Genomic DNA, 57,671 nt, shown 5'->3' with positions numbered 1-57,671 from the left:
GCCTGTTTTTGACGTCAATGGTGAGCGTGTGACCGTCTCGGTCCATATCCGCGGCCGCGAGGTAGTCGCACAGGCTTGGCTCGCGAGCGTCGGCCGCATTTCGCTCTATTTGCTTGATACAAACGTGCCGCAAAACAGCGAGGTAGATCGTCTGATCACGGGCCATCTTTACGGCGGCGACACGGAAACGCGGATCGTACAGGAAAAGGTTCTCGGCATCGGCGGCGTTCGTCTGCTCAGAAAACTTGGTATTTCGCTGACGGTTTTCCATCTAAACGAAGGCCACGCCGCGTTCTCAACGCTCGAACTCGCGAAAGAGTATCTGGAATCTAATCCTGACGCTTCGTTTGCCGGAGCCGTCGAACATGTACGCAAGCAATGTGTTTTCACGACCCACACCCCGGTCTCCGCCGGAAACGACAGCTTTCCGCCGTCTCAGATCGACGAATGTTTTAGCGACGAGTATATCGCCTCGCTAAAGCTAACGAACAACGAATTCCTCGCCCTCGGCCGCTCTAATTTGGCGGATGATACCGAATTTTTCGGCATGACGCCGCTTGCGATACGAATGTGCCGATCGGCGAATGGCGTTAGCGCGAAGCACGGCGAGGTTTCGCGTGGGCTTTGGCTCAAGATGTTTCCGGATCTAGCCGATCCGGGAGCGGTGCCGATCACTTCGGTGACCAACGGAGTACACGCACCGACATGGGTTGCTCCCGTTTTCCAAACGATCTACGAGCAGAATATCGGCGAGAATTGGCACGAGATCGTCCGCAACGACGAAACGTGGCAGACGGCGATCGAACTCATGGCTGATGAGCATATTTGGAACGCACATCGCACGCTCAAGAGCCTGCTCATTGCTTTCATCCGAGAAAGAACGCGTGCGAAAGAAACCGGATCGGTCAACACGATCAACGAGCGAAAATACCCAAGGCCTGTTCTCGCCAGACATATTGACCATTGGCTTTGCTCGCCGCGTGGCAGCTTACAAGCGCTGGGATCTTCTGTTTTCTGATCTGCCAAGATTGCTTAGACTGGTCGATGATGCAGAGCGGCCCGTCCAGTTCGTATTTGCGGGAAAAGCGCATCCGCAGGACCGAACTGCAAAAACGATCTTGCAAGAATTAATGAGCATCAATCACGATTCGAACTGGCAGCGGCGCTGTGTTTGTTGAAGATTATGACCAAGAGGTCGCTCGGTATCTCGTTCAGGGCGTCGATGTCTGGATGAACGTCCCGCGTCGCCCGATGGAGGCAAGCGGCACATCAGGCATGAAGGCGGCGATGAACGGAGCTCTGAATTTTTCGATCCTCGACGGCTGGTGGATCGAGGGCTACAACGGCGAAAACGGCTTTGCGATCGGCGATCTGAGTGACGACCTGACCGAAGATCAAATGGACATCGCAGACGCCGAATCACTTTACTCGACTCTCGAAAACGAGCTGATACCGGCATATTATTCACTTGATCAAAATGGTTTGCCATCACAATGGATCGCAAAAATGAAGAACTCGATCGCGACGCTCACCCCGCAATTTTCGAGTGATAGAATGGTCGCGGATTATCTCTCTAATATTTACGACATCGATTAGACCATGCAGAATCTCGAATTCAACGTCGGTGCGATCAAACCTATCGAGTGCGCAAAAGAGGCATGGGAACTGGTTAAGACCGATTATTGGATGTTGTTCGCCATCTCCCTTCTCGGCGGGTTGATCGGCGGGGCGTCGATGTATGTCCTGCTCGGTCCTATGGTGTGCGGGATCTTTTACACCTACTTGAAAAAGATAGACGTCGGCGGAAAAGTAAGCATCGACGACCTCTGGGTCGGCATGAAATATTTTATGCCGAGCCTGCTGGTAACGATCGTCTTTGTAGTGCCGATGGTCGTATGGATCGTCGTCCTTTTCGTCACGATCTATTTGCCGCTGATCGCAACCGCAATGATGGGCAATAATCCCGATCCGAGCGTCATTCTTGGTACGTTTGCGGTTGGTATCGTAATAGACATTATCGTTGCTGTCATTATGACGATCGTACATTCGCTCATCATATTTGCATTCCCGCTGATCGTTGACCGCAATTTATCAAGCTGGGATGCGATGAAGCTCAGTGCCCGGGCGGCGATGAAGAATATGGGCGGCATCGCCGGTCTGATCGGCGTTAATTTCTGTCTCGTACTGATCGGCTATCTCGCATTGTGCATCGGGCTTTACCTGATGATCCCGATCATCACGGCGACGAGCGTCATTGCATATCGCAAGGTGTTTCCGGCGTTGAACGCCCCAAATTTCGATCTGCCGCCGGCTGTAACGTATCAAGGACTCTCATAATGACTGCAACTTTTGTTAAGATCCAATCGCTCGAACAACTCGATGCGTTGTTCGAAAGCTCGTTCACCGGACCCGTGGCTCTGCTCAAACACAGCAATAGCTGCGGTATCAGTTCGCATGTACTGGAGATGGCCGCCGAGGCCGAGGGCACTATACACGTCGTAGTGATACAGGAAAATCGCGACATCTCAGATGAGATCGCGACGCGTACCGGCTACCGGCACCAATCGCCGCAGGCGTTCGTGATCAAGGACGGCAAGACCATCTACCACGCTACTCATTACGGCATTGACCCCGTCAAGATCGAGGAAAGCCTCAATTCATAGTTATGATCCAACCTGTACAAATAGTCGAAGAATCAAACCGCGAGCTATCTATCAAATGGTCTGACGATACCGAAACGGGTTACAACGCCGCCCAACTTCGCCGTGCCTGCCCGTGTGCCGGTTGTGTGAACGAATGGACCGGCCAAAAGATGCTCGACGACAAAAATGTACCCGACGACCTAACATTCGGCTCGTTTTCGATCGTTGGTCGCTACGCACTGAATTTTCATTTTTCGGACGGCCACGACACCGGGATCTTTAGTTTTGCATTCTTGCACAAGTTGTCGCCGCAGGCGCTACAATAGACATATGCAAGAACGAGATATATTCGACGAGCGGCAGGAAACAAAAACGGCGAGCTTTTCGTGTCCGAATTGCCGTGAGCGGCACGATTACGATATTCGTTGGCTAAAACGTACCAAAAAGAAGAACGTAAACCCGCGAAATGAACAGGACCGTGCCCAGTATCAGAAATCACGTGATTATATGGTCCGCGTTGACGATATGCTGATGTGTAAGAATATTCGCTGCCGAAAGCGTTTTGAAATACCGTCGTCGCAGTCTGTCGTATTTATCTGATAGCCTGCCTAACAAATAAAAAAGGTGAACCGGATTTATTCGGTTCACCTTTTTTCGTTGCGTAAATCGCAAATTAGTAAATTGTAAATCCGTACTGGAAAGTCTTTGAAACAGTTTGCGGAACGCCATTGACCTTTGCAGGTTCAAATTGAATGCGTCGAGCGGCGGCGATCGCCTGTTCAGTCAAACCGTATCCAAGGCCGCTGACCGGTGTGATCGAACCGATCGAACCGTTCGCATTGAATGTGATCCTCAATGTAACGTTGCCCTGAACCTGATTTTGACGTGCAGCGTCAGTGTATGTCGCTTTTGGCTTCGAAATGATCCTGAGAGCCTGCGTTACGCCAACTGCAACCGGCGGAGGACGCCTGGTTCCACCTGTACCGTCGCCGTCTCCGTCGCCGATTCCATTACCGTTCCCACCGCCGAGCCCGCTTCCGTTGCCCGATCCCGCTCCCGTGCCATTACCAGAGCCAACGCCCGTTCCGCGGCCGGTTCCGATGCCGCCGCCTGTTCCGGGACCGTCAGAAATCGTGTTGTATTTTGATGTATCGATCCCATAACGCTGATTCGGGTCCATCGTCGTCTCGTCGACAGGCCCCTGGATAGCACGCTGAATGCGGATATCCGGATCTGTCAATCTTTCAGCATGGGCAGTCGGAATAAACTGTGGCTGCCGCAGCATCGGGGGGCGAACGCCCTGAGATGCCGGAGTTTCTTCATCTTTACCGCCGCCTCCGCCGCCTCCGCCGTCCTTGTCGTTTTTCTTCTTCTCTTCTTCTTCGATGGTCATCGAATCCGGGTCATCCAAAAGAACCGCGTTAAATACGCCTTCATCGATCGATCCGATGCCCAGATCCTTGCTGAAGATGTTATACACGAGACCGGACATCAACATGAATACCATGACCACGAGGGTGCCTGCGAGCAGCGACATCCGTTTTCCCGCACCCGTGTCTTCGACCACAGTGACATGAAAACCGTCATACCCTGAAAATGTGTCGACCGGAGCAGACGATGCAACAGGCTTTCGGTCGATGTCGACCGGTGTCGTCTGTACAAAGACCGGTGCTGCCGCCGTAATAGCCGGCTGAGTCTCGACTGTCGGCTCATCGATCTCCTCGATGACCTCCGGAGCAGCTTCAACGACCGGTTCCGGCATTGAGAATACTTGAGCAGTGACAGGCTCAGGAGCCGCTTCTTCTATAAACTCAGGTGCCGGCGGGGCCTTTTCGACCACGGGCTCGACAGCCACCGGATTCATTTCAAATGGCTGCAGCGAAGCTCCGCAAGTCGGACAAAACCCGAACTTTTCTGCAAAACTCTCATCACATGAACTGCAATACTTGACGATCTTTCCCATGTTTTCGGCCTCTCACCTTTTTATTACCAAATCACTAGGCAATATGCTGCACTCTCAATTATACCGCGTTTGTCACGGAAGTTAAGCCTTTTAGGCCACTTTTTTGCAAGTTTCCAAATTTTGGAATACTCAGTTTTGATAGATGCTTCATTCGTTTGACGCGATGCCTGCACAGTTCTAAAATTTCATTTTGGCCGGTTAGGCATTTTTTCGCGTGTGACAACATTACGTGACTGTATTGCAACTAAATGACAAGTTCGACCGCGATTCCATTTAACTTTACGATGAAAAAAGTCAGACAGTTCACACGTTTCTCGAATTTGGCGGCATTCGCCATTGTTATCTTGACGTCAGGCAGCGGAATTTTTGCACAAACGGCAAGTCAACCGCCGAGGCAGGAAAGGCTGCTTAATGGCCTGAAGTTGCTAATGTGGAGCGATCCGTCTGCAAGTACGGTGACTGTCAGGATCCGCATTCACAGTGGTGCCGCTTTCGATCCGCAGGGCAAAGAAGGGGTGATGCGGCTGCTCGCGGATAACATTTTCCCGACCGAAGCTGCCCGTGAGTTCTTTAGCGAAGACCTCGGCGGCAGCCTCGCGGTGAACACCAATTACGATTACATCCAGATCGACGCGACAGGTAGATCCGATGAATTTCTGACCATACTCGATACTCTTGCGGCCGCCCTCACAAACCCGACTATCGACAAGCCGACTACCGCAAGGCTAAAGGAGACTTTGCTCGCCGAGGTGAAACAACTCGAATCCGATCCCGCATACGTCGGTGATCAGGCTGTCGCAAAAAGACTGTTCGGCACATTTCCTTACGGCCGGCCGCAGTTCGGCAGCAGCGAATCGATCGCAAAGATCGATTTTGCCGACCTAATCGATGCGAAGCTTCGTTTTTTAACTGCCGACAATGCAACTGTTTCGATCTACGGAAACTTTGATAAAGTCGTCGGCTATCGTGCAGCCCGTCGCTATTTTGGCCCTTGGCTGAAATCGGACCGGCGAGTTCCGTCGACCTTTCGCCAGCCCGATCCGCCGCCTACAGCACTCTTAACGGTACCATCGCCGATCACGGATACGTCGGCGATCAGATTCGCGATGCGCGGAGTCGCTCGGAGCGACAAAGATTTTGCAGCATCAGAAGTATATGCCTTGATCCTGCAAGAACGTCTACGCTCGCGTGTTCCAACTGCATTTTCCTCGCGGGTCTTTGTTCGAGCATTCGAACACGTCTTGCCTGGCATGTTCGTCATTGGATTTTCCGCAGGAAAGGACGATCTAAGTGCCGGCAATGGCAAGTTCGAGGCAAACGAACTTGTTTTGAAGGCACTTAACGATCCGATCACTGAAGCTGAGTTTTCTACGGCCCGCACGATCTTTGCGGCGGAATGGTCCAAACGGCAGACTCCTGATATCTGGCTCGATATTGATACATTCAAGTCGGGCGAACCAGCGGCAGAGCAGCGGCTTGTCGACGGTGTCACGTTGATCTCGGTCCGTGCTTTTGCCGATAAGATAAAGTCAGCACCGGCCGCTTCGGTTCTTGTGAACACTCCTGCAAACTGATCAAGTGCAAAATCAACTGACCGAAAAAGAGGCGGCACACGCCAAGGCCGTCCGGGAGATGTTCGCGGGCATCGCCGGGCGTTACGATCTGCTCAATCACGTTCTTTCGCTAAATATCGACAAACGCTGGAGGCGTATCGTCTCAAATGAATTGCGGGACATCCTTGACCGTGAGGACGCTGTCGTTCTCGATGTCGCCTGCGGAACCGGCGACCTTTCGCTCGAACTGAACAAAAACTCAAAAGCACAGATCATCGGTACCGATTTTTGCCGGCCGATGCTGGCGTTTGCCAAGACGAAATCTGAGAGCGAATCTCACAGGATCCCCTACATCGAAGGGGATGCGATGGCATTGCCATTCGACGACAACAGTTTCGACGCAGTTACGATCGCATTCGGCTTACGAAATCTGGCAAATTTCACCGACGGTCTCGCCGAACTATTTAGAATTCTAAGACCGGGCGGACGATTAGCGATCCTCGAATTTTCGGCGCCGATCATTCCGGGCTTCGGCCAGCTATTCAATTTCTATTTTTCGCATATATTGCCGCGGATCGGCGGCGCGGTTAGCGGGTCGCGTGGAGCATACGAATATCTTCCTGATTCGGTGTCAAAATTCCCCGATCAAAAAAATCTCGTTGCGTTGATGGAGAAAACCGGTTTCGCGGCAGTTAAATACCGCAACCTCACCGGCGGCATCGCCGCTTTGCATTCGGGCACAAAAGCAAGCTAAAATTCTCGTTCATTTTCCGATTCTGAAATGAACAATTCGAACGAAAACAAAGCGCTCACGTTCGAGCGGATCCTCTTCTTTAGCGATGCCGTGATCGCTATTGTGATTACGATCCTGGTGCTTGAACTCAAGGCTCCGCATTTCAAACACGAGAGTTTCACCGAAGGTGTAATACGGCAAGCACTCCTCGAATTGCTCCCGAAATTTCTCGGCTTTGTTTTCAGCTTTTTGATCGTTGGCATGATGTGGATCGAGCATCACCGACTATTCAGGTTTATAACCAACTGGGATTTCGGCTTGATATGGCGAAATTTGGTTTTTTTGTTGTTTGTTGCATTCATTCCGTTTCCAACTGCTCTGTTTAGTGAGAATTCATTCAGCCAGACCGCGTTTGCGCTATATGCCGGGAGCTTCGGTTTGGCCGCGATCGCAAAGATCTGGATCTGGCAGTACGCGGTTTCCAGGCGGAACGATCTCATCGGCGACGATGTTGACGACGAAACCATCGCAGGTATAAGCCGTCGATCATGGGCAGTGCCTATAGTTTGTGTGATCGCGATCGGATTATCATTCATTGCGGTTCCATTCGGCGGCTTTGCGTTCCCGCTGATCCCGCTCGTAGCAAATCTGCTCTACCGCAAAAAGAAGGTCGCATCTTGAAATACCACCTCTTAAACATGGCCCGCCAACTGGCATTGATGCTTCTCGTCATATGGACGGTGGTGTCGCTTGTAACCCTGCTCATTGAGTTCGTACCCGGCGATCCGGCAACGGTGATCTTGGGCGAAACTGCGACGCCTGAACAGATCGAGAATTTCAATCTCAAGCATGGCCTCGACCGCCCTGCATTCTTCTTTTCGTACAACGGTGAGGATGGATTTAAGTGGAATGGTTCGGAAAACCGGTATCTCGACTATTGGCGCGGCCTTGTCGTCGGCGACCTCGGCAAATCATTCAGAACCGATCGGCCGGTCCGCGACCTGATCTTCGAACGATATCCGGCCACGATCAAGCTGGCGATAGCAGCTTTGTTCGTGGCCATAGGTATTGCATTGCCGTTAGGCGTTTTTGCCGGATCCCGGAAGAATTCACTGATCGACAACGGAGCCTCTTTTTTTGCATTGCTTGGTATTTCGCTGCCGACATTTGTTATCGGACCGTTTCTTGTTTACATTTTTGCGGTTCAACTCGGCTGGTTCGCACCAACTGGAAGTGCAAATCCCGAAGATATTGTGCTGCCCGCAGTAACGCTCGGGGCTGCTCTTTCAGCGATACTGACCCGAATGGTCCGTTCGAGTGTGATCGAGGAGCTTGGCGAAGACTACGTCCGAACGGCTCGTGCGAAAGGCCTCAGCGAACGAATCGTGATCTACAAACACGTTCTCAAGAACGGCCTCATTCCCGTGGTCACTATTCTCGGTTTACAGCTCGGCGTTCTGCTTGCTGGTTCGATAATTACCGAAAAGATCTTTAGCTGGCAAGGCCTCGGATTGCTGTTACTTGAAGACGGTATTGGAAAACGCGATTACCGCCTCGTGCAAGGCTGCGTTCTCGTTATCAGCGTGACTTTCATCATCGCAAATTCCCTTACGGATTTTGTCTACCGGCGACTTGATCCAAGAATTAGGCTCTCCTAAATGAATCGACTATTTTACATTGGCGCGAGTATTGCATTGGTGGTCATTTTGGCCGCGATCTTTGCACCGCTGATCGCCACGCACGATGTGATCTCGATCGATACGAGCATCCGATATCTTGCTCCGGACTCCGATCATTGGCTTGGAACAGATGCTTTGGGCCGCGACGTATTTTCGCGAGTCGTTTTTGGTGCTCGAATTTCACTGCAGGTAGGCATATCGGTTGTTGTGATCTCGTCGATCTTTGGCACGGTCATCGGAGCAATTGCCGGATTTTACGGCGGTTGGGTTGATAAGTTTCTATCCGGATATCTCTTTAATGTCTTTCTCGCTTTTCCCGGCTTGCTGCTAGCAATTGCTCTCGTCGCGTTCCTTGGTGCCGGCCTCGGAAAGATGATACTCGCTCTTTGCATAATTGGCTGGGTCGGTTATGCCCGCGTCATGCGCGGACAAGTGCTGAAGGTGCGTGAATACGACTATGTCCAGGCCGCACGGGCTCTCGGAGCATCGAATATGCGAATTTTGTTCACGCATATCCTTCCCAATGCTATCCAGCCGCTTATTGTTCAGGCATCGCTCGGTATGGCCGGAGCCGTGCTATCCGAGGCATCGCTCTCGTTCCTCGGCCTCGGAATTCCGCCGCCGGCACCGAGTTGGGGCACGATGATCGACGAGGCTCGAAGCTTCGATATTTTGACCAGTGCCCCGCACGTCATGCTCTTTCCTAGCCTTGCCATCGCACTAACCGTACTTGCGTTCAATTTTATCGGCGACGGTCTTCGCGAATATCTCGATCCAAAACAGCGAACAAGATGAACATGGAAGAGATCAGGATCTTTTCCCTCGGCGAAACGGCGTTGACCGTCGAATTTGGCACGGCCATCTCAGAACACCTCAATCAAAAGGCGATCGCACTCGCCGAACACTTTCGGCTCAATCCGTTTCGCGGCCTTATTGAATCGGTGCCGGCATACGCGTCAGCGACCTTGTTTTACGATCCGATATTAGTGCGAAGTGAATTCGGCGAATTCACTTCGTCATTTGACGCGGTCAGTTCGCTGGTTGCTAATGCATTGGAAATACTCGACCCGAACAACGGCGGTAATTCCCGCATGGTCGAGATTCCGGTTCGTTTCGACACTGACGGCGAATTTGACCTCGCATTTGTAGCTATGTCGAACGGTCTTTCGATGGTCGAGGCCATCGGTATATTCACTTCAGTGATATATCGCGTTTATATGCTCGGCTTCCTTCCGGGCTTTTCGTATATGGGCACAGTCGATGACAGGATCGCGATGCTTCGGAAGAAGACTCCAAGAACACATGTTCCGGCCGGAAGCGTCGGCATCGCGGGCCGCCAGACCGGGATCTATTCGCTTGCATCACCAGGCGGTTGGCAGATCATCGGTCAGACTGCTGTCGCGATGTTCTCGCCAAACGCCGATTCACCATGCTATTTGCGGCCTGGTGACAATGTGAAATTCATTGCGATCAAATGAGCATTCTGATCCGAAAACCCGGCATCTTATCGACCGTTCAGGACCTCGGCCGTATTTGTTATCGGAGCCTCGGAATAAACCCGAACGGTGTGATGGACCGCTCTGCTGCTCGCCTGATCAATATTCTGCTCAACAACGGCGAAAACGCTGCCGTCATCGAGATGCATTTCCCTGCGGCTGAAATACTTTTCGAACGCGAGTGTCTTTTTGCCCTCGGCGGTGCAGACTTCGCATCGCATTTAGACGGTCACAGAGTTGGCAATTGGCGTATCCACCGAGCCGGTGAAGGCAGCATCCTGACCTTTCAAAACAAAGTGCAGGGAGAACGAACTTACCTCGCGATCGAGGCCGGATTTCACGTACAAGATTGGCTAGGTAGTGCAAGTACGAATCTTTCGGCAACCGTCGGCGGATGTTGCGGCCGAAAACTAGCAAGGAATGATCGCATCGAACTTTTCTCGGTTTGCGAGAGCCGCGGCCGTCTATTTAATCAACAATTGTCGACATCACTCATTCCTCGATACAGCCGCTTACCGACCGTTCGAGTCGTAAAAGGCGGTGAATATGAGATGCTCAAATCAAAAAGCCGAAGCCTATTGGAAAGTTCTGTTTTTCAAATTTCAAATAATTCGAACCGAATGGGCTATCGACTGATCGGCGAGCCAATGGTGTTAACGGCGCCGACAGAGATCCTCTCGTCGGCTGTCAATTTTGGCACGATCCAGCTTTTTCCTGACGGCCAATTGATCGTGCTCATGGCTGATCATCAGACTACCGGCGGCTATCCGCGGATAGCAAATGTCATCGAGTACGATCTACCCTTGCTCGCCCAGATCGGAGCAAGTGATAAAGTCGCGTTTCACCTGATCGACATCGCCGACGCCGAACGGATCGCGGCGGCGTTTCAACATGATCTCGAGCTTCTCAAAACCGGCGTACGCCTTTGCTCAAATCACTATTTAGGTTAATAATGCGGACAATGTCTTCCATAGATCTAAATTGCGATATGGGCGAAGGCTGTCCCCACGACACTGAGCTAATGCATCTCGTGTCGTCCGTTAGCATCGCCGGCGGCTATCATGCCGGAGACGAAGAGACTATGCGGGCAACGGTCAGAAATGCGGTCAAAAAAGGCGTTGCGATCGGCGCCCATCCGAGCTACCTTGACCGCGATAACTTCGGACGCACCTCGACCGCACTTTCCTTCAGCGAGATAATCGAGATCGTGACTGACCAGATCCGCAAGCTCGACCGGATATGCGGCGAAGAAGGCTCCAAGCTCGGTCACATTAAACCGCACGGTGCATTATACAATCAGTCGGCGAAAAACAGTGAGATTGCCGCTGCGATCGCTCAAGCAGTCAGAACTTACCGGTCCGATCTTATTCTCATTGGCCTCTCCGGCAGTTTGTCTATTTCCGAAGCCGAAAAGGTCGGCTTGCAAACCGCATCTGAGGCCTTTGCTGACAGAACCTATAGGTCGGACGGCACGTTAACGCCCCGCTCCGAGCCGAATGCTCTGATAACCGATCCGGAAGCCGGAGCCGAACAGGCCATGTCGATCATCGTTGACGGCAGTGTCGTCGCGACCGGGGGCAAGATCATCGAGATCGCCACAGACACGCTCTGCATCCACGGCGACGGCGAATATGCACTCGAATTTGCCAATGCGATCAACCGAAAACTGACTGAAAACGGAATCAAGATCGAGGCTATCAATGGATGAACCGAAAAAGCAACGCTCGTTGACCTCGGTCATTTTCGGAGCCGCATTTCTGATGGCCACTTCGGCGGTCGGCCCGGGTTTTTGACGCAGACGACGGTCTTTACAAAGCAGTTGCTCGCGAGCTTCGGCTTTGTCATTTTGTTATCGGTGATACTGGATATCTTTGCTCAATTAAATATCTGGCGAGTTCTGACCGTCAGCGGCAAACGCGGACAGGACGTCGCGAATGAAACGGTGCCGTACAGCGGATATTTGCTGGCGATGCTTGTCGCATTCGGCGGGCTTGTGTTCAATATCGGCAACATTGCCGGCAGCGGTCTCGGACTCAACGCTTTATTCGATCTGCCGGTCGAGTATGGAGCGGCAATAAGCGGCATCATCGCGATCGCCATCTTTGTCGTGAAAGAGGCCGGGAAAGCAATGGACCTCTTTGTCAAAATACTCGGCGGCGTGATGATTGCGATGATCTTGTATGTCGTTTTCGAGTCGCGCCCGCCGCTTGGTGAGGCAGCATTTCGAACAATTTGGCCTGAGCAAATAGATGCCCGGGCCATCGTCACTCTCGTTGGAGGAACCGTTGGCGGTTACATCACGTTCGCCGGAGCTCACCGCTTGATCGACGCCGGAATTACCGGCATTGGCTCACTAAAAGAGGTCAATCGCGGAGCGACTACGGGAATCATACTAACAGCTGTGATTCGATCTCTACTGTTTTTGGCGGCTCTCGGGGTCATTACGATGGGCCTTGCGATCGACGATTCAAATCCGCCGGCATCGGTCTTTCAAAATGCTGCCGGAACGACAGGACTCCGGATCTTCGGGATCGTAATGTGGGCCGCCGCGATCACGTCGGTCGTCGGAGCGGCCTTTACTTCTGTTTCGTTTCTCAAGACTTTCCACCCAAAGATCGAATCGAGAAGCAGCTACGCAATCATCGGATTTATATTGGTTTCGATGCTGATCTTCTTGCTCGTCGGGAGGCCCGTGAAAATACTCATTTGGGCCGGCACGATAAACGGATTTATCCTGCCCGTCGGCCTTTCGCTCGTGTTGCTCGCCTCGCGCAAGGCCGCGATCGTCGGCGAGTATAAGCACCCGGTTTGGCTACAGGCCTCCGGTTGGTTCGTCGTCGCTGTCATGCTTGGCTTCAGCATTGTGGCCGTGTTCGACATCTTTCGATAACTAATTCAACCTTTCAAGCAACATTTTGCATCAAAACGTATTATCATTTCCTCGGAGTCTTAAAAAGCCATGCTCGAACGATCGTCGTTAATATTGTTTTTGATGCTGTTTGCAGCCGCTTCCGCTTCTGCTCAATCCGGCCGCCGCGTTGCACCGACGCCAAAACCGACGCCGGTCGCCCAGACCCGTGACGACGCTCCGAATTATTCGGAATCGAAACCAAATCCTCCGCGGCGCTCAACTTATGCCGATCGATTTCCGGGGATAGGTAACGGTACGGGAAAACCGGTGTTCACGCCTGCAAGCGAGGTGCCCGTAACGGTCGAGGGCGATGATGTTGTTACCGTCGATACTGATCTGATAACTATTCCGGTTTCAGTCTTTGACCGGAACGGGCTATATATTCCGGGCCTTTCGAAGGATGACTTCAGGATATTCGAAGACGGGAAGGAACAGGAGATCGCGTATTTCGGCACTTCGGATAAGCCATTCACCGTCATTTTGCTGATAGACACAAGCCCGTCGACCGAATACAAGATCGGCGAGATCCATCAAGCGGCGGCCGCATTTGTTGACCAGCTAAAACCGCAAGACAACGTAATGGTCATCGAATTTGCCGGCAATATCAATGTGCTGACCGATGCGACAAACGACCGAGCCCGCATATTCAAAGCAATTAGAAAAGCAGACTGGGGCAACGGAACATCCCTATATGATGCGGTGGATCATTCGCTTCGAAAGCGTCTAAGCAAGATCGAGGGCCGAAAGGCGATCGTTCTTTTCACTGATGGCGTCGATACCACTTCACGAAAGGCAGATTACGACAGTACGCTCGATATGGCTGAGGAATCGGAGGCTCTGATCTTTCCGATCTATTACAACACGTATTTTCAGCAGCCGCGGAATACAGGAGGCGGGATTGGCTGGCCCGGCGGTATGGGCGGCACTATTCGCAACCCTGTCGGCCAGTCCGCCGCCGAATATGCCCTTGGCAAAAAATATCTCGATGAACTCGCGATGTACACCGGCGGTCGTGTTTTCCGTCCGGAGTCGACGCCCGGCGGCCTAACGCGAGCGTTCGAGGGTATGGCCGAGGAACTTCGCCGTCAATACAATATCGGATACATCCCCAGAGACGAAGGGAAACCGGGCCAGCGAAAGCAGATCCGCGTTCGCGTCGACCGGCCAAATCTTGTTCTTCGTGCCCGGGATAGTTACATCGTCGGAGCTTCGGCAGCCAAGCCGAAAGCGGAGCCGTCCAAATAGCATTCGAGGCTCGGAAATAACGTCGAATCGTGTATTATCGATAAGTGATATGTCGACGAAAGATGATGTCACGATCCTACTAAATCAAATGCGCGATGGCAGTAAAACTGCCCCCGACGAATTGCTGCCGCTCGTTTACGATGATCTCCGTCGATTAGCCCACGCCTATTTCAATAACGAAAACAGTGATCACACGCTCCAAGCTACTGCCTTGGTGCACGAAGCCTATATTCGCCTCGTCAATTGGGAGAATGTCTCTTGGCAAAATCGCGCTCATTTCTTTGCCGTCGCGGCAGAGGTAATGCGAAAGGTGCTGATCGACCACGCCCGCAAACGCAACGCTCAAAAAAGATCGGGCGGTCAGCGGATCATCTTGGACGACGCCGTCAGCCTGCCCGACAAAAAAGAATTCGATCTTTTGAAACTGGAAGAAGCCCTGCAGTCGCTCGAATCCGTAGATCCGCGGCAAGCGAAGATCGTCGAGCACCTCGACTGCGTCCGTCAGATTAATTACCCTTGTCGACTGTGCAAATCGAAACGACTTGTTTCTGACCGACAAAATATAGGTCCGCCCCGCCTCGACCTCGTCGAGGCGATACGTCCCGGCTGCGCTTGTCACGGTTCGCCGCACGAATCCGTCATCATCAGTCAGATAAACGATCGTGTCTCTAACAGGTTTTCCTGTCGAACTAAGCACGCGCCCTGCGATCGGGACCATCGACGCCGTCGGAGGAAGCAGGACGATCGGAGCACCGTCGAACGTCGCCGTCAGAGCGCCCGCCGTGCCGTCAACGATCTCGTTTTTGACCACATCGCTGTTGAATGTGAGCGGCGTAATTGCAGCAGCGGTCGGGCTGACGTCAAATTCGATGGCCACGATCTGCCGTGTACCTGCCGGGAAAGGCTGTGCGGGTAATTTGTCGAGAATTATCCCCACATTGCCCGCCTGCATAGTATTCGCGGTCAACACAGCACCTGCAGCCCCCGATCCGACAACAATGTTCGTCGGGTTTGATAGGTCTGAAGTGTTGTAATTCAGCGTAAATCCAACGCCGGTCTCGTCACCTTGAGCCTCAAGCAGCACGCCGATCACGATCTTGGTCGCCGAACGGCTGACGATCACGGGCCGTATCGAACGCGGCAAAAGATTGCCATCCTTGCCGGCAATGGTCTTCCCTGCCAGCGACGCGGCAGTCAGCGGTCCGGCATTTGTTCGAACGGCATCCGTTCCCGCCGAGAACCGACCCGCCTGTATCACATCCGCGACCGACAACGACCCGTCGCCGCCATCAACTAGGGGTGAAACGTCAGCACGCTGAAACTCGTTGTATTGAAAGTCAGTATCGAGCTTCGCTGCAAATCGTCTGACCTGATCGACGTCCTGAGTATTGATGGTGCCGTCATTGGTACCACTTGGACGAGAGGCAACGTCACCTTCATAAGCTCCGCCGAGCACCGTGACGACCGCATCCGCGACCGCCGGAGCGGCCTCGACATTACCAGCGTTGTCACGGGCACGAGAGTAGAACCGGTATGTTCGCCCAAAATTGCCGTTGAAAGTTCCGCCGAGATCCGGCGTTGACGAAACGAACGGATAATACTCGCCGTTGTTCTCGGATACGTATATGTCGAAATTTCCGAGTCCTGAGCCGTTCGCGTCGTCGCTGCCGCCCCAGACCAGCGGGATCGAAACGGACGCGGAGGTCGTGGGCAAAGCCGCGATCTGACTCACCGGAATATCGGCATCGAGCAGATTTGTCGTCGTATTCGTCTGGATCGGCTCGTTGTCGTCGAAATAGATCGTCGCGGTGTTTCCGAGGTCTGTCCGCGTCGGCTGATTTGCCGCTGGGATGACCGTAAACGATAGGTAACCTTGGCCGTCATTCGACGCATTGTTCGGCGGCAAGATTCCACGTCCCGGATCTATCGGCTCCTCGCCTGTGGCCGGATCAATGGCAATCATGTTCAATGTGACCGCACCTGTCGCAATATTGACACCAGCGGTGATGTCAGCCTGCAGATCGTTTAAGTCGGGTCCGAGCTGCATTCGCGTTTGATAGAACGAACGGTTTGGCGGTATTACGATCCGGTATTGCTTGAATCCGATCTCGGCCAACCTAACGGTTCGCGGATCAAGCGTGGGCGGCAGTTGATCCACTATCCTGATGCGATGAGCCGGAGCGGTCGCGTCTGATCTATTTTCGAAATTTATTCGATAAGGCAGCGGCGTCCCGACCGGCACGAATTTCTCCGGACCGTAGCCGAAAGGCCCTACCTTATCATTCGGATCGTTCGGGAGATTTGTATGTACGTTCATGACGTACTCAGCGGTCAGCTTAATGCAATCGGCCCCTAGTTGTAAGAGTTGATAGATATCCCAGATTATTGATGCGATCTTGGCCAGCGGAAAATACTTTAGCCCTTCCATTGCACAATCTTCGGCCGCCCGTAGTGCTTTGGCAGCAAGTCCCCAAAGCGTTGACCATGAAACAAACGAGCCGGTTCTCGCACCACCGGCGGTTGAGGTTATTGCATCTCCAAGAAACGCGGCACCGATCACTTTGGCAATTCCCGCAGCACACTTGACCGGGAAAATTTCGCTAAGGATCGCCAGCAGCGTGTTAAACGCCAGGTTAGCCCAGCACTTTATCACATCTCCGCCCGTCGCACCGGGAACCAGATCATCGACCGGGATCGAAGCCAGACGCGGGTCAAAAATCCCCTCGAGAGCCTCAGCCGTTATCGTACCGCGATTACTAAACGCCACATCGATCCCGATATTTACCGTCTCTCCCGCCCGGACGATCGGCGCGAACAATGCGAGAATACGATTTCCGTCAATGTCGGCGTGAACGGCATTCGGATCGGCAGTATCATCGGCCGGTGCAAATTCGTAATAGTCGGCCGTCGAAAGCCGGTAGTTGAATGCACTTGGGGAGAGCCGAACAATGATCGGCACCGTTATCGCATCGTTCTTACCGTCGTTCGAGACTGAAATTGTGTACCGCGTATAGAAATTGCCGCGCACTTCGCCCGGGCCGCTGATCTCGGTCCTTATGCGTTCGCCGCCGCCTTGCGTGATCACGAAATTCTGGGACCAGGTTGACGTCTGGTTATTCGGATTGGTTAGAACAACGTGATAATTGCCGGGTATGACGCCGTTCAGATCGAACAGTCCGGCAGTATTGATCGAACTGATATCGAATGTCTGCATCGGTGTCAGTTCCGTCGAATCCGCAATATTTACCAATTTGATCGTTGCTCCGGGCTGGAACTTCGCTCCTTCGACCGAGATCATCGAATAGCCGTTGTTTCCGGCGGTTCCCGGCGAAACCCGTCGGATTCCGAACGGCAAAAGCTCTGCCTTAAGGGCGACCTGTTGAGCTACGAGATCCCTTTTTGCCTTTTTCGCATCGGCATCTCTTAGCTGTCCAGCAAATGAACTCGGAACGTAATCGCCCCTGATCATCGTGTTGTATTTACCGGCGAAGGTGTTTCCGACCACGTTTTCCTGGTTCGGCTCACCTTGTCGTTCGCCCTGGAATTCATAATTCGAACGCGAGACCATGCTGTTGAATTTCGTGTACAATTCGTTGCTCGAACCCGCCTCACCGGTCACCGTTACGAGCATAGTCTCGTCGCCCGGCACGTTGAAGATGCTATAAAAGCGTTCTTGGCCTGTTACAAGCGAAGTATTTAACACGTTGCCCAGAGTCAGCGTCGGGATGGAAACCGTTGTTTGCAGCACCGAACTCGTCACGTTGTTGAGCTCGTTCGACTCGCGAACGGAATTTCGTGCGTCAGTTCTGACGATGACATAATAGGTCCCGGTCTCAACCGCCGGAATGACCGTATCGAGTGTTTCTGTGTATGTCGCAAATGGAGCAAGGTTGGTATTGTGCGGACGCGCTCCAATAAACGTGTCGCTGCTGTCCCAGGTAGTATCGGTTGAGAAGTAGACCGAATCCTGCCATTCGCCGCTCGCTGTGTTCGCACTCGAGTTCTGAACCGTCCATCCAAATGTTGCATTCTCACCGAGTCCGACCGATGCCGGAGGCGAAATGTTCGTGACGTTGAGTTCAGCGGGCGGAGGCAATTGCAGCTCGACGGTTGCCGCCGGGCTGAGGTTATTCGTATCGTTGGATTCCGTAACGTAATTATTCCGGTCGGCAAAGACAAAGATCTTGTACTCGCCCGTCAGACCTTCAGGTATTCGGACCGATCGCGTCACGTCATAACCGGTTCCGTTCGCCACCACGCCAGAGTGCTGAACATATTCGAGAATACGGTCGGTCGGATCGATGACCAGGTCGCGTGAAAGCAGAATATGATCCGACCACTGCCCGGTCAGGGTCGGGTTTGCACCGACGTTGTTGACAGTAAAAGAAACGTCGGCCATTTGTCCCGAATAGAGTATCGAATTTGCTACCGGAGTTGTTGGGATAAGGTCTACGTCCGGCAAAGTCAGAGTTATCGGCAAAATGCTGATTGTTGTTTTCGTTGGTTCCCTCTTCAACGTTGTCGCCATTATCAGCGTTGACGATCAAGTAATAGCTCCCGGCCGAAAGATTCGGGATAGTTATTTGTGCTGTGCCATTATAGGTCTGGTTAGCCGCGAGCTGAGTACTCAGCGTCATGCCACCAACTAGTGGATCCCCGAAGGCAAGCGTCTGATCATTCGAGATATAGATACGGTCAGCCCATGCTGTCGCCGAATTCATCGGTTCGCCCGTGTTGATACCGTTCCATGTGACATTCACCGAAGAGCCGAGCACTGCGGACGATGGTGCGTTCGCCGATGTGATCGACAGGTCCGGGAAATTTCCCTGTGCATCGGTCAGCCTCGCGTCGGCATTGTTTTCATCGAGTGTGCACTCCGGGACATTGTTATGTGCATCGGTTTGTACAAATATCTGAACACTGCCTTCGATATCATTGGGTAAATACACGATCTGGTTCTGAAAATACTCACCATTCACGGCCAAAGATCCCAAATGCGGGAATGTCCCGAGAATGCGTAATTGACTGCCGTCATAGATGTAGACACGGTCAAACCAAGACGATTGGTCTGTTGCCGCAGTGCCGTAGTTTTTGACTGTCCAGTTGATCGGCACTACACCGTCGATCACTACGGGTGGGACGCTCATCTCTTTCACACGCAGGTCAGGAGCAAAATTGCTGATCACGATCTGCTTGCCCTGGCTGAAATTATTCGCCTCTGCGTCGATGTTCGGATCCCATTCAAATATGTTGCTGTTAGAGTCCGCTTTGGTTATCAGGTAATACGTGCCCTCAAGACAATTTGGAAGGGTGACAGGCTGGCTAACGCCGTATTGTTGCCCTGCCGGGACGCCGTTATGGTAGGTATTCCCAAGATATATCGCAGTCGCCGTGCCGTATTGCGGAGTCGGCGAAAGATAAACGGCGTCGTACCACGCGCCTGTTGCATCGAATGCACCTTGATTGCGTACGGTGTACAGCACGTTGAACGACTGTCCCGCATTTGCCGTCGATGGTGCTGTTATCGGGTTAAGAACGGTGAGATCCGGCGGCGCTCCAAGTACGTGGAGCGGCGAACCGTCGCCGACGCGGTCGTAGTCGGAATTATTACTTTCGTTCGTGAATTCGAACACCTGGTTGTATCCGTCCGCGACAACAAACACGTAATAGTCGCCGAAAACATCCGGTGGAAGATTTAGCGAAAAACCTGAGACGGTATAAGTTCCATTCACTGCAAGCGGACCTGTGTGCGGCCTGACCCCGATGTATCTATCGCCTCCGTCGAGATTCGTATCTCTCGAAATGTAAATAACGTCATTCCAGGTCGCCGTTGCCTGCGGGGACGCACCGTCGCCGTTATTCGTAACCGTCCAATTAAGCAAGATCGGCTGGCCGCCGAATGCCTCTATGGGAGCCTGAACATTTGACGAGCGAAGATCAGGAAGTACCGGAACGCTTACAGTTACAGGCTTTGTCGTTAAGTTGTTGTTTTCGTTCTCTTCGTTGACATCTTGACCCCCGCCGTTGTTGCGGTCGGTCTGGACCAGAAAATAGTAGGAGCCTTGAGAACCGCGCGGTATCCTCACTGTCATCGAGGTTACATAGCTTTCACCTGGATTCAGGGCACTGATATTGGGTGAGCGTGCAAGTACATTTGCACCGTTCAGTGTTTGATTGACCCCAAATAGAAGTTCATCGGTCCAGCCGGTGGCATTTGTCGGGCCGGTCCCGGTATTTGTCACTGTGAATTGAACCTGCACTTCCTGATCAAAGAATGCGGTCGCCGGAGCAGTAATATTCGTCACCTGCAAGTCAGGCCTCAGCAGCCGCCGAACTCGGACCGGGTGGAAAGTGGTGTTGTTATTCTCTGATCCGCCCTCGTCAACTTGCGCGTCGGCATCGGTTTTGACGTATACGAAGTAGTTACCGGTCGTAGTGATCGAGTTAGTCGGGATCAGAACACTTTGGATACGGTCGATCGACTGATCCGGAGCTAATGCCTGAGCTAGTGGAAAACTTCCGATCTCGATATCGTTACCGTTGACGATCGCATCGGTTGAAAAATAGACGCGCTCGTTCATCGCTGCCGCTGCCTTATTGCCGAAGTTTTTAGTGGTCCATGCGATGTCAAATGCGGTATCGCTCTCGACCTCGACAGGTGGCGTGACGGACTGTACCTGCAGGTCGGGAACGCGATACTCGAACCTAAATGGCTGTGTCGGTGTGTTGTTAAGCTCTGCCGGTTCATTTGTGTTGCCTTCAAACACAACATTGCCTTCATCGATCTTGAAATAGATAAGAGCATCGCTAGATGGCCTGACAGGAACGGTAGGTATCGAAAACTGCTGACTGTATGACGAAACGCCGTCGATCGGGAGTATCGGTGAAGTTCGGAACGTGATCGGAACGTCATCAACGCCGCCGACGGTAGTGTCAAACGACAAATAGGCATTAACAGAAAAACCGGTGGTTGTCGCTCGCGTTCCCGCATTTCTAATATCCCACGAGATCGTGAACTGAACTCCCGGCTCGACCTCGGTTGGTATTACGATATTCTCGGCGACCATGTCCGGCAGATTACGATTGACCTGAACCGGTATCGACATATAGTTGTCCTGATAATTCCCGCCGCGTTCGCGCACAGTCCCGGCATCACCAATCAAAACGAAGAGGTAGTACGAACCGCTAGCCGGGATCGCACTGCTAGGAATGTACACCTGGTCAAAGCTCATATTCTTTGACTGTCCGGGGGCGAGTACTCCGGCATTGTCATACGAACGGCCGACGATCTTATCATTCGTGTCGTTGAACAACTGATCATCCGGCGATATGAAAAATGTGTCTTGCCTGTAACTTTCGGTTGGAGCTTGGCCGTTATTCGTCACGGTCCAGGTCGCCGTATAGTTCTGAAGAATATCCATCGTCGCGGGTGCTGCAAGGGTTGACACCGCGACATCAGGAGCCGCGGGAGCAACTGTCACGGTCGCTTTCGCCGTTTCAGTGCCTAGTGTCGCGATCACATCACCGCGCCGAAACGTATTGCCATCTGTGGTCGTGACGTTGAAATTATAAAAGACGTTTCCTTCAGGTACGGTCACACTCGATGGCCCGTTCACCACTCCAATGTCTGAATAGCTGAGATCGACCACCGTACCGCCCGACGGAGCCGCATCCCTAATCCGCAGCCCAAGTTCGGTCGTTCGGCCGGCCGCTGCCGGATTTGGATAGTTAACCCGAACATTGACGGCCGGATCTGTATGCGGCTGACACACGAGATCTGCACGGCTTTTCGCTTGCCGATGTTCTGCGTTGAACACAGGGACCAATCCGGGATCATTGTAGATCGCGGTCAACTCCGTCGCATCGAGCCCGCGACTGTAAATGCGCACATCGTCGATCAAGCCGTCGGTATCGGGCTGCGGTGTAGTTCCATAGACAGGTCCGCCAATTGTAAAGTCCGTCGAATTCGCCGGCAAAGTTTCGGTGTATCCCGTGCTGGCTCGCTCCGTGCCGTCAACAAACACCTTGATCTGGCCACCGGCGCGAACACCTGCGACGTGATGCCAGGAATTCAAAGTGAGATCGTCACCGGAGTTTATGTATTGATAGTTGTTGTTGTTGAAAAGATAGAAATACAGCTTTTGACCTTCGACCTTTAGAGCATACGAACCATCGTCAAAATCCTTGCCGGCGATGAAGTGAACTCCGTTCGATCGGATATTGACCCAGGCCGCGACGGTGAATTCGCCCGTCTGTACATCGAGGACGTCGCTGCCGCCGTCCGGCACACGCACCCGGTCGCCGTCACCGTCAAAATCAAATGCCTGGCCCTGATGTCCTGCGGCGAATGTCGTGTCGCCCTCGAGAGTACCGTGATTCGTTCCCGACGTATCATTTGCGTCACCGTTTGCTCGCCAATAGGCAACCAGGCCTCCGCTTGGTGTAGGCGTGGGAGTCGGCCCAGTGGGAGGAACATAGCCATTGTAAATTGCATCGATTTCGGTGTTATTCAGCGCCCGGCCAAACAGTAATACCTCGTCAACACCTCCGTGTGTCGTCAATTGCGGCGGAGTGCAGCCGATACCCTTTCCAAGAGTAATTGGTTGATCGTTGACGGCCATCGTGCCGTTTTCGGTGTGGTTGAAAGCGAGCACACCGTCGATGTAAAGGCTGAATATGGTGCCTTCTTTCCTTAAGAGCAGGTGGTGCCAAACAAACGGCGAAACTGTGTGTCCGCCTATACCAACTCGTGATCCGCCGGCGTCATGGCTAATGTCGATGAATGGATCGTAATTTGTATCGACACCAATGTAGAAATTTGATGAACCGCCATTACACGCACCTTTTCCTGCGATGTAATGTTCGGCCGAGCCCAGCGGATTGAACCAGGTGGAAAGCGTATAATCGCCGGTCTGAACATCGAGCGAATTGCTGTCGGGAATATTTATATAGCCGCCATCGCCGGCGAAATAGAATCCAAGGCCGCGTTTGCCCGGTTGGATCAGTGCAGCCCCGTCCACAAATTGGCCATTGTTGAGGCCCTGCGAATCGTTCGCCGTAGAATCGTTCGCATTCCACTCCGATATCAAACCCGGGATCGGTGTAACGCCCGGTGTCGGCGTCGGCGTGCCTGACGTCAGATTGCAATCCGGCTGCCACGCCAGGTAATGCAGTATCGCACCATCATTCTCGAGGTAAACAAGCTCAGGTTGTTGCCCTAAAACCGCGGTAAATATCCCGTACTGATTAGTTGCGCTATTTCGCGCTATGAATCCGACGGCCGAACTGTCGGGCGACCAAACGGGCGACTGGCGTTCGAGGATATTGCCGAGTAACGGAGCAAAACCGGTGCCGTCGGCGTTAGATGTGCAGATGTTGATTCCCGAATTGGGGCCGAATCCGCGGCATTCCATCAGAAGCTTGGTGCCGTTCGGCGAATATTCAGGAATATCCAAATGATATTGAACAACATCGTCATCGATGACTTTTACCACATTTGTCCCATCGCTATTTGCAGTGTAGATCTCGCTATTTGACGAAAAGACGATCTTGGAACCATCCGGCGCGAATCTTGCGCGTTCGGCATATTCTAAAATGCCTAGATCGACCTGGTTCGAGCCGTCAGCATTCATTTGCCAGATCTTTCCGTCAAAAATGAAAATGATCTTCGTTCCGTCGGGCGAAAATTGCGGGTTCTCGACGTTATTCGCAAAATCTGCCAACAGCACCACTCCGCTGCCGTCGGCGTTGATCTTCCAAAGGTTGGAATCGGAAATATAGGCGATCGAACTCGAGTCCGGTGAATATGCATAAGAACCGGCAAAGCCCATTCCGGCGGTCAACCTGGTTTGGTCATAACCGTCCGGCTTCATCGTATAAAGCTCTTTAACGCCCGATCCGCTATCACCATCACGATAGCTGCGGAACAAGATCTTGTTTCCGTCGGGCGAGAAAATAGGATCGTGTTCGTTGATGTTGGTCAGGTTGTAGACATTATTCTGCGTCCCGATGTCGCTCGCAGATAGCAGGTCGAAACGCCCAAATCCTCCGCTGCCGAATACCATTTGCCCTGGCAATGCAGTAAGCGCAACTTGGGAAACCGGCTGTTTGCTCGACGTTTTCGATCTCAGATCAGGGCGTTTGGATATCGGAGTGCTCGCCGCTGCCGTCATCGATCCGGAAACGCCCGTCGATGAAACAGCCCGCGAAACGGCAAAACCCGCAATACAAAACAATGCGACGGCACATAAAACAGTGATATTTGAACGAAATCGGCTCTTCGATTCTCTGGCCATAACGGTTACTCCCTATTAGATCGACACAAGATGAATTGGTTTCTACCTAATAGGGCGTGTTTTTTGATCAAAAGCGCCCACGGTTCGAAAATACTTTTTGCAAAGCCGGATTTGCTTGTATAATCGCGACAATAGCAATAAGACCTGTTTATAAATGAGTCACTTGGACCGCGAGAAATTGAAGGAACTATTTGCGGATGCGGTCGAATTGCCGGCGGCTGAGAGATCAGCGTACGTTAGCAAGGCTTGCCTTGGCGATTCGGACCTTGAGAAGGAACTTATTTCGTTGCTCGACGCGAACGATTCGACACGAAACCTGATCGAGGAGAACGTGATCGATCTGAGCAAGCAAATATCTGAAAAGGAACAGGATCTGACCGGAAAGCGCTTTGGCAATTATCGTATCGTGCGAGAGATCGGCCACGGGGGCATGGGAACTGTCTTTCTCGCTCGGCGTGACGACGGCGAATTTGACCAAGACGTCGCCCTAAAATTGGTGCGGCAATCGATCGCCGATTCGCTTGTGATCGAACGGTTTCGTCGTGAACGCCAGATCCTCGCCGGACTGAATCACCCCAATATCGCCGCATTGCATGACGGTGGGATCTCAGACCGTGGCGAGCCTTTCATCGCAATGGAATATGTCGACGGTATGCCGTTGACCGAATACGCGGCGGAGAACAAGCTTTCGATCGAGGAACGGTTGCGGCTGTTCGTCAAGGTCTGTTCCGCGGTCGCTTACGCTCACCGTAATCTTGTCGTCCACCGAGATATAAAACCATCAAATATTCTGATCACTGCGGGCGGAGAACCAAAATTACTCGATTTTGGACTGGCAAAGGCATTTGAATCCGACTCTTCGCTAACGCAGACAGCAGTACGTGCATTCACGCCCGCTTACGCCTCGCCCGAACAGATCACGGGCAAGAACATCACGACCGCCAGCGACATTTACTCGCTCGGAGTAGTGTTTTACGAGTTGTTGACAGGATCAAAGCCGCTCGACCTCGGCAATAAGAGTTTCGACGAGGTCCTGCAAACGATAAATACCAGCCAGCCCGTTCCGCCTAGCCTGATCCCGCATGTTGGCGAGAGTTCGGTAGAGCGGCGAGCCCTAAAAGGCGATCTCGACAACATCGCTCTGATGGCACTGCGCAAAGAGCCGGATCGGCGTTACCGCTCTGTCGAAGACTTTGCCGCCGATATCGAACGTCAGCTCGACGGTCGGCCCGTGGCGGCACGACCGAATACGCTGGGATATCGCTCAGGCAAATTCCTTAGACGGCACAAGATCGGAGTGGCGGCCGGAACACTTGTAATTTTGTCGATCATAACGGGCATTGTCTTCACTCTGTGGCAGGCAAATGTCGCCCGGCGGGAACGTGATCGGGCGGAAAAGCGGTTTCAGGATGTAAGGCAGCTTTCCAACTCGCTCTTATTCGAGATCGCCCCAAAGATCGAACGTCTGCAAGGCTCGACCGAAGCCCGCGAATTGCTTGTAGTGAGAGCCCTTGTGTATCTCGACAGCCTCGCAGCCGAGACGCAGGGTGACACAGTGTTGCAGTCCGAACTTGCTGATGCCTATCAAAAGATCGGCGACCTGCAAGGCAATCCGCGAAGGCCGAATCTAAGCGATTTTGCCGGAGCTATCGAAAGTTATCTTAAATCGCGGGCGATCCTCGAAAAGCTGCCGCAGTCATCAGACAACCGACGGCGGCTTGCCTGGAATTACCGGGAACTTGCATCGATCCGATTCGCCCAAAGTGAGATCAAGGAATCGATCGCAGATTCCGAACGGTCGCTCGAGTTATTTGCGTCATTGCTGGCCGAAGTTCCGGATTCGGCCGACCTCGCGAAAGCATACGCCGCGACACTGCTTGACTACGGACACACACATTCGATCAACAACCAATATGCGATCGCCATTCCGATCTATCGCGAGGCAATCGCAAAGATCGCTCAAATGGACCGTTCAGATGCCGAAGTACTGCGACTTTTGGCACTCGGCACTTCGTATCTGAGCAACGCACTGTCGTGGGATAGCCAGCAGGCTGAGGCCGAGATCGAAAATGAAAAAGCGGTTCAATTCGCCCGCGAACTCCAGATAAAGTATCCGGCCGATCCGGACATTCAAAAGACCGTGTATGCGGTATATACATTGGCGAGCAGCAATTTTGAAAGCATCAAGAACGATGTTTCGCTGAAGTTTGCCGAGATCACCCTGAACGTGGCACGGCGTTCGTCCGAAGCCGACCCCGCCGATACCCAAGCCAGGCAGAACCTCGCAAAAGCCTTGTCGAGATACGGCATCATACTTGTTTTGCTCAAGAAGAATGGCCATGGGTTTGAAAACCTGAGGGCCGCTGAATCCGAGATACGTGAGCTTATCGCCCGCGAACCGCGAAACCGTGTTTACCAGGACGACCTAGGCACTCTCTACACCCGGTTTGGCGACGCGGAGAAGATGCGTTCAAATCTGCCGGGAGCTCTCGAAGCGTACAAAAACTCAGCTGAGATTTTTAAGAACCTTGCCGCATCTGACGAAAAGAACACCGTTGCCCAACGCGATTGGGCACAGGCGGTAAAGAGTGTCGGCGTGACCGAGATAAAACTTGGCCAAAAAGTCGAGGCACGGGCGAGCCTAAATCTCGCTATCCAGATCGTCGATCGACTGAAACAGCAAAATGCCCTCGGAAAATGGGACGAGAAGATCTTCAACGAAATGCACCCTCTTTTGGCCAAGCTCGATGAGTAAGGCCAACAGAAAAAAAAATAGGCGGCCAATCGGCCGCCCTGGCTCCGAGACCAAACACACTCCGGGATCACTGCTCCAAAATACCTTACCACCGCATCTAGCGAACATAAGCATTCGGCACAGGCAAGTCGCCCGAGGCACCAAATTGCTGGATCAGCGTACCGGCGGTCGAACGCTGAGCGTACCACGTCGAGTTTGACGGGCGGAATACGGCGGCGTCGATCTTGCCGTCGCCGTCGAAGTCGCCCGGTGTGGGAAGATCACCGTTCGTGCCGAACGGGAATGCATAGTACGACTGATCTTCGCTTCTCAACACATACCAGTTGCCATCGGCCGGTCGCCAAATAGCAATGTCTGATTTGCTGTCGCCGGTGTAGTCACCCACGACCGCTTTGTCGGTTGCGGCACCAAACTGAGCCGCGAAGACCGTCGAGTTTGTACTTCGCTGCAGCCACCATTCTGCACCGCTGGTGCCATTTGGACGAAAGATCGCGATATCGGCCTTGCCGTCGCCGTCATAATCGGCCGGAACAGGCTTGTCGCCAGCCAAGCCGAACGCGGCTATCGTCGTTCCTCCGCTCGAACGCGAAATGTACCACGTCACATCCGAAGGCCTGAAAACGGCCGCATCCGTCTTGGCGTCTCCATCAAAATCAGCGGGGACGGGAACATCCCCGCTAGTGCCGAATGGGAACGCGAAGAAGGAAGAGTCTTCGCTACGCAGCACGAACCAATTGCCGTTCGACGGCCGCCAAACCGCAATGTCCGCCTTGCCGTCACCGGTGTAATCGCCCGGCACGATCGCGTCTGTACCCGCCCCGAACGTCACAGCACCATTCCCGCCATCCGAAGACCTCGACCACCACCACTCCGCCCCGTTCGCCCCAGTAGGCCGAAAGATCGAAATGTCCGTCTTAGAATCGCCGTCAAAATCGAACGGCGAGCGGATTGTCGGTGCAACACTGCCGTCTGTAAAAACATACACGGCTCCGACAAAGTTGCCAGGCGTACCGTTATCAACAGGACTGGCGATCAGCAAAGTGTTGCCGCTCATTGAAGCGTACTGGCCAAACGAATCTCTTGTTACGTTCACTTGAAGCTTTTGCTGCTGCGACCAAACGGCTCCTGTCCGGTTAAAAATATACGCCGAACCGGGAACGCCCAGGTCTGCCCTGGCACTGACTAGAAGTGTGTCATTCTCAATACTCACCGCACTTCCGAACAGGCCGTCGGTTCCTCCATCGTTGGCTGTAAGTCTTTGCTGCTGCGACCAACTTGTGCCAGAACGGGTAAACACATAAACACCACCCTGAGCGTTATTGTTGCCAACATTAAGAAAGAAGTTTCCTACAGCCAGATTATCGCCATCGATCGATATGCTTGTGCCAAAATCGCATTGGATCCCGCCGTTTCCGGATGGTTCGCAAACCGAGAGTTTTTGCTGTTGTGACCAGGTAGGACCGTTTCGGACAAATACGTAGGCCGCGGGATTAACGATTGCCGCGGACGTTCGGTAGCCGCGCGTTACCACGGCGGAGTCTCCGTTAATAGCAACGCGCAGGCCAAAATTGTTATTCGCGCCTCCATCATCAGCGATAAGTTTAGTCTGTTGAGACCAAGAAGAACCGCTTCTTACAAATACATAAGAAGCCCCTTGTCCCGAATTACCGTTAACGGTCGCTCCGTTGGCTCCGACGATGATCGATTCCCCACTGATCGCCACACTACAGCCGAATCGATTTCCTGCTGCACCGTCGCTTGCCGTTAGCCGTTGCTGCTCTGTCCAGGTAGTGCCGTTTCTTACAAAGACATAGGCCGCACCCTGATTGAGGTTAGAGTTTACTGTCGCGCCGGATCCGCCGATCACGATCGTATCGCCTTCGATACCGACAGTTGGAAAAAGCGACGGCACAGAAGCTCCGTCACTTGGCACAAGCAGGGCCTGTTGACTCCAAACATTCCCGGCTCGCACATATAAATAAAAGCCCACTCCGCTGTAAATGACCGCAGTATTACCACTCACGGCTACGGGTCCACTCCCAAATCCGTTGGAGGGCGTTACGGTAAGTCGATCTTGCTGTATATAATCCGCGGGAATCGCCAATTCAAACCCTTTTGTGGCAACACTTTTAACAATGATAGTTGAGATCATTGTCTGAGCGTTATTCAACTGGCTGTGAATCGAGGCAAACAAGAGTAGGGTTAGTATCAATGCGATCAGGCATAACTTTTTCATGCTATTCCTCCAAACCTAGAGTAGTGAACGGGCCGCCACCGCGTAATATATTCCACCCGCTATCGCCGTCCCAATTGCTATGACTTTTTCGCAGTTACATGACGTGTCAAACTGGATCATTCCGTCACTCGTAAATTCCCCTTCGCTTGAAAAATCGGTTACGACTTTTCCGCCTTGCCCGAAGGTGCTGTCGAGGGTCCCATTTGAATTGAAACGAGCAAAAGCGGCGTCCCTCGTGGCACTGCTCGGGGAACCTGAGTACGTGAACCCGACCGCAACGATCTGGCCGTTCGATCTGAGATCGACGCCTCTGATCTGGTCACTAAATCCGCTGAAATCGACCGTCGCTTTTCCGCCTGCGCCAAATGTCGAATCAAGTTGCCCTGCCGTCGTAAGCCGAGCTACGGCAAAATCAGTTGAGCCTGAAGCACCCGCCGAACCGGCGACCACGATCTTGCCGGTGGCGTCAATTTTGACATCCCAGGCGGTGTTAAAAGAAGTTATGGTCGTTTGACCCTTTGTGCCGAAGGTATCGCTCCTCGTTGAGTCGTTTCGGCTACCGTCATCCAATGAGCCGTTTGTATTAAATCTCCATACGGACATGAAGGCGACACCCTTAACGTTCGTCCAATATCCGGCGGCAACGATTCTTCCATTTGACTGAAGCGCGATCGACTGAACCCGCCAGGTATTATTCTGGATAAACCCACCGTTTCCGAATGTAGTGTCCAGCGTTCCGTTTAAGTTCAAACGAACCAGAGCCCCGCGAGTACCCATCGTCAAAATCTTGCCATCAGGCTGAATGGCCATCGTCTCGGCTGCCCCGGCAGTATAAGTTACAGTGCCGCCGCTTCCAAATGAAAGGTCCGGACTGCCGTCAGAGTGAAACCGGTCAACACGCAGACTCGAGGTATAGCCAGTTCCTGTACCTGCGACGACGATCCTTTCTTCGGTTCCCACTGTTTGGACGGCTATGGAATATGCATGCCCGGTCGTATTGTTAGCTCCGAGCCAGTTCATAGTCACGATGCCTCCGTTTCCGAATGTCGTATCAAGCGAGCCATCCGGATTGTAGCGGATAATTACATCCGTCATATTGCTGCTGCCCGGCAAAACCATCACCGCCGCCAGGATCTTGCCGTCACTCTGAATTGCGCCCTTTCCTGGACTAAGCGGGGTCGTTGTGGGGATATATGTAGCCGCTGTCCCGCCGACACCGAAAGTCAGATCTAAACAGCCCGGCGAACCCGGACATGTTTGAGCGCGGGCATTTATCGAAAGCACTACTATCAAAACTATAAATGTCAGCAGCGAAGCAAATGTTTTCATGATTTTTTTTTCTCCTATTAGGGTGTATGACTGTAAAGATGGTAAATCGAAAGCCATATTGATTTGCGAAAAGTTATTTCTTTACAATCCTGAGAAATCGAATATACTTCGCTCATACCGATTCATTGGCAAGCCATAAACCAGATATCGCTCACGGGGAATAAGATCGTGATCTCTCAAAAACAAAAGCTTCTTCGTGCCGCTGTTCTCGCGGCCCTTCTGACTGTTCCGACAACTCTAACTGCGCAAGAAACTCCAACGCGCGGTGTGGACCAAGTAGAAGCCTTAGAAAGATCGTTCGCAAAACGCGTCATAGAGGCCAAGGCTGATAAAGCCGAAGCTCTACTTACGGACCCTGATTTCAAAGGCGATCGTGGCATACTGGCCAAGGAGATCCTCGACGAGCTTTCGAGGAGGAACGGGAAGATGGCTCGGCGCGAACAAGAACGGATCGCTCGGATCGGAGCAAGCATCGCAGAATCGGCAAATAACAAACGCGAGGTTGCCCGCGCCTGGCTTGCGATCGGATCTATGCAGGATGAAAAAATCGACAAAGTGAGTGCATTCAAGAAAGCTCTTGCCGCCGCTGACGAAGCACAAGCGAACGACCGGCGTTAGAACTGATCACTAACATTGGCCGGTTGGAAGAAAATATGGTGACGCAGATCCAGTGGTATAAGTCGGGGATCCCCTATGCTGAACGAATGCCGGATAATAGGGCAATTTCAAATCTAATTGGGCGGATCGCCATTTCTTACACGATCATGGGTGATTTCCCAACCGCACGGACCTATCATGCACGCGCATTCGAGATCAGGAAGGCAATGAACGATCTCACCGGCATTGCGGCAACGATCAGCAATCTCGGGATCATTTCTGTTGAAGAAGGTGACCTCAGCGCGGGAATCGAAAGTTTTACGCAAAGCCTTGCGATCCTCGATTCTATCAAGGGGCCTGAGACACCCGATCTGATCCAGCGAAAGCTCAGGGATCTACGGAATCTTGGTATCACCTATCAAGGCATGGGGAATCACGTGCAAGCCCTGGCCTATTATTCGAAAAGCCTGAAAATGAGTGAGGTTGCAAAGAACGAAACCGGAGTATATGGAGCACTGTTTCAAATTGCGAGTCTTTACAACAGCCAGGGGCAGTATGAGCTTGCGCGTCAGACGCTTAGAAGGGCCGACAATGTATCGACCGACGACAAGATCTCCGAGGAATCGATCGGCATTCTTGGTGCCTCGTATCTTGGTGAAGAAAAATATGAACAGGCATTGAACATCTACCACAGGCAACTTTCCACCGGTGAAAAAGAGGGCAACAAGCTTACACAGCTTGGAAAGTTCATGGATATTGGAAATGTGTATCTGTTGCTTGGTGATGCCGAGAAAGCCGGGTCGTTTTTTGAGCGTGCAGAGCGGATAAGCCTGGAGATCAGAGCAGAAGGAAGAATTTATGGAGCGATCGTCGGTCTGGCCAGATCGAGCGTCATGGCCGGCGATTTTGACAAGGCGATTAAACAGGCCGAACGTGCGAAGGAGCAATTCAAGAACTTGAAGGGCATTCAGGAGAGTTGGGAACTATACGGCGCTATCGGCACGGCCTACTCGGGATTGGGGAAGCCGGAACTCGCACGGCTCAATTTCCAAAAGGCAATAGACTTGGTTGAGGACCAGCGAGGATTCGCCGCTTCAGGGTCCGAAGAAGCCGCGGGATCATTCAGCCGCAGCATTACTCCTTATCAGTTGATGGTCGAATCGCTGGTTACATCTGGTTCCTTTGAGGCAGCGTATACTTTCACGGAAAGGGCAAAGGCCAGGATCCTTTTGGAAGCTCTGGGCCCAAAGGTCAAGATCAACGGTGCGATGTCACCGACCGAAAGTAAGAATGAGCAAGATCTGAAGAATGCGATCGTATCCTTGGGCAAAGAGATCCAGTTTGAGCGAAGCTTAAAAATCCAAAACACCGCTAACTTGCGGCGGCTTGAAACGAAACTCGACGATAAGCGTCGTGAATTTCAAGGTTTTCGAAATCAAATTTATCTTGACCATCCGGAACTGAGAGTGCAACGTGGCGAAATGTCTCCGATCGGCCTTGACGAGGCAGCCTCGATGCTGCCCGACCTTCAAAGTGCTTTTCTTGAGTTTGTCGTTTCGCAGAAAAACACATTTGCGTCCGTAATCACAAAGAATTCGGCGGGCCGGGCGGTCATTAAAACCTATACGATCTCAGCTAAGAGGAAGGACATCGCCGCAAGGCTGGAGGTTTATCGCGACCGCCTGGCGTCGGGCGACCTGGATTTTCAGAAAGTCGCAAGGGAACTTTATGAGCTGCTCCTTAAGCCGGCAGAGAAGGAACTCGCAGGAAAGACGAATATTATCGTCATTCCTGACGGGCCGTTGTGGGATCTGCCGTTTCAGGCATTGCAGGATGGGAAAGGAAAGTACTTGGTCGAAAAGGCAGCCATCTCGTATGCTCCTTCGTTGACGGCATTGCGGGAGATGAGAAAGCGTGCGAAAACGCGAAAGCCGTCGCCGGACGCTGAACTGCTGGCCTTCGGCAATCCGATCGTTGGCAGATCAACGGCCGAACGGGTGCAGAGGGTTTTCATGAGCGAAAAGCTTGAGCCGATACCCGAGGCTGAGCGTTTGGTCAATTCGCTGGCGAAAATGTACGGCCCAACGAGGAGCAAGGTCTATACCGGGGCGGACGCCCGCGAAGAGGTCGCGAAGACCGAGTCGCCTAAGTATCGCATCGTGCAATTCGCAACGCACGGCATACTCAATAACGTTTCGCCGATGTATTCACACCTTGTTCTGGCTCAAAACGAGAAGAACCCTAACGAGGACGGACTGCTCGAGGCCTGGGAGATGAAGGACCTCGACCTGAAAGCCGATATGGTCATACTCTCGGCGTGCGAAACCGCTCGGGGCAAGATCAGCGGCGGGGAGGGCGTGATCGGGATGACATGGGCGTCGTTCATCGCAGGTGCGCCGACAACGGTAGCAAGTCAATGGAAGGTCGAATCAAAGAGTACTACCGAGCTGATGCTCGAATTTCACCGTCAATTGCTCACGGGCAAAGGCATCTCAAAATCTGAGGCCCTGCGTCGTGCATCGCTTAAACTAATGAAGATGCCACAATACAAACATCCATCATACTGGGCCGGTTTCGTCATGATCGGCGACGGTTCGTAGTAGCGTATCGGCGTAAGTTATTTTGCGGACCGCACCTTGTTCAACAATCTGCGTGCCGCCTCTGAATTCGGATTTCTTCTCAACAGGGCCTGAAACTCCCGTTCAGCATCATCCAGCAAACCGGCATTTGCGTACAGAATACCGAGCAATAGACGCGAACTGCCGAAATTTCGTTTCGCGGCATCGATCTCGTTGGCTGCGACACTGTCGATCACTCGAAATCGGGCATCGGGAGCGGGCCGTGAGGGCGATCTGATCTCTTCGCCGTCTCTCTGTGCCGTCACCTGCCATTGGTAGACATTTCCCCGTTTCAACGTTATTGACGTCCAACTGTTTTGCTTCAGCGGCGGACTTTCGGCCACTTTATTAAAATTCGCATCATACACCGACACTACGTACGATTCAGCCTGGTCTAGAGCCCTCCACCGGAATTGAGGTCGTGCCGATTCGATGACCTTACCGACCGGCGATGTCAACGCAAACGAAACGCCCGGCTGCGTATCGCTCATCAGAACGCCTGACTTGGAACGCAGCTCCCTCGCAGCGGTTGAGATCTCGATATTCTGATTGATCAGTGCGGCTTTGATGCGGGATTCGAATTGAGGTGCATTGAGACCCTTGAGTTTTCCGTCCGTGTCGATCTCGATCATGCCGGGGCCGTCGGCAAGCGAGACCATAGGAGCAGTCGAGGCGGAATTTGCGCCTGAGATCGCGGCGGTCTCGGTGTTTGCCAAACCTGAATTCGTATTTGTGTTTTCGAAACCGTTGTTTGCGATCGGGTCCACGACCGCCTTGACACCGCCGCTCGGGCGATCGAAAAGCCAGAACGACCAGGCGATCGCTCCGATCACTATCGCAGCAAACGCCGGAATACCGAATCTAAAAAGAGGCATTGCCGAGATGTTTGTCCAAAAGCTGGGTTCCGGCCGGCTTACGATCGAATCGTTATCCGTCGCGTTTTCCAATTGCAGTGTCGCTCGAATCTGCACCAACTCTTCCAATTGCTGCTCACAGGCACTGCAGACCTCACGATGAAGCTCCACGATCTCGCGGTCGGCATCTGCGATCGCTCCGTCGACAAATGCCTCGATCTGTTCATACGACAGATGGCCCTCGTCTTCCGGATCGAAAAACGCCTGATCGATATCCGTCGAACGCAAAACTCCGCCGAGCATCGAAAAACACCGGTCGCAGGATCGCAGGTGTTCGTCCGCGCCCAAGAGTTCGGCCGGCGGCAGCGACCGTTTGGCATAATTTTGTATTTCGTCCTGCGAAAGATGTTGCGGCATACACTTACAATCTAACTAGATGCAAAAATTGCACAGAAATTGTCTATTGCTCATAAATATTCCTAAAAACGCTCGAGCCTCTTGCGAAGCGACGCCCGGGCCGATTGCCTGAGGTTTATGACCTGCTGCCGGGTCAGTCCGAGATATTCGGCGATCGTAAGGTCATCCCATGGCAGTTCATTCCAAATTCGTACAAATTCATCCAAAGGAAACTCGAGCGTTTCGGCGATCTGCGAGATCGTTGCTGCCCGCGTCATCGGAAACACCGTGAGCATTCCGTCTCCGTTCTGATCTCGCAGATTGAGAAGGAGAGCCGCTCGGTGCCGAACAGGCAGATTGGCGATCTCTCGCCACAAATTGCTAATATACGCCGACTGTTCCAGTCGGTTGAGTACGTCGTTCTCCGGCCGCGTTGATCTGCGTTCCGCGAGAAATTCATCATCGATACTGACCGGTTCCGTCAATCTCCGCAGCTCGTAGATCATCCCAACTAGATCGCTAAAGTTAAATATACCTTCACGATGACCGAAGACGCCTAACACAAGATCCACCAACGCAGCACGTTCGGGGAATATGCCGACACCCTCCAATTTGGCCCGCAACTCATCGGGGGCCAAACTCATCGGATCGTTGATGTTGTTGCGATATTCATTCTTTCCGCAATACCAGGCACCGTCGTCAGACTGCCAAAGTGAAAATCTCCGGTCGTGCGAGAGCAAATATCTAAGCTGATTTTTCAGCCGCGATCGGTTTGGATTGCGCCGCCGAATGTATTGGTTTGCGGCATTTGTAGTGACGGTTTTAACGTACGCTTCGAGATTATCGATCGGGACGAAGCCATTCCCATTTCGCTGTTTACTCAGTTTTGCGACGATCAACGTTTTGACCTCACTGACAAGGTCGAGAGCGTTTTGATTCAGCGAGCGGTCATCGGAATCCTGGAGAGATACCCGAAATTTTCCACGAACAATATCTTTTACCAGCGGTTCGACCGAATGGTCGATCAGGACGGCTAGACACTTAGCCGCTTTTTCGTCCTCGTCAGCGCACATAAAATCGCTGTAGAGCTCTGCTATGTCGCGGATCTTCCTGTCCATCGTTACCCGATGCAAAAGTCAACAGTCTGCAAATTTATTCCGAGACAAATCTACACTCGTTGCCGCTCAAATCAAAGTGAGCCCTGCATCTGGAATACATGCATCGACACAATGCCCGCCGTAAGGGAACGTAGCTTCGATCTATTGAATTACACTCGCGCCCCGGCATTTACACATTGAAGACAAAAAAAAGCGTCCGATCCGGACGCCTTAGTTTCGAGATAAATGGTGATCCGAGCAGGACTCGAACCTGCGACCCAGTGGTTAAAAGCCACTTGCTCTACCGACTGAGCTATCGGACCAAATCGGTGTGTCGTCTGCTGCTCACGTGTGCGTAGGCAACGACTAACGAATTGAAAATTCTACAATTTAGAATCGGATATGGCAAGTTCCATCCTGATATTCGCACGGACAAACTGAGAATTCGGGTCAAGCGGAGTTTCGACAAAGCCGTACTTACGGTACAGCCCTATCGCGGCAACCTGTTTTGTGTTCGATTCGAGAATTATCGAATTTTTGCCTTTCGCCCTCGAATACTCGATACACGCGTCCATCAAAGATTGCTCAGCCCGAGCCCGCGATGTTCGGGAGACCGCCATTTTGGCAAGTTCAAACGCATTCTCGCCCATTTCGATAAGTGCGACCGTTCCGGCCGGCTCGCCGTCTACCATCGCAAAAAATATTTGTCCGCCGGGCTCGATGATCTGCTCGACCGGATGATCGAGTATTTCGCGGTCGTGCTCCTCGACGGTGTACGCCTTTTCGATCCATTCGTAATTCAGATCAGCAAACTTTCGAGCGAATCGCTCGTCAAACCCGATCACCTCAAAACCGATCGTGTTCATAATTTCGCATTTTGAATTCCAAAATCTGCCTTTATCTGAACCAGCCTTCCATCACCGAATCTCTCAAAATGATCGTCTGATCGCGTTCCGGCCCGGTCGAAATGAGGCCGATCTCTGTGCCGATCTGATCCGAAAGGAATCGAACGTAGGTTTGAGCTTTTTCGGGCAGCTTATCGAATTCCGTCGTGCCGACGGTGTCACTCATCCAGCCCGGCAGCGTTTCATAGATCGGCTTGATCTTCAGCAATTCGCTTGAAACGGCGGGAAATGTATCAACGCGTTTCCCATCGATCTCGTAACCAACGCAGACCTTTACCTCTTCCAATGCATCGAGTACATCAAGCTTTGTCAGAGCGACCGAATCAAATCCGTTCAACTCGGCAGCATATCGCGTCGCGACCGCATCAAACCATCCACAGCGTCGCGGGCGTTTTGTCACAGAGCCGTATTCGTTGCCGCGTTGCCGGATCAGATTGGCCATATCTTCTTCTGCGTCAACCATTTCGGTCGGAAACGGCCCTTCACCAACTCGCGTTGCGTAAGTTCTGACGATACCAAGAACACCGCTGATATGATGCGGCGGAATTCCCGCCCCGACCGACGCACCGCCGGCCGTCGGATTCGACGAAGTAACATACGGATAAGTGCCGTGATCGACATCGAGCAGCGTCGCCTGGGCGCCTTCGAGCAATATCTTTTTGTGTGCTTTGCGGGCCTCTGCCAGAAAATGCGAGGTCTCGCAAACGAAAGGCCGCAGACGTTCGACCAGCGGCGAAATTTCCGCCAATATCTCATCGGCCCGCAGCGGCTGTTGGCCAAATAGGACGATAATACGGTTCGCTTCTTCGAGGTTTCGTTCGATCCGAAGCTTGAGCAACGCCGGATCCATCGCATCCGCAACGCGGATACCACGTCTTCCTGCCTTGTCCTCATACGCAGGGCCGATACCCCGAAGCGTTGTGCCGATCTTCTCGTTCCCCAAACGCTCTTCCGAAGTATGGTCGAGAGCTCGGTGATAAGGCATTATCAGATGGGCACGCGAAGACACTTTAAGCCGCTCCGGCGAAACCGATATTCCCTTTTCAGCGATCTGATCGACCTCTTCGAAAAATGCTTTCGGGTCGATGACCATGCCGTTGCCGAGCACGCAGGTTTTGTCTTCGTGGATAATGCCCGACGGCAACAGCCTCAAAACAAAGGCTTTATCGCCGACATACACGCTATGACCGGCATTGTGCCCACCCTGATAACGCGACACGATATCAAACCGGTCGGCCAACAGATCGACAACCTTTCCCTTCCCTTCATCGCCCCACTGGGCACCTATAATGACAATGATCATATTAATATTCAAGAATAATGTAACAGGGATAAGGAGGATGAAGGAGATAAGAAAAATCTATATAAATCCCAAAAATCCCTTTTAACTTCTTCATCCCTGTTGATTCTAACTTCTTGTCCAATTGTATAGTTCCATGTAATGCTTCGCCGCGTTCTCCCAAGAATTATCGACCGCCATTCCGTTCCGTTGGATCTTGATCCACGCGTCTTTGTCGGCGTACGCAAAACGAGCTTCGTATATCTTTTCGAGGAGTTTATCTGCCTGGAACGGGCCAAATTTGAAACCGTTGCCGGTTCCACTGACAGCGTCCCAATTCTGCACAGTGTCATCCAAGCCGCCGACCGCACGAACGATCGGTACCGTGCCGTATCGAAGCGAATACATCTGATTCAAACCGCAAGGCTCAAATTTCGACGGCATCAGGAATATATCTGCTCCGGCCTCGATCAGATGCGCGAGCCTTTCATTATAACCGACGTACACGCCGACACGCGTCGGTGCGTAATCGCGCAATGCCTGCAAAAATTTCTCCGAGTCCTTCTCGCCCGAACCAAGTGCGATAAAAAATCCGCCCGACGCCAAAATATCATTCGCACCTTGCCTGATCAATTCGACACCTTTCTGCGACGTAAGGCGCGTAACACTCGCGTAGATCGGCCGGTCCAGCTCGATCGGCAAAGAAAATTGTTCGAGCAAAGCACGTTTACACTCGGCCTTGCCTGAGAGATCATTGAACGAAAAATGAGCCGGCAGTTCGCGGTCGGTGGCAGGGTTCCATTCATCGTAATCGACGCCGTTCGTGATGCCGATAAGGCGGTTCGAACGCTGCCGCGTCAACCAGTCAAGATCGTGGCCGAATTCGGGAGTTTGTATTTCGTGAGCGTAACGTTTTGAGACGGTCGAAAGTGTGTCAGAAACTTCAAGTCCTGCCTTCATTGCCGAGGCGTAACCGTTGAAAGTAAAGCTATTTCGGGCGAACTCGGAAGTGAAGCCAAGGGCACCAAGTTGGTCCAATCCAAAACCGCCTTGATACGCCATGTTGTGGATAGAAAAGACTGTCCGTGTGTTCTGCCAAAACGGCTCATATCGCCGCCGCGAAGCTAATTCGACTGCCGCAAAGCCGCAATGCCAATCGTTCAGATGAACAATATCCGGTGCCGTGCCGATCCTCTCGAGCAACGCCAATGCCGCGTGATTAAAGAACGCAAACCGTTCGTAATCTTCGGTGTAACCGTAAATAGAGTCACGGTGAAACAGCGACGGAGCGTCGACCAGAAACGTCGGTGAACCATTTGCCTCACTGTAAAATGCCTTTGCATGATAGCTTGCCACGCCAAGTGACCCAGAGGTCGTCGATCGCCGTCTTCCACAAGTATTCGCCCTTCGTCTGCCAGTAACACGGCGTTATCAGCAGACTGTCGATGCCGATCTGCTTCAGAGCCTTTGGCAGGGCCCCGGCGACATCACCGAGCCCGCCGGTCTTTGAATATGGAACTGCCTCGGCAGAGATGACGGCTACGCGCAATGTATTCGCTTCCTTTCGAACCAGGTCTTGGTCATTGTGTACCAGACGATTTTAGCAACTGCCTCCCCATTCGTCCATTTGAGCGATTATTCGACTCTCCGACTCTTATTTTCAGCGAACACTGCGTCCAACTCTCTGCGTTACTCTGTGTGGAAAAATATAAATGAAGATTCCGCGTTGAGTTCGCTGAGATTTCACAGAGGCCGGAGAGAAGAAAGGACGCCCACAGGCCGTCTATCTTGACAACAACCCCTATAAAAGCTTACAAATCTATGTTCCTTAATATTTAGATCTATGTTCCACGAAGGCCATCAGATCGGACCTTACACACTTATCCGTAGACTCGGGCGAGGAGGCTTCGGTGATGTATGGCTAGCAGAGCGAAGGTCGCAGTTCCTAACAAAAAAAGTTGCGGTAAAACTGCCACACGACGATCAGGTTGATTTCAACACTATCCAACGGGAAGCCGGCCTCTGGGAAGAAGCCAGTGGCCACCCGAACGTGCTGCCGATCATCGACGCCGAAGTCTACGACGGCCAGGTCGTCATTGTCAGTGAATTCGCCGACGGCGGTTCGCTTGCCGATAGATTGACCGATCTGGGCACGACATCCGTAAAAGAGGCAGTCGATCTGACGATGGGAATCTTGACCGGCCTTGAGTTCCTACACGGCAAACGCATCATCCATCGAGATATCAAGCCGCAAAATATTCTATTGCAAGGTAACACGCCGCGGCTTGCCGATTTTGGCATCTCACGGGCTATGGCGACATCAGGTGTTAGTTCCACGATCATCGGCACCGACGCATATATGTCGCCCGAGGCATTCGATGGCAAACGCACTGTCCAGACAGACATCTGGTCGACCGGTGTTGTGCTATATCAACTGCTCAACGGCACGCTTCCCTTTCCCCAGACACATCCTACCGAGCGAATGTTTGCAGTTCTCACCAAGGATTTTGAACCGCTTTCTGGTGACGTTCCGAGTGATCTCAAAAAGATCGTCGCGACCGCACTCGCCAAACTGCCCGAGAACCGCTTCGCATCCGCGGCCGCAATGCGCGAGGCGTTGGCTCAGGCGAAAGTGCGTATCGATCACCCGACACTCGCAAATACCGAGGTTTTCGACCGTTCGCAGATACCTATTTTTGCTCCGCAATCGGCTGACGCCGATCCCGAAGCGACGGTCATCCGCGTTCAGATACCGAATGAGCAGGAAACGTTGGTCCGTCCCGCTGGTCCCGAGGCACCCGCCTCGACACAATTAGCTTACCCAACCGGATCAGTAGATACATTGACGTCACCCGAGGCTTTGTCTGGCGATACCAAACAGTCCCAGTGGAACATGTATGAGCCTCCCCCAAACTCCCTGGAAGTGCTTACGAATGCAAAGAAGGCACTCGCCGACAATCCACTAGCCGGGATCATTGGCATGGGAATATTGATCGTCGGCGGTTTTTTCCTGTTGCTTGCGTTGTATGCCGCCGTTCCAAATAAGGCTAGTAATAACTCAACTCGTTTGAACATTAACAACACGTTAAGCTCAAACTCCACCAATAGCGGCTCACATACAGCGAACAAAGCCGCAAACACGGCGAACAACTACAGCGGCAACAGTAATTCGTATTCTTCCAATACGATGACGTCCAACTCGAACGCCGATTACCGCACGGAATTGGGTCGTTCGGCGTTCTGTCGTGGATATACGGACGGATGGACGAGTGCCTATAAAGACACGATCGGCCGGCCGCCTGCAGCGGGCCCGTCTGTCCGGATGAAAAGGATTACAAGGACAAATCGTACGAAGGCGGAAGGACGACTGGATATTATCAAGGATTAGTGTTCTCTAGAGATTACCTAAAAAATACTAGCAAAGAATAAAAAAGCGGATCAAGGCCTTGACCTTCGATCCGCCGTTCTATTTCAACTCTTGGCTTTTTAACTCTGCATCGATGCCAAAAATTCGGCGTTAGTCTTGGTCTTGGACAGGCGTTCAAGGACGACCTCCATCTGCTCCACCGGCGAAAGCGGATTGAGCACGCGGCGCATGACCCAGACTCGGTTGAGGTCTTCTTTGCTGAGCAAAAGCTCCTCTTTTCGTGTTCCAGATCTCTGCAGATCGATCGCCGGGAAGAGACGTTTGTCCGAAAGTTTACGGTCGAGATGAATTTCCGAGTTACCGGTTCCCTTGAACTCCTCAAAGATAACATCGTCCATACGCGAACCCGTATCGATCAGTGCCGTAGCGATGATCGTCAGCGAACCGCCTTCCTCGATATTTCGAGCCGCACCAAAGAAACGCTTCGGCCTCTGCAACGCGTTGGAATCAATACCACCCGACAGGATCTTGCCCGACGGCGGCACGACCGCATTGTGAGCACGAGCGAGACGCGTGATCGAATCGAGCAGGATAACGACGTCGCGTTTGTGCTCGACCAACCGCTTTGCCTTTTCAATGACCATGTCCGCAACCTGTACGTGGCGTGTCGGCGGTTCGTCGAATGTTGATGAAATAACTTCGCCTTTGACGCTGCGCTGCATGTCCGTGACTTCCTCAGGGCGTTCGTCGATCAGCAGAACGATGAGCGTGACCTCAGGATGATTTTGCGTTACCGAATTTGCAATAGTCTGCAGCAGGATCGACTTACCTGTCCGCGGTGGAGCGACGATCAGGGCACGCTGGCCTTTACCGATCGGCGTGACAAGATCGATAACGCGGGCTGCGATCCTCTCAGGATCACCCTCGATCTCCATCGTCAACTGTTCGTCCGGATAAAGCGGCGTCAGATTGTCAAAGAAGATCTTCTCACGCGACTGGCCGGGATCTTCGAAATTGATCGCCTCGACCTTGATAAGGGCAAAATAGCGTTCGCCTTCCTTCGGCGGCCTGATCTGGCCCGAAACCGTGTCGCCGGTTCGCAGATCGAACTTGCGTATCTGCGAAGGCGAAACATAGATGTCGTCCGGGCCCGGAAGATAGTTGTATTCCGGAGCACGTAAAAATCCAAATCCGTCGGGCAGTGTCTCGAGCACGCCTTCTGAGAAAATCAGTCCGCTTTTTTCGGTCTGTGCGGCCAGCAGCTTAAAGATCAGTTCCTGTTTTCTAAGGCCCGTAGCACCTTCGACGCCCATTTCGCGCGCAATATGGGTCAGCTCGCTGATCGACATATCTTTCAGATCGGCGAGATTCAGTTTACCGTCGTCGTCCTTGCCTGTCGGCTGGGCTTTCGCCGGTACGGATTCGTCGTTTGCCGATTCGACTTCGACTTCATCGTCGATCCTTTCAGGAGCGTCCGTCGCGGCCTTAGCCGTTTTGGCTCTGCGCGGATTGGTGGTTTTGGTTGCCATGTTTGTAATTTGGTTGGATAGAAGTTAATTTAATTTGTTACGGGTTTCACAATGTTCTTCGAAAAAATTTCGATGTAAACAGCAAATCGAGATAGATCAAATGTGAAGAAAATTGTATGGATTGTTTGCAGTAATACAAAGAAAACAAGCCCAAGAGCTTTTCCGAGAAACCCCGAAGTTTTAGGGATACCTAATTTTTACATAAAACAAATCAATAAATCAAATAAAAACTTCAAGATTTGTTTATCGCTCGCATGATCTCTCCCCAGACTTCATCGCGGCCGAGAGCTTTTGTTGCTGAGTATGTCAGGATTCGGCTATCGGTAAGCGTTGCTTTTGCCAATTTTAGCGATTTAGCAAGCTCAGTTTTGGATGATTTATCTGCCTTTGTCGCGACGACAACAAATGGCTTTTCATTATGCTTGAGCCATTCATTGAGCTGAATATCAAGTGATGTCGGAGCGTGCCGCGAATCGATCAGCTGTATGCAAAGCGCCAGTTCCTGACGGTCCGAAAGATACTCCTCGGCCATTTTGCCCCAATCGGCACGCATCGTTTTCGAAACGCGTGCGTACCCATAACCCGGCAGATCTGCGAAATAGAGGCTGTCGTTGATCAAAAAAAAGTTGATACTCTGCGTTCGCCCGGGCGTGTTCGATGTTCTCGCCAGCCCTTTCCGCAGCAGAAGCGAATTGATCAACGACGACTTACCCACGTTCGAACGCCCCAAGAACGCGATCTCCGGCCGGCCGTCGATCACCCAATGCGAACGCTCGAACGCACTTTTTACAAATTCGGCTGAGGTTACTTTCATTAGCGCGAGTATGCACTCTCGGCCATCGACGCCCTTGCTTCCATCATCTTCTTGATCATCTCGCGGCGTGCATCCATGCTTTCCTTGGCGTCCGGCAGGCTCATGGCGAGCGTTTCAAGATTCTTTGCGTACGTCGGATCGGAAAGTGCGGTTCGGACCTCTTCGAGAAACGGCTCGATCTTTGCAAAGACCATGAGTGCTTCGCCATTTGTTTCGAGGAACATCTCTGGGTCGATCGCCCCGCGATTTACAAAACTTGCGGCCATATCCCAATAGCTGACGACCATTTGGTAATAACCGGTCGTCTTGGGATCGACCATTGCCTGGATAATATCCTGTCCGCTTTCCGGATGAAATTTCACGAACCAATCGCGGCCGTCACGCATTAGCGTGTCCCGCCGAAGGTCAAACAGGCGCATTATCAATTCGGCCGACTCAGTTTCTTTGCTCATAAATACCACTAGTTACTCTAGTGTAGCGTTTATTTCGGCAACGGCACCATCGGCGTTCCACAATTGCGGGGTTTCGATCGTTTCGGCCGCTTCGTTTTGAACCAAAGCGATATTGAGGACCTCGTCGATCATATCGACCGTGTGGATGGTCAATTCGTCGCGAACCTCTTCGGGCACGTCGACCAGATCTTTCTCGTTCTCTTTCGACATAATGATCGTCCGCAGGCCGAATCGATGTGCTGCGAGCAATTTTTCTTTCACGCCGCCGATCGGCAAGACCTTTCCGCGAAGCGTGATCTCACCGGTCATCGCGACGTCGTGGCGTGCGGCCTTTCTTGTCATTGCCGAGACCATTGCGGTCGCCATCGTAATACCCGCAGACGGCCCGTCCTTGGGAATTGCACCTTCGGGCACGTGGATGTGGAGATCCTTTTCGCGAAATATCGCCGGATCGATACCCAATTCTTCGGCTCGCGTGCGAACGCAGGTCAGAGCGGCTTTTGCCGATTCCTGCATCACTTCGCCCAGTTTTCCGGTCAGCGTCACGTCGCCTTTGCCCTTGACCATCGTCGCTTCGACCTGCAGCACGTCGCCGCCGACCTCGGTCCACGCAAGGCCATTCACCAATCCGATCTCGCTCGTCCGGGCGATGTCCTGTTTACGGTAACGGATCGTGCCAAGCAGTTCTTGTACCTTTTCGGCGTCAACAACAATGCGAAAATCATCCTTTGCATCCGACGCCACATATTGCCGTGCGATCTTTCTGAGGCACGAACCGATCTCGCGTTCGAGATTTCTCACACCGGCTTCGCGTGTGTAATGACGGATCGCTTCGAGAATCCCGTCATCGGTAAATTTTACCTTTTCGCAGTCGATTCCACTGTTTTCGCACTGTTTCGTAATTAGATGCTGCTTGGCGATCTCCATCTTTTCACGCTCGGTGTAACCCGACAAACTCAAGATCTCAAGTCTGTCCTGCAACGCCGGCGGAATTGTGTGCAGAACATTCGCCGTCGCGATAAAGAAAACTTCCGACAGATCGTAATCGACATCCAAATAATGATCACGAAACGTGCTGTTCTGTTCCGGATCGAGAACCTCGAGCAAAGCCGCGCTCGGGTCACCGCGATAATCGCGTCCGAGTTTGTCGACCTCGTCGAGCAAAATGACCGGATTCTTTGTGCCGGCCCGCTTCATCAACTGCACGATCTGGCCGGGCATCGAACCGATGTATGTTCTCCGGTGTCCGCGAATTTCCGCTTCATCATGCACACCGCCGAGAGCGAGGCGAACGAATTTGCGTCCCGTCGCGTTCGCGATCGATTTACCTAAGCTCGTCTTACCAACGCCCGGAGCACCCACAAAACATAGGATCGTACCCTTAGGATTTTTAACAAGCTGGCGTACCGCCAAAAATTCCAAAATGCGTTCTTTGATCTTCTCGAGCCCATAATGATCCTCATTCAGTGTCTTCTCGGCTTCGCCCAGGTCCTCGATCTCTTCCGAACGATCTTTCCAGGGCACGCTCAGCAGCCAATCCAAATAATTCCGGCTGACCGTACTCTCGGCGGACATCGGCGGCATTGCTTCGAGCCGCGAAAACTCCTGCATCGCCTTTTCCTGAGCCTCGACGGTCATTCCCGCGTCGATGATCTTGGCTTTCAGCTCTTCGAGTTCGGCCTTTTCGTCCTTGCGGCCGAGTTCTTTGTGAATGGCCTTGATCTGTTCGTTCAGATAATATTCGCGTTGATGCTTGTCCATCGCTTTTTTCGTTCGCGAATGGATATTACGGTCCATCTGACGCTTTTCGATCTCGGCATCCAGAAACTCGATTAGCTTCTGCAGACGCTCCTGTACCGAAACCGTTTCAAGCAGATCCTGTTTCTCCTCAACCCCGATCCGCAAATGCGACGACATCGAATCCGCTATCTGAGCCGCCGAAACGCCTCTCAAACTCGCATGCAAAGCGTCCGTATAAGCATCCGGCGAAACACGCAAAAATTGTTCGACCTGTGTATGGATCTTCTGCAGCAAGCCATCTGTGCGATAGCCCGACTCGTCGGTCGAGGGTACACGCCGCACATGAGCGTAAAACATACCATCCGCATCATGTTCGACGCGGACGGCCTTTCCGCGTTCCCTTCCTTCGACCACGACCTTGATCTGCCCATTGTCCTGCCGCTGTGCCTGGACAATTCGCCCAAGCGTACCGGTCGTGTATATCTGATCGGCATTCGGTTCGTCTATCGAAGCGTCATGCTGGGTCGCGAGAAAGATATTCCGCTCGCCCGTCATCGCCTGCTCAAGCGCCCTGACCGAACTCGGCCTGCCGATCTTAAAAGCAACCTTGGTGTACGGAAAAATGACGACGTCGCGGATGGGGACCATCGGAAAACGCTCGATATCCGACGGCATCTGGTCTGAAAATTCTTGCATACTCATAGTGACAGAATTCGGTATAGCTAATTGGTCTATTTCTTCGAATTAGTTGGATTAACTCTATTTACGCAAAACAGAGATGCAAAAGCAATAGCCAGACCTACCAATTCGTCAAAAATTCGACTGTTCAAATTATGCTTTTATAAAGGGCGAAAGCCCCTCGGATTTTACTTTTATATTCCGGCCCGAAAACCTGCCGCTGTGCACGACCGTCACTATTGCATTTTCATCGAATTTGAGTCACGATTCTGCTGTTTTCATTGGGTTTTAGCGGTATTATTCGATTCGAAGGATCGGTCAGTGTCAGGCGAAAAGTCATGTCACAGATAACGTCGCGAAAAATGCTCACGAAATCCCGCATTTTTGTATCGGTTTTTGCCGCTATCGCCGCGTGAGCAGCTCTGCCCCCGCCTCCTCGATCCTTGCCTTTCCTATCTCCCCATCTCCGCGTCTTCTTCGCTGCTCCGCCCCATCGCTGAGAGGCGGCAGATGTGCCTCGCCATCCAGCGGCCAAAAAGATCAGGAGCCTGCGACACCGGGCGACACAGACATTCCAAACGCACGTTTCTTAGCACGGGAAAGGCAATTCTGTTGTGGAGAGAAACAGTTGGTGATACGATGGGGTCGGATTGCATCGGAGGTAAATATGCGAAATTTCTTCATGTTGCTTTTTCTCCTTCTTTTGTTATTCGTTCCCTTGTTGATCGGTCAAAGCACTTCCGAAGATTTCGTCACCGACGGTTTGTTGGACGACATCGACCAGGATTTTGAATCCGCCATTATCAACTACACATTGGCGATCAAACTTGATCCTAAAGATGGCCTTGTCTACAAGCTTCGCGGTCAGGACCGGTACAAAATGAAGGACTATGACGGTGCGATTGCGGATATCACACGGTCAATCGACCTCGGATTTAAGTTTGACCTGTCAAACACCTACGTATTTCTTGGTATTGTCCGAGAAGCAAAGAAAGACCTAAAGGGAGCGATAGCGGACCACACCAAAGCTATCGAGATCAACTCGAAAAACGTTGACGCTTATTACTTTCGAGGTTTGATGCGTTTCATGATCAAAGACTACCAAGAGGCGATCAACGACTTTACCGAGTCGATAAAAATTGATCCAAAATTTGAATTCGGGGCTAATTACATTCAAAGGGCAAGAGCCTATCGTGCAATGAACAAGATCAGCCTTGCTGTGGCAGATGAAAAGAAAGCCGCCGCGTTGGCAAAACCGAGGAACCGGTAAGATGACCTCTTGATCTAAGACTGACTGTCCCCGCACTTCACACATCCGGGCACTTACTTGTCTTTCCTTCTTAACTTCTCACCCTTTCGGCCATTGGTCGCGGTTACGACATTTCTTAGGTCGAGGAGCAGGGTTCCTTTTTCGTTGACCTCGGGGTTTAAGAACCTGATCGTTTCTGTGGTGTACACGCCGAACTGGTTTATAGCGTGGGCGGCCCTGATCCGTTTGGCTCCGCGAGGCGCGGTTTTTGCGACAAAGGCGTTTTCTTCACGCGGATGGGCTCGGCGTATTCCGATAGTCTGGTTTATACGGTCAAATAATACTTTTACCGCAACGGGCTCGCGCAGAGCTTCGCTGGTAAACCTATTTATAAAGATCACTCCTTTCGGAGTAATGGTCACATAGTGCCCGACACGGTACGCCTGCCTTGGCCCCTTTTTTCCTTCTTCCCAATTTCTTTCCATATTTGCTTTTTCCTCCATACTGCCGTCGATCGGTATTTTTGCGGCAGATGATAAGTGTATCATACTTTTGTCTATGTTGCATCTATGAATTTCCACTCGACAAGAAATTCGTCCCGAGGTCATTCGGGCGTATCTGTTTCCGGCATGATCGTCTTTCAAAACGCGGATCGAATTGCGGTTCTGCGCAGTTCAAATCGCGTTTCGAATAGAGGAATCGCCGGCCGTTTCGCATTTTTTGAAATTGGGGACCGATTTCGGCAAGATTGGCATAAACCAGGCTCACAACTGCGAATACGCAAGCCCAAAAGCGTGAATATACCGACACCGCGCTCGACACCTAAACAAGCCCCTAAGGTGCTCCATACGCCGCCTCACGAACTCCTAAGCCGACACCTGTGTGCTTGCGCCGGTCCTATGTGCTCCAAACACAAAAAAACACGCAACAGGAACATGTCCCATTCCGTGCTTTTTTCGTGACCTTTCGCAAACAAGTATTCGTCGCCCGTTCTGCCAACGGACAACTGACTAAGCGGCCTCTTCGGTTCGCTGGATCACCTCGAAAACAGGGGCCTTTCTCTCGATCATCTCTTTGGTTACGATGATCTCAGTGACCTGTTTTTCGCTGGGCAGATGATACATCGATTCGAGCAGGACCTCTTCCATTATCATCATCAGTCCGCGGGCTCCGACCTTGCGTTTGTGTGCCTCGTGGGCGATCGCCCTCACAGCACCTTCGGTGAATTTGAGGCTGATATTATCGAACTCGAATTTACGTTGATACTGCTTGATCAGAGCGTTTTTCGGCTCGGTCAGGATCGACATCAGAGCGGCCTCGTCAAGCTCACGCAGCGTGCCGATGACCGGCAGACGGCCGACAAATTCGGGGATCAACCCGTAGTGAATTAGATCTTCGGGCTCCAGCTTATTGATCGAATCTACCTGCCGCTGTCTGTTGGTTTTGATATCGGCCTGAAAGCCCAATGATTTGTTTCGAAAACGCTTCTCAACGACCTTCTCAAGCCCGATGAAAGCTCCGCCGCATATGAAGAGAATATTGGTCGTATCGAGCTGTTGAAAATCCTGTTGCGGGTGCTTTCGACCGCCGCCGGTCGGGATATTTGCTGTCGTTCCCTCAAGGATCTTGAGCAGTGCCTGTTGGACACCTTCGCCTGAAACGTCGCGGGTGATCGACGGATTGTCGTCCTTGCGGCAGATCTTGTCGATCTCGTCGATGTAGATAATTCCCTGCTGCGCCCTCTCAATATCTCCGCCGGCGGACTGTAGCAGGCGGTTCAGGATGTTTTCGACATCCTCGCCTACATAACCCGCTTCGGTCAGACTGGTCGCATCGACAATGCAGAACGGCACCGAAATGACTCTTGCAAGTGTCTGAGCCAAAAGGGTTTTACCGGTTCCGGTCGGTCCTATCAGCAAGATATTGGATTTTTGCAGTTCGATGTCCTGACGGCGTTTTGCCATCTCGAGCCGCTTGTAATGCTGGTAAACAGCCACCGAAAGCCGTTTTTTCGATTCGTCCTGGCCGATGACGTATTCGTCCAGATGAGCCTTTATTTCCTGAGGTTTAGGGATCGTTGTCCGGGCCGCGACACTGTCGGTTCGCTCGTCGTCATTGATTATCTCGTTGCAGATATCGATGCACTCGTTACATACATAAACGCCCGGGCCGGCGATCAATTTGCGCACATCATTCTGCGATTTTCCGCAAAACGAACAAGTCAATAACTCTTCAGGACGGCGAAATTGGCTCATAGGATTTTGGATTTTCGATTTTGGATTTTCGATTGGAAAGCCGTCTGCCATCCAAAATCTAAAATCCAAGATCTAAAATGCTATTTCTCGCGGTGTTCAATAACTTCGTCGATCAGCCCGTATTCCTTAGCCTGGATCGGTGTCAGGATGCGGTCACGCTCGACATCTATCTCGACCTGATCAAAATTCTGACCAGTATGCCGCGCAATGATCGTCGAGGTCAGCGTTCGCATACGAATGATCTCTTCGGCCATAAGGCGAACGTCCGTAGCCTGTCCTGACGCACCGCCCGACGGCTGATGGATCAGCACACGTGCATTAGGAAGCGAAAAGCGCTTGCCAGGAGCCCCGGCACATAGCAGCAAAGCTCCCATCGAAGCACATTGTCCGACACAAATTGTCGTAACGTCATTTTTGATGAACTGCATCGTGTCATATATCGCCATGCCCGCAGTGATCGAACCGCCGGGACTGTTGATATACAGGTTGATATCACGCTCGGGATCTTCGGCCTCGAGGAATAAAAGCTGTGCTACCAACAAGTTAGCGACCTGATCGTCGATCGGCGTACCGATAAAAATGATGCTGTCTTTAAGCAGCCGCGAGTAAATGTCAAACGCTCGTTCGCCCCGCGACGTCTGCTCAACAACCATTGGAACTAACATATTATTCTCTCTCACCCAACTTTGGATTTACTTAACCAAATGCTTTAGATTTGTGTCGATAAGTTGTTGAAAATATGGCGATTGCCAGTGTTGGAAATCGATTCTACAACTTTTCAAATAAAAATCAAGCTAAATTTTGCTATGCCCGATCTATGTCATGCTTTATTATTCTCAATGACAAGTATTTACTTTGATCACTGACGCATAAACTGGAGGACGCTGATTCCTCTAAGATTTCGCGGCCTTCTTGGCCGGTTCTTTCTTTTTGGCCGCCTTTTTGGGCTTTTCTTCGACGGTCTCGCTCGGAACGGCCGATTCGTCGATCCACTCGCCTTCGGTCACCTTCGCCTTATCGATCACCGCCTCGATCGACTTACGCGTTTTCAAATTATTGCGGATATTTTCGACTCCGCCGCCCTGTTTTTCTAGCGATTCGCGAATTTCTTCAACCGATGCACGGTAATAATCGGCAAGCTTTTGAATCTCTTCATCGACCTCGCCGTCAGTAATTTCGACATTTTCGATCTCAGCGACCTTATCGAGCAGCATCGCACCGCGAACATCACGCTCGGCCTGAACCTTCATATTACCGTAGGCCATCTCGACAAACTGGGGTTCGATCTTATTCAGATCGATCCCACGCTGCTGCATGTCCTGAGCGAAATTGTTCAGTAAATTACGAGCCTGATTCTCGATCAGCGTCGGCGGCACCTCGAAAGCATTTGCTTCGATCATTTTCGCAACTGCCTCGTTACGGATCCTCGCATCTGCATCAGCCTTTGCCGCCGATTCAAGGTCAGCGCGGAGCTTTTTCCTCAGATCCTTCAGCGATGAATAGCCCTCGTCGAGGCTCTTGACCCATTCGTCATTGAGCTCAGGTGTTTCCATCTTGCCCACGGATTTGATCTTCGCCTTGTAATGCACGGTCTTTCCGGCAAGTGCTTCCGACGAAAAGGTATCGGGGTATGCGACGGTAAATTCCTTTGCATCATCGTCCGCAACCCCAACTAGATTGTCGGTGAATGACTGTTCGATCATATCGCCGCCAAGGACGACCTCAATGTCATTGGCAGTGATCGGTTCACCGCTCTCGTCGCCATCAAAAACGCCCTCGAGATCAGCAATAACGGTATCACCGAGCTGCGATTTACGCCCTTCGACGGGGATCAAAGCCGCCTCTTTCTCTAGTCGGCCGGCGATCAGATCCTCGATCTCTGAGTCGGCAACGGGTTTTACCCGCCGAACGACCTCGATTCCGGTGTACTCCGGCATAGGGATCGGGGGCATCACCTCGATGTGAACGTGTAATTTCAACTCTTCCGAGCCGTTCACCTTAACCGTTTCATGATCCGCAAGATGCAAATGAGGCTCTGCCAATGGCGAAAGCCCATGCTCCTGGATGGCCGCGGCAACCTGGCCCGGGATCACGTCCTGGAGCACTTCGCTCTTTATCTCTTCCTTAAACCGCATCCGTACGACATCGACCGGTGCGAAGCCCTTTCGAAAGCCCGGGATGTTCGCGTTACGGGCATATTTCTGGCTGACCTTAGCGTATGAAGCCTTTACGGCGTCTACCTCGATGGTTAAATGTATTTCTCTTTGTGTAGGGGAAACTTCCTTTAATTCGCTTTTCATTTACTAAAAAAGGATAGCGCGTCAGTGGTCGGTTGTCAGTTGTCGGTTGTCAGATTTTCGTTCGCGAGCCGAATACCTGCTATTGAAACTGACAGTGACCGGAGCAATTGTCCCATTCTGACAACTGACCACCGGCCACTGACGACTGATTTTGGTGCCGAGGGCGAGACTCGAACTCGCATGTCTTTCGACGCTAGTTCCTAAGACTAGTGCGTCTACCAATTTCGCCACCTCGGCATTTGTTCGGAGATGTGCTTTCGAGCACTAGCATTTTCCGTGAGAGCAACAACTCCGAATTAAGAATTTACCGAATGCGGCGAGTATTGTCTAGCCGACTACTTATGGAGATATTTCTTATCGTACTCGTCCCACGACATATTTATGTCGACCCCACTGCCAATACCGGTGTGGGTGTCGCTGCCAAGTGCCTTCGCCTCAGCTTTCAGGAATAGTTTGTAGCCGCCATATGCGACCGCTCCGATCAACCCCAGCCAAAATACGTACCAAAGAAGGGTTCCGACCCAACCAAGTACCCATAGTAGAAGCATTCCGACAAAAACAAGTCCTATCGCACCGAGGATAAGTTTGATGATGTTCATAGATCCAACCTCCGCTTATGAATCTTAATACGAAATCTGACGGGCGATGTTCGCACGATTTTTGGCTCTGTCGTATAATTCACATTCGACCGGTTAAGGAACAAAAGTGAGCAAGTCAAACACCACATTACAGCAACTCGCAGAACAGCTCAATGCCGCATTATTCGGCGACGGCACAGGACCCGCGACCGACGTTACCCACGACTCGCGTCAGGCTCGCGAGGGAACTCTCTTTGTTGCGATAAAAGGAGCGACTGTTGACGGGCATAGGTTCGTCGACGATGTAATGCGACGCGGCTCGGCGGGAATTATTTCGGAATTCGATAGGCCGGAGAATTTTGCCGGAGCCTGGCTCAAGGTCAATGACGCTCGCGAAGCACTTGCCAAGGCGGCCGCCGTTATCAATGGCAACCCTTCGCACGAGCTTGACCTTGTCGGCATCACCGGCACCAACGGTAAAACGACAACCACATATTTGTGCTTCGCCCTTGCTGAAGCCGCCGGCAAAAAAGGAGCGATGCTTACGACTGTCGAATACCGCATCGGCGAAAAAAGTGAAGAGGCTGTACGAACGACGCCTGAGGCATCGGATACTAACCGTTTTTTGCGCGAAGCTGTCGACGCAGGATGCACATCGGCAGTTATGGAGACGTCGTCTCAAGCAATTGATCTCCACCGATGCGACTGGCTGCGGTTCAAGGTTGCTGTATTTACAAACCTCACCCGCGACCATCTTGATTACCATCTGACGATGGAAAACTACTACGACGCCAAGAAAAAGCTTTTTGACGGCCGCCTTGGTGAGAAACCTGGCTCGTCAGTGATAAATATCGACGACGAATGGGGAGCAAAGCTGGCTGACGAACTGCGAACTGCAGGCGATCGTGTTGTCACATTCTCGCAGATCAGTGATGCGGATCTTTCAGCCTCTAACATCGCGGTCTCATTGATCCGTGGAACGTCGTTCGACCTTAAGACGTCAGAAGGCATCGTTCGTATAAAGTCTCCACTGGTCGGCATACCGCATGTTTACAACATGTTAGCCGCGACCGCAACGGCTCTTGAACTCGGACAAGATCTAAATTCGATCGTCAAAGGTCTCTCAACATGCGTTGGTGCTCCTGGCCGTTTCGAAAGTGTGCCGCACGACGGTGACTTCGCGGTTATTGTCGACTATGCGCATACCGATGATGCATTGCTCAACACACTAAAGACCGCCAAAGACCTGACCGACGGCCGTATCATCACTGTATTCGGCTGTGGAGGAGATCGCGACAAATCTAAACGAAGACCGATGGGTGAAGTTGCGGGCGACTTCAGCGACCTCGTGATGATCACCTCTGACAATCCGCGAAACGAAGATCCTCTTAAAATAATTTCTGAGATAGAGCAGGGTGTGAAACAAAAGGGTTCAATTTACGAGGTGATTCCCGACCGCCGCGAAGCGATCCATCGAGCAATTGCAAATGCCCGAACTAACGATGTTGTGATCATCGCCGGAAAGGGCCATGAGAATTATCAGATCATTGGCAGCGACAAATTCCATTTCGACGACCGCGAGGTTGCACTCGAGTCGTTGGCAAGACTGAATGAAGAAAATTAGCCCTGTTCCGAAGACCTGACAAGATCTACCAACAGATCTCTCTGGGCCGCGGAAAGTTGGTCAAACTTTACACCGAATCCGATCTCAAAAACGTGATTTGCGACCTTACCACTGAACTGAACCTTCATGCCATCTGCCAGAGGTATAAATACCCGCACGGTGTCGCCATCTTCGACCTCGCCTGAACTCAAAATAAAACAGCCATCAAAGCTCACATCGCTCAAGGTTCCGGGAAGTCGGGTAGTCGCCACTTCCCACTCGACATCGAAAGTCACTGGATATCTGTTCGTTCCGCGGCGTTCCATACCACTTCGCCTGTCTTGAGCGTTCATAGGCTTAGCTCTCTTCCTCGCTAGTCTTCTTCCCTGTTAACGTTAAGAAATAATAGACGGGCAATCCCAATAATATCAGCCCGATACCAATAAAAGACTGGGTCGGTGCGGTGATCATCGTGTTGATGAGCAGCCATCCCGAAACAAGTAAAAAAGATGACCGGTACCACAGGATAGCCCCATGCTCGAGACGGCCGCGGTGCGTCAGGATATTTGCGACGGAATAAAAAGATCGAAGATGTGATCAATGCGTAAAAGATCCATGAGCCAAAAATAACATAATCGGTCAGCGCATCGAACGAGCCCGACATAGCCAAAATGCTTGCCCAAACGCCCTGGAACAACACGCCGTTGATCGGCACAGAATTGACCGACAGCTTGCTAAATGGCTTGAACATCAAACCGTCCTTGGCCATTGCGTACGGGATACGCGAAGAACTGAGGATCGAAGTATGGAGCGTTCCGAGTGACGACAACATCAGGCCGACGGTAAAGATCGCGACCGCCACGCCTACTCCAAAACTGAGTGCGTCTCCGCTAAAGAATTTGCTCACGACCACCTTGGCGACAGACGAGTCCTTCGAAACGGAAGCGATCGCGGTCGGATCGAGGACGTAGAAATATGCCGCACTCGCAAAGACGTAGAGTACTATAACGAGCAGAACGCTGCCGATAATTGCGATCGGAATGTTGCGGTTCGGATCCTTGACCTCGCCGGCAACGAACGAGAGATTGTCCCAGCCGTCGTACCCCCAGAGAGCGGCTAGCATTGCCGCACCAAATCCGCCGAGGAACGTGTATTCCGCCGATCCGAATTTCACTGCCTCTGCAACACCTTCGCAGGTACCGCCGGTATTCATTAGCGAGAAATTCGCAAAACTGCCGCCGGTTACGAGGAAAAATGCTCCAAGGCCAACGAACAATACCAATGCGATCTTTATCGTCGTCAGCCAAGTTGCGATCTGGCCGCTGAGGCTAACGGAAAGGCAGTTAAGTGTTGTAAAAATCGCGATCACTGCCACCGCAATGATCTGAAGCGACGTTACCTCGTAATCGTAGCCGAGCACATTCGTCTTGAAGAGCGTCTGTTTCAAACCGCCGTCGAGATAGTCGTTCAGAGCGATCGCAAACACTACGGCAACGCCGGCCTGTGAACCGGTTCGGGCAATAAAACTCTGCATCCAACCGAACAAGAAACTCGACAATTTGCCGTACGAATCGCGCAAAAACGCATATGGTCCCGCTGCCTCAGGCTTCATTGCTGTCAGCTCGGCATAAGTCAGTGCCCCGGCAAGCGACAATAGACCAGCGGCGACCCAAGCGACCATTACCCAGGTTGGGCTGCCGACATTGCATGTCATTACACGTGCCTTTAGAAACACGCCCGTGCCGATCACATTTCCGATGATGATCGATATCGCGGCTACAAGGCCGAGGCCGCGGATCAGAGTTTTACGTTCGATATTGTCGAGACTCATATTTTTTATTGCGGAGTTTTGCCTCGCAACATATTACGCTAAACCGCGTTCCAAGTGAAACTCGCCGTCCGTGTTAAAATCGCGTCAATGTCTGTTCTTGATATCGCCGCCGACAAACTCGTTTCCGCGTTGCTGTCCTTGGCCGCTCGCGAGCATGTATCCATTCTGGACAGCTGCGGCGTAAGCCATCTCGGTTCGCACCTTTTGATCGCCGGTATCGATCCTATTGAAATGTTCGAAATTTCGAACGACGACCCTAATAAAACACTGCAGATACTCGATCAAAAGCTCACCGGCGGAACGGCTGCAATCTTTACTTTGTCATACGATCTCGGCCGGAAGATGCTCGGAATTGGGAGCTTTGAAAACCGATCTCAAAGCCCCGAACCTGATGCCTTCGTTGCTTGTTTCGATGTGCTGATAATTCACGATTATGAAACAGGCATAACGAATCTCGTCGGCGATCGAGCTAGGTTTGGATCTATCAAAAGAAAGATCAGATCCGAAATTTCTGATCTCAAATTTGAAATCGCAGATCTTCCCGTTGCTGTCACCTCAAATTTCGTAAAAGGCGAATATCTTGCCGCTATTGACGCGATAAAGGAGCGTATTCGTGACGGCCAGACATACCAAACAAATCTGACCCAGCAATTGGGCTCTCAATTACCCGAAGATCTTACACCTGAGACTAT

Annotated in this window: 43 protein-coding genes, 2 tRNA genes and 7 pseudogenes (2 of these 52 only partly in view); 23 read left to right on the top strand and 29 right to left on the bottom strand. The window is 52.1% G+C overall.

Translation table 11 applies throughout. The features are described from left to right. From glgP (IPK01_12530) to IPK01_12505, 6 genes are all read left to right on the top strand, one after another. On the top strand, window positions 1–1,018 hold the 3' portion of the coding sequence (glgP, locus tag IPK01_12530) for an alpha-glucan family phosphorylase (GenBank protein ID MBK7934286.1). The gene continues 599 nt to the left of window position 1, outside the view; only the last 1,018 of its 1,617 coding nucleotides appear in the window; the start codon falls outside the window, past its left edge; its stop codon occupies window positions 1,016–1,018. 149 nt (window positions 1,019–1,167) lie between these two features. Further along, the gene (gene glgP, locus IPK01_12525; GenBank protein MBK7934285.1) at window positions 1,168–1,596 is read left to right on the top strand and encodes an alpha-glucan family phosphorylase; all 429 of its coding nucleotides are present in this window, start codon (window positions 1,168–1,170) and stop codon (window positions 1,594–1,596) included. Between the two features lie 3 nt (window positions 1,597–1,599). Beyond that, a complete protein-coding gene (locus IPK01_12520; GenBank protein MBK7934284.1) occupies window positions 1,600–2,337 on the top strand; it encodes a hypothetical protein in 738 nt (245 codons plus the stop codon). Then, window positions 2,337–2,663 carry a bacillithiol system redox-active protein YtxJ gene (gene ytxJ / locus IPK01_12515; protein MBK7934283.1) on the top strand — a complete coding sequence of 109 codons (327 nt, stop codon included), beginning with the start codon at window positions 2,337–2,339 and terminating at the stop codon, window positions 2,661–2,663. Before IPK01_12520 ends, ytxJ begins: the two co-directional genes overlap by 1 nt. A gap of 2 nt (window positions 2,664–2,665) precedes the next feature. After that, window positions 2,666–2,968 (top strand): DUF971 domain-containing protein, encoded by a 303-nt coding sequence (locus IPK01_12510; protein ID MBK7934282.1) that lies wholly within the window; start codon window positions 2,666–2,668, stop codon window positions 2,966–2,968. Between the two features lie 4 nt (window positions 2,969–2,972). Further along, window positions 2,973–3,242 carry a hypothetical protein gene (locus tag IPK01_12505; protein MBK7934281.1) on the top strand — a complete coding sequence of 90 codons (270 nt, stop codon included), beginning with the start codon at window positions 2,973–2,975 and terminating at the stop codon, window positions 3,240–3,242. Window positions 3,243–3,315: 73 nt separating this feature from the next. On the opposite strand, the gene IPK01_12500 is transcribed toward IPK01_12505, so the two are convergent. Then, a complete protein-coding gene (locus IPK01_12500) occupies window positions 3,316–4,605 on the bottom strand; it encodes a TonB family protein (protein ID MBK7934280.1) in 1,290 nt (429 codons plus the stop codon). A 284-nt stretch (window positions 4,606–4,889) separates the two neighbouring features. On the opposite strand from IPK01_12500, the gene IPK01_12495 reads away from it, so the two are divergent. From IPK01_12495 to IPK01_12450, 10 genes and pseudogenes are all read left to right on the top strand, one after another. After that, a complete protein-coding gene (locus IPK01_12495) occupies window positions 4,890–6,179 on the top strand; it encodes an insulinase family protein (protein ID MBK7934279.1) in 1,290 nt (429 codons plus the stop codon). A gap of 4 nt (window positions 6,180–6,183) precedes the next feature. After that, the gene (gene ubiE / locus IPK01_12490) at window positions 6,184–6,912 is read left to right on the top strand and encodes a bifunctional demethylmenaquinone methyltransferase/2-methoxy-6-polyprenyl-1,4-benzoquinol methylase UbiE (protein ID MBK7934278.1); all 729 of its coding nucleotides are present in this window, start codon (window positions 6,184–6,186) and stop codon (window positions 6,910–6,912) included. 27 nt (window positions 6,913–6,939) lie between these two features. Further along, complete coding sequence (locus tag IPK01_12485) at window positions 6,940–7,572, top strand: DUF1211 domain-containing protein (GenBank protein MBK7934277.1); 633 nt, start codon at window positions 6,940–6,942, stop codon at window positions 7,570–7,572. Between the two features lie 17 nt (window positions 7,573–7,589). Then, window positions 7,590–8,549 carry an ABC transporter permease gene (locus IPK01_12480; protein ID MBK7934276.1) on the top strand — a complete coding sequence of 320 codons (960 nt, stop codon included), beginning with the start codon at window positions 7,590–7,592 and terminating at the stop codon, window positions 8,547–8,549. Next, window positions 8,550–9,365: an ABC transporter permease gene (locus IPK01_12475; protein ID MBK7934275.1), complete on the top strand. Its 816-nt coding sequence runs from the start codon at window positions 8,550–8,552 to the stop codon at window positions 9,363–9,365. Window positions 9,366–9,376: 11 nt separating this feature from the next. Continuing rightward, window positions 9,377–10,048 carry a 5-oxoprolinase subunit PxpB gene (pxpB, locus tag IPK01_12470; protein ID MBK7934274.1) on the top strand — a complete coding sequence of 224 codons (672 nt, stop codon included), beginning with the start codon at window positions 9,377–9,379 and terminating at the stop codon, window positions 10,046–10,048. Beyond that, window positions 10,045–11,016, top strand: coding sequence for a biotin-dependent carboxyltransferase family protein (locus IPK01_12465; protein MBK7934273.1), 972 nt, complete (start codon window positions 10,045–10,047; stop codon window positions 11,014–11,016). Before pxpB ends, IPK01_12465 begins: the two co-directional genes overlap by 4 nt. Window positions 11,017–11,027: 11 nt before the next feature. After that, window positions 11,028–11,774, top strand: a complete 747-nt coding sequence (locus IPK01_12460) for a LamB/YcsF family protein (protein MBK7934272.1) — start codon at window positions 11,028–11,030, stop codon at window positions 11,772–11,774. Continuing rightward, window positions 11,767–12,956, top strand: a pseudogene (locus IPK01_12455) (divalent metal cation transporter). The gene IPK01_12460 and the pseudogene IPK01_12455 overlap by 8 nt, the downstream one beginning before the upstream one ends. 69 nt (window positions 12,957–13,025) lie before the next feature. Then, complete coding sequence (locus IPK01_12450; GenBank protein MBK7934271.1) at window positions 13,026–14,222, top strand: VWA domain-containing protein; 1,197 nt, start codon at window positions 13,026–13,028, stop codon at window positions 14,220–14,222. Between the two features lie 154 nt (window positions 14,223–14,376). Here IPK01_12450 and IPK01_12445 read toward each other — a convergent pair whose 3' ends face one another. From IPK01_12445 to IPK01_12415, 7 genes and pseudogenes are all read right to left on the bottom strand, one after another. Next, window positions 14,377–18,684 (bottom strand): carboxypeptidase regulatory-like domain-containing protein, encoded by a 4,308-nt coding sequence (locus IPK01_12445; protein ID MBK7934270.1) that lies wholly within the window; start codon window positions 18,682–18,684, stop codon window positions 14,377–14,379. 22 nt (window positions 18,685–18,706) lie between these two features. Next, window positions 18,707–19,174, bottom strand: a pseudogene (locus IPK01_12440) (hypothetical protein). Between the two features lie 255 nt (window positions 19,175–19,429). Continuing rightward, a pseudogene (locus IPK01_12435) lies at window positions 19,430–19,885 on the bottom strand (hypothetical protein). Window positions 19,886–20,191: 306 nt separating this feature from the next. After that, a pseudogene (locus tag IPK01_12430) lies at window positions 20,192–20,692 on the bottom strand (hypothetical protein). A 255-nt stretch (window positions 20,693–20,947) separates the two neighbouring features. Then, window positions 20,948–21,643, bottom strand: a pseudogene (locus IPK01_12425) (hypothetical protein). A 1,074-nt stretch (window positions 21,644–22,717) separates the two neighbouring features. Continuing rightward, window positions 22,718–24,094, bottom strand: a pseudogene (locus tag IPK01_12420) (PD40 domain-containing protein). 3 nt (window positions 24,095–24,097) lie between these two features. Further along, window positions 24,098–24,517: pseudogene (locus IPK01_12415) on the bottom strand (PD40 domain-containing protein). Window positions 24,518–24,671: 154 nt separating this feature from the next. Here IPK01_12415 and IPK01_12410 point away from each other — a divergent pair. Continuing rightward, window positions 24,672–27,272 carry a serine/threonine protein kinase gene (locus tag IPK01_12410; GenBank protein MBK7934269.1) on the top strand — a complete coding sequence of 867 codons (2,601 nt, stop codon included), beginning with the start codon at window positions 24,672–24,674 and terminating at the stop codon, window positions 27,270–27,272. A gap of 97 nt (window positions 27,273–27,369) precedes the next feature. Here the strand turns inward: IPK01_12410 and IPK01_12405 are convergent, their stop codons facing one another. Next, complete coding sequence (locus tag IPK01_12405; protein MBK7934268.1) at window positions 27,370–29,508, bottom strand: VCBS repeat-containing protein; 2,139 nt, start codon at window positions 29,506–29,508, stop codon at window positions 27,370–27,372. Window positions 29,509–29,523: 15 nt separating this feature from the next. Continuing rightward, entirely contained in the window at window positions 29,524–30,837 is a 1,314-nt protein-coding gene (locus IPK01_12400; protein ID MBK7934267.1) for a hypothetical protein, read from the bottom strand. Between the two features lie 267 nt (window positions 30,838–31,104). Here IPK01_12400 and IPK01_12395 point away from each other — a divergent pair, with 267 nt between their 5' ends. Together IPK01_12395 and IPK01_12390 are read left to right on the top strand one after the other, a co-directional pair. Beyond that, the gene (locus tag IPK01_12395; protein MBK7934266.1) at window positions 31,105–31,455 is read left to right on the top strand and encodes a hypothetical protein; all 351 of its coding nucleotides are present in this window, start codon (window positions 31,105–31,107) and stop codon (window positions 31,453–31,455) included. A gap of 35 nt (window positions 31,456–31,490) precedes the next feature. Further along, window positions 31,491–34,034, top strand: a complete 2,544-nt coding sequence (locus tag IPK01_12390; protein ID MBK7934265.1) for a CHAT domain-containing protein — start codon at window positions 31,491–31,493, stop codon at window positions 34,032–34,034. 17 nt (window positions 34,035–34,051) lie between these two features. Here IPK01_12390 and IPK01_12385 read toward each other — a convergent pair whose 3' ends face one another. The 7 genes from IPK01_12385 to IPK01_12355 all read right to left on the bottom strand — a co-directional run bounded on the left by IPK01_12385 (window position 34,052) and on the right by IPK01_12355 (window position 40,177). After that, on the bottom strand, window positions 34,052–35,323 hold the full coding sequence (locus IPK01_12385; GenBank protein MBK7934264.1) for a tetratricopeptide repeat protein: 1,272 nt from the start codon (window positions 35,321–35,323) through the stop codon (window positions 34,052–34,054). A 62-nt stretch (window positions 35,324–35,385) separates the two neighbouring features. After that, window positions 35,386–36,420: a hypothetical protein gene (locus tag IPK01_12380; GenBank protein ID MBK7934263.1), complete on the bottom strand. Its 1,035-nt coding sequence runs from the start codon at window positions 36,418–36,420 to the stop codon at window positions 35,386–35,388. Between the two features lie 226 nt (window positions 36,421–36,646). Then, window positions 36,647–36,722 (bottom strand) — tRNA-Lys (locus IPK01_12375). A gap of 60 nt (window positions 36,723–36,782) precedes the next feature. After that, the gene (locus IPK01_12370; GenBank protein MBK7934262.1) at window positions 36,783–37,265 is read right to left on the bottom strand and encodes a GNAT family N-acetyltransferase; all 483 of its coding nucleotides are present in this window, start codon (window positions 37,263–37,265) and stop codon (window positions 36,783–36,785) included. 31 nt (window positions 37,266–37,296) lie between these two features. Next, complete coding sequence (locus IPK01_12365) at window positions 37,297–38,607, bottom strand: adenylosuccinate synthase (GenBank protein MBK7934261.1); 1,311 nt, start codon at window positions 38,605–38,607, stop codon at window positions 37,297–37,299. 105 nt (window positions 38,608–38,712) lie between these two features. Beyond that, the gene (locus tag IPK01_12360; GenBank protein ID MBK7934260.1) at window positions 38,713–39,939 is read right to left on the bottom strand and encodes a glycogen synthase; all 1,227 of its coding nucleotides are present in this window, start codon (window positions 39,937–39,939) and stop codon (window positions 38,713–38,715) included. Beyond that, on the bottom strand, window positions 39,905–40,177 hold the full coding sequence (locus IPK01_12355; protein ID MBK7934259.1) for a glycogen/starch synthase: 273 nt from the start codon (window positions 40,175–40,177) through the stop codon (window positions 39,905–39,907). The genes IPK01_12360 and IPK01_12355 overlap by 35 nt, the downstream gene beginning before the upstream one ends. Before the next feature lie 249 nt (window positions 40,178–40,426). Between IPK01_12355 and IPK01_12350 the strand changes: the two genes are divergently transcribed. After that, the gene (locus IPK01_12350; GenBank protein ID MBK7934258.1) at window positions 40,427–41,971 is read left to right on the top strand and encodes a serine/threonine protein kinase; all 1,545 of its coding nucleotides are present in this window, start codon (window positions 40,427–40,429) and stop codon (window positions 41,969–41,971) included. A 98-nt stretch (window positions 41,972–42,069) separates the two neighbouring features. Here the strand turns inward: IPK01_12350 and rho are convergent, their stop codons facing one another. From rho to lon, 4 genes are all read right to left on the bottom strand, one after another. Then, window positions 42,070–43,479, bottom strand: coding sequence for a transcription termination factor Rho (gene rho / locus IPK01_12345; protein ID MBK7934257.1), 1,410 nt, complete (start codon window positions 43,477–43,479; stop codon window positions 42,070–42,072). A gap of 232 nt (window positions 43,480–43,711) precedes the next feature. Continuing rightward, window positions 43,712–44,293, bottom strand: coding sequence for a YihA family ribosome biogenesis GTP-binding protein (locus IPK01_12340; GenBank protein MBK7934256.1), 582 nt, complete (start codon window positions 44,291–44,293; stop codon window positions 43,712–43,714). Further along, window positions 44,293–44,745 carry a hypothetical protein gene (locus IPK01_12335; protein ID MBK7934255.1) on the bottom strand — a complete coding sequence of 151 codons (453 nt, stop codon included), beginning with the start codon at window positions 44,743–44,745 and terminating at the stop codon, window positions 44,293–44,295. The genes IPK01_12340 and IPK01_12335 overlap by 1 nt, the downstream gene beginning before the upstream one ends. A gap of 12 nt (window positions 44,746–44,757) precedes the next feature. Then, window positions 44,758–47,181: an endopeptidase La gene (lon, locus tag IPK01_12330; GenBank protein MBK7934254.1), complete on the bottom strand. Its 2,424-nt coding sequence runs from the start codon at window positions 47,179–47,181 to the stop codon at window positions 44,758–44,760. A 649-nt stretch (window positions 47,182–47,830) separates the two neighbouring features. Between lon and IPK01_12325 the strand changes: the two genes are divergently transcribed. Further along, window positions 47,831–48,433 carry a tetratricopeptide repeat protein gene (locus IPK01_12325; GenBank protein ID MBK7934253.1) on the top strand — a complete coding sequence of 201 codons (603 nt, stop codon included), beginning with the start codon at window positions 47,831–47,833 and terminating at the stop codon, window positions 48,431–48,433. A 53-nt stretch (window positions 48,434–48,486) separates the two neighbouring features. Here IPK01_12325 and IPK01_12320 read toward each other — a convergent pair whose 3' ends face one another. The 6 genes from IPK01_12320 to IPK01_12295 all read right to left on the bottom strand — a co-directional run bounded on the left by IPK01_12320 (window position 48,487) and on the right by IPK01_12295 (window position 53,566). Next, complete coding sequence (locus tag IPK01_12320) at window positions 48,487–48,897, bottom strand: hypothetical protein (protein MBK7934252.1); 411 nt, start codon at window positions 48,895–48,897, stop codon at window positions 48,487–48,489. A gap of 525 nt (window positions 48,898–49,422) precedes the next feature. Continuing rightward, on the bottom strand, window positions 49,423–50,667 hold the full coding sequence (gene clpX / locus IPK01_12315) for an ATP-dependent Clp protease ATP-binding subunit ClpX (GenBank protein ID MBK7934251.1): 1,245 nt from the start codon (window positions 50,665–50,667) through the stop codon (window positions 49,423–49,425). An 80-nt stretch (window positions 50,668–50,747) separates the two neighbouring features. Continuing rightward, entirely contained in the window at window positions 50,748–51,332 is a 585-nt protein-coding gene (locus IPK01_12310; protein MBK7934250.1) for an ATP-dependent Clp protease proteolytic subunit, read from the bottom strand. A 228-nt stretch (window positions 51,333–51,560) separates the two neighbouring features. Next, the gene (gene tig / locus IPK01_12305; protein MBK7934249.1) at window positions 51,561–52,967 is read right to left on the bottom strand and encodes a trigger factor; all 1,407 of its coding nucleotides are present in this window, start codon (window positions 52,965–52,967) and stop codon (window positions 51,561–51,563) included. Between the two features lie 152 nt (window positions 52,968–53,119). Continuing rightward, window positions 53,120–53,204, bottom strand: a tRNA-Leu gene (locus IPK01_12300). A 98-nt stretch (window positions 53,205–53,302) separates the two neighbouring features. After that, the gene (locus IPK01_12295; GenBank protein ID MBK7934248.1) at window positions 53,303–53,566 is read right to left on the bottom strand and encodes a hypothetical protein; all 264 of its coding nucleotides are present in this window, start codon (window positions 53,564–53,566) and stop codon (window positions 53,303–53,305) included. Between the two features lie 106 nt (window positions 53,567–53,672). On the opposite strand from IPK01_12295, the gene IPK01_12290 reads away from it, so the two are divergent. Further along, window positions 53,673–55,169, top strand: a complete 1,497-nt coding sequence (locus IPK01_12290; GenBank protein ID MBK7934247.1) for a UDP-N-acetylmuramoyl-L-alanyl-D-glutamate--2,6-diaminopimelate ligase — start codon at window positions 53,673–53,675, stop codon at window positions 55,167–55,169. Here the strand turns inward: IPK01_12290 and IPK01_12285 are convergent. Further along, window positions 55,166–55,501 carry a PilZ domain-containing protein gene (locus IPK01_12285; GenBank protein ID MBK7934246.1) on the bottom strand — a complete coding sequence of 112 codons (336 nt, stop codon included), beginning with the start codon at window positions 55,499–55,501 and terminating at the stop codon, window positions 55,166–55,168. The two genes, IPK01_12290 and IPK01_12285, sit on opposite strands and share 4 nt — an antisense overlap. A gap of 20 nt (window positions 55,502–55,521) precedes the next feature. Next, on the bottom strand, window positions 55,522–56,979 hold the full coding sequence (locus IPK01_12280) for an amino acid permease (protein ID MBK7934245.1): 1,458 nt from the start codon (window positions 56,977–56,979) through the stop codon (window positions 55,522–55,524). An 87-nt stretch (window positions 56,980–57,066) separates the two neighbouring features. Here IPK01_12280 and IPK01_12275 point away from each other — a divergent pair, with 87 nt between their 5' ends. Continuing rightward, window positions 57,067–57,671: the beginning of an anthranilate synthase component I family protein gene (locus IPK01_12275; protein ID MBK7934244.1), read on the top strand. Its footprint extends 769 nt past the window's final position; only the first 605 of its 1,374 coding nucleotides appear in the window; it begins with the start codon at window positions 57,067–57,069; the stop codon falls past the right edge of the window.

It is taken from the genome of Acidobacteriota bacterium, from assembly GCA_016713675.1.
GTDB lineage: Bacteria > Acidobacteriota > Blastocatellia > Pyrinomonadales > Pyrinomonadaceae > OLB17.
This window is presented reverse-complemented; position numbering and strand designations above follow the sequence as displayed.

Coding starts and splice junctions, on each gene's coding strand:
- IPK01_12460 (MBK7934272.1), top strand. CDS start 11,028: ATGTCTTCCATAGATCTAAATTGCGATATGGGCGAAGGCTGTCCCCAC.
- tig (MBK7934249.1), bottom strand. CDS start 52,967: ATGAAAAGCGAATTAAAGGAAGTTTCCCCTACACAAAGAGAAATACAT.
- IPK01_12350 (MBK7934258.1), top strand. CDS start 40,427: ATGTTCCACGAAGGCCATCAGATCGGACCTTACACACTTATCCGTAGA.
- IPK01_12340 (MBK7934256.1), bottom strand. CDS start 44,293: ATGAAAGTAACCTCAGCCGAATTTGTAAAAAGTGCGTTCGAGCGTTCG.
- IPK01_12280 (MBK7934245.1), bottom strand. CDS start 56,979: ATGAGTCTCGACAATATCGAACGTAAAACTCTGATCCGCGGCCTCGGC.
- IPK01_12385 (MBK7934264.1), bottom strand. CDS start 35,323: ATGCCGCAACATCTTTCGCAGGACGAAATACAAAATTATGCCAAACGG.
- IPK01_12405 (MBK7934268.1), bottom strand. CDS start 29,508: ATGAAAAAGTTATGCCTGATCGCATTGATACTAACCCTACTCTTGTTT.
- IPK01_12335 (MBK7934255.1), bottom strand. CDS start 44,745: ATGAGCAAAGAAACTGAGTCGGCCGAATTGATAATGCGCCTGTTTGAC.
- ytxJ (MBK7934283.1), top strand. CDS start 2,337: ATGACTGCAACTTTTGTTAAGATCCAATCGCTCGAACAACTCGATGCG.
- IPK01_12510 (MBK7934282.1), top strand. CDS start 2,666: ATGATCCAACCTGTACAAATAGTCGAAGAATCAAACCGCGAGCTATCT.
- IPK01_12500 (MBK7934280.1), bottom strand. CDS start 4,605: ATGGGAAAGATCGTCAAGTATTGCAGTTCATGTGATGAGAGTTTTGCA.
- rho (MBK7934257.1), bottom strand. CDS start 43,479: ATGGCAACCAAAACCACCAATCCGCGCAGAGCCAAAACGGCTAAGGCC.
- clpX (MBK7934251.1), bottom strand. CDS start 50,667: ATGAGCCAATTTCGCCGTCCTGAAGAGTTATTGACTTGTTCGTTTTGC.
- IPK01_12505 (MBK7934281.1), top strand. CDS start 2,973: ATGCAAGAACGAGATATATTCGACGAGCGGCAGGAAACAAAAACGGCG.
- IPK01_12475 (MBK7934275.1), top strand. CDS start 8,550: ATGAATCGACTATTTTACATTGGCGCGAGTATTGCATTGGTGGTCATT.
- IPK01_12325 (MBK7934253.1), top strand. CDS start 47,831: ATGCGAAATTTCTTCATGTTGCTTTTTCTCCTTCTTTTGTTATTCGTT.
- IPK01_12410 (MBK7934269.1), top strand. CDS start 24,672: ATGAGTCACTTGGACCGCGAGAAATTGAAGGAACTATTTGCGGATGCG.
- IPK01_12400 (MBK7934267.1), bottom strand. CDS start 30,837: ATGAAAACATTTGCTTCGCTGCTGACATTTATAGTTTTGATAGTAGTG.
- IPK01_12370 (MBK7934262.1), bottom strand. CDS start 37,265: ATGAACACGATCGGTTTTGAGGTGATCGGGTTTGACGAGCGATTCGCT.
- IPK01_12320 (MBK7934252.1), bottom strand. CDS start 48,897: ATGGAAAGAAATTGGGAAGAAGGAAAAAAGGGGCCAAGGCAGGCGTAC.
- IPK01_12480 (MBK7934276.1), top strand. CDS start 7,590: ATGGCCCGCCAACTGGCATTGATGCTTCTCGTCATATGGACGGTGGTG.
- lon (MBK7934254.1), bottom strand. CDS start 47,181: ATGCAAGAATTTTCAGACCAGATGCCGTCGGATATCGAGCGTTTTCCG.
- IPK01_12365 (MBK7934261.1), bottom strand. CDS start 38,607: ATGATCATTGTCATTATAGGTGCCCAGTGGGGCGATGAAGGGAAGGGA.
- IPK01_12450 (MBK7934271.1), top strand. CDS start 13,026: ATGCTCGAACGATCGTCGTTAATATTGTTTTTGATGCTGTTTGCAGCC.
- IPK01_12465 (MBK7934273.1), top strand. CDS start 10,045: ATGAGCATTCTGATCCGAAAACCCGGCATCTTATCGACCGTTCAGGAC.
- IPK01_12380 (MBK7934263.1), bottom strand. CDS start 36,420: ATGGACAGGAAGATCCGCGACATAGCAGAGCTCTACAGCGATTTTATG.
- IPK01_12495 (MBK7934279.1), top strand. CDS start 4,890: ATGAAAAAAGTCAGACAGTTCACACGTTTCTCGAATTTGGCGGCATTC.
- IPK01_12285 (MBK7934246.1), bottom strand. CDS start 55,501: ATGAACGCTCAAGACAGGCGAAGTGGTATGGAACGCCGCGGAACGAAC.
- IPK01_12310 (MBK7934250.1), bottom strand. CDS start 51,332: ATGTTAGTTCCAATGGTTGTTGAGCAGACGTCGCGGGGCGAACGAGCG.
- IPK01_12295 (MBK7934248.1), bottom strand. CDS start 53,566: ATGAACATCATCAAACTTATCCTCGGTGCGATAGGACTTGTTTTTGTC.
- IPK01_12390 (MBK7934265.1), top strand. CDS start 31,491: ATGGTGACGCAGATCCAGTGGTATAAGTCGGGGATCCCCTATGCTGAA.
- IPK01_12520 (MBK7934284.1), top strand. CDS start 1,600: ATGCAGAATCTCGAATTCAACGTCGGTGCGATCAAACCTATCGAGTGC.
- IPK01_12485 (MBK7934277.1), top strand. CDS start 6,940: ATGAACAATTCGAACGAAAACAAAGCGCTCACGTTCGAGCGGATCCTC.